At 59.1% G+C, this 56,372-nt stretch carries 52 protein-coding genes and 1 pseudogene (1 of these 53 running past the window's edge); 28 read left to right on the plus strand and 25 right to left on the minus strand.

Translation table 11 applies throughout. From position 1 onward, the window contains the following. Nucleotides 1–75: 75 nt before the first annotated feature. The 4 genes and pseudogenes from ACR0DS_RS17900 to ACR0DS_RS17915 form a co-directional block, all read left to right on the plus strand. Nucleotides 76–459, plus strand: a pseudogene (locus ACR0DS_RS17900) (tripartite tricarboxylate transporter permease); the annotation flags it as partial. A gap of 25 nt (nucleotides 460–484) precedes the next feature. Further along, on the plus strand, nucleotides 485–1,279 hold the full coding sequence (locus ACR0DS_RS17905; RefSeq protein ID WP_480560474.1) for an SDR family NAD(P)-dependent oxidoreductase: 795 nt from the start codon (nucleotides 485–487) through the stop codon (nucleotides 1,277–1,279). 23 nt (nucleotides 1,280–1,302) lie between these two features. Next, the gene (locus tag ACR0DS_RS17910; protein ID WP_480482889.1) at nucleotides 1,303–2,790 is read left to right on the plus strand and encodes an aldehyde dehydrogenase; all 1,488 of its coding nucleotides are present in this window, start codon (nucleotides 1,303–1,305) and stop codon (nucleotides 2,788–2,790) included. Nucleotides 2,791–2,806: 16 nt separating this feature from the next. After that, on the plus strand, nucleotides 2,807–4,033 hold the full coding sequence (locus tag ACR0DS_RS17915; protein ID WP_480560476.1) for a Tm-1-like ATP-binding domain-containing protein: 1,227 nt from the start codon (nucleotides 2,807–2,809) through the stop codon (nucleotides 4,031–4,033). A gap of 188 nt (nucleotides 4,034–4,221) precedes the next feature. Here ACR0DS_RS17915 and ACR0DS_RS17920 read toward each other — a convergent pair whose 3' ends face one another. Continuing rightward, nucleotides 4,222–5,133 (minus strand): PhzF family phenazine biosynthesis protein, encoded by a 912-nt coding sequence (locus ACR0DS_RS17920; protein ID WP_480560478.1) that lies wholly within the window; start codon nucleotides 5,131–5,133, stop codon nucleotides 4,222–4,224. A gap of 136 nt (nucleotides 5,134–5,269) precedes the next feature. On the opposite strand from ACR0DS_RS17920, the gene ACR0DS_RS17925 reads away from it, so the two are divergent. Next, nucleotides 5,270–6,172 (plus strand): LysR family transcriptional regulator, encoded by a 903-nt coding sequence (locus ACR0DS_RS17925; RefSeq protein ID WP_480560480.1) that lies wholly within the window; start codon nucleotides 5,270–5,272, stop codon nucleotides 6,170–6,172. A gap of 337 nt (nucleotides 6,173–6,509) precedes the next feature. On the opposite strand, the gene ACR0DS_RS17930 is transcribed toward ACR0DS_RS17925, so the two are convergent. Together ACR0DS_RS17930 and ACR0DS_RS17935 are read right to left on the minus strand one after the other, a co-directional pair. After that, nucleotides 6,510–8,165, minus strand: coding sequence for an FAD-binding oxidoreductase (locus ACR0DS_RS17930; RefSeq protein WP_480560482.1), 1,656 nt, complete (start codon nucleotides 8,163–8,165; stop codon nucleotides 6,510–6,512). Nucleotides 8,166–8,234: 69 nt separating this feature from the next. Further along, nucleotides 8,235–8,855 carry a glutathione S-transferase family protein gene (locus ACR0DS_RS17935; protein WP_480560484.1) on the minus strand — a complete coding sequence of 207 codons (621 nt, stop codon included), beginning with the start codon at nucleotides 8,853–8,855 and terminating at the stop codon, nucleotides 8,235–8,237. 171 nt (nucleotides 8,856–9,026) lie between these two features. On the opposite strand from ACR0DS_RS17935, the gene ACR0DS_RS17940 reads away from it, so the two are divergent. Next, a complete protein-coding gene (locus tag ACR0DS_RS17940; protein WP_480560486.1) occupies nucleotides 9,027–9,914 on the plus strand; it encodes a LysR family transcriptional regulator in 888 nt (295 codons plus the stop codon). A 570-nt stretch (nucleotides 9,915–10,484) separates the two neighbouring features. On the opposite strand, the gene ACR0DS_RS17945 is transcribed toward ACR0DS_RS17940, so the two are convergent. Together ACR0DS_RS17945 and ACR0DS_RS17950 are read right to left on the minus strand one after the other, a co-directional pair. Beyond that, on the minus strand, nucleotides 10,485–10,802 hold the full coding sequence (locus ACR0DS_RS17945) for a DUF3775 domain-containing protein (RefSeq protein WP_267363482.1): 318 nt from the start codon (nucleotides 10,800–10,802) through the stop codon (nucleotides 10,485–10,487). Nucleotides 10,803–10,888: 86 nt separating this feature from the next. Then, nucleotides 10,889–11,662, minus strand: a complete 774-nt coding sequence (locus ACR0DS_RS17950; RefSeq protein ID WP_480482875.1) for a DUF1365 domain-containing protein — start codon at nucleotides 11,660–11,662, stop codon at nucleotides 10,889–10,891. A 146-nt stretch (nucleotides 11,663–11,808) separates the two neighbouring features. Here ACR0DS_RS17950 and ACR0DS_RS17955 point away from each other — a divergent pair, with 146 nt between their 5' ends. Both ACR0DS_RS17955 and ACR0DS_RS17960 read left to right on the plus strand, forming a co-directional pair. Next, the gene (locus ACR0DS_RS17955) at nucleotides 11,809–12,465 is read left to right on the plus strand and encodes a sigma-70 family RNA polymerase sigma factor (RefSeq protein ID WP_480482905.1); all 657 of its coding nucleotides are present in this window, start codon (nucleotides 11,809–11,811) and stop codon (nucleotides 12,463–12,465) included. Nucleotides 12,466–12,475: 10 nt separating this feature from the next. Then, nucleotides 12,476–13,126: a ChrR family anti-sigma-E factor gene (locus ACR0DS_RS17960; protein WP_480482874.1), complete on the plus strand. Its 651-nt coding sequence runs from the start codon at nucleotides 12,476–12,478 to the stop codon at nucleotides 13,124–13,126. Between the two features lie 63 nt (nucleotides 13,127–13,189). On the opposite strand, the gene ACR0DS_RS17965 is transcribed toward ACR0DS_RS17960, so the two are convergent. The 6 genes from ACR0DS_RS17965 to ACR0DS_RS17990 all read right to left on the minus strand — a co-directional run bounded on the left by ACR0DS_RS17965 (nucleotide 13,190) and on the right by ACR0DS_RS17990 (nucleotide 20,496). Continuing rightward, nucleotides 13,190–14,419, minus strand: coding sequence for a DNA recombination protein RmuC (locus ACR0DS_RS17965; RefSeq protein WP_209505068.1), 1,230 nt, complete (start codon nucleotides 14,417–14,419; stop codon nucleotides 13,190–13,192). A 57-nt stretch (nucleotides 14,420–14,476) separates the two neighbouring features. Further along, a complete protein-coding gene (gene mutL, locus ACR0DS_RS17970; RefSeq protein WP_480560488.1) occupies nucleotides 14,477–16,339 on the minus strand; it encodes a DNA mismatch repair endonuclease MutL in 1,863 nt (620 codons plus the stop codon). Nucleotides 16,340–16,600: 261 nt separating this feature from the next. Beyond that, entirely contained in the window at nucleotides 16,601–17,530 is a 930-nt protein-coding gene (locus ACR0DS_RS17975) for a metal ABC transporter permease (protein ID WP_480560489.1), read from the minus strand. Then, nucleotides 17,527–18,732, minus strand: a complete 1,206-nt coding sequence (locus ACR0DS_RS17980) for a metal ABC transporter permease (RefSeq protein ID WP_480560491.1) — start codon at nucleotides 18,730–18,732, stop codon at nucleotides 17,527–17,529. Before ACR0DS_RS17980 ends, ACR0DS_RS17975 begins: the two co-directional genes overlap by 4 nt. A gap of 3 nt (nucleotides 18,733–18,735) precedes the next feature. Continuing rightward, nucleotides 18,736–19,539 carry a metal ABC transporter ATP-binding protein gene (locus ACR0DS_RS17985; RefSeq protein WP_480560493.1) on the minus strand — a complete coding sequence of 268 codons (804 nt, stop codon included), beginning with the start codon at nucleotides 19,537–19,539 and terminating at the stop codon, nucleotides 18,736–18,738. 3 nt (nucleotides 19,540–19,542) lie between these two features. Then, complete coding sequence (locus tag ACR0DS_RS17990) at nucleotides 19,543–20,496, minus strand: metal ABC transporter solute-binding protein, Zn/Mn family (protein ID WP_480560495.1); 954 nt, start codon at nucleotides 20,494–20,496, stop codon at nucleotides 19,543–19,545. Nucleotides 20,497–20,694: 198 nt separating this feature from the next. On the opposite strand from ACR0DS_RS17990, the gene deoC reads away from it, so the two are divergent. The 3 genes from deoC (at nucleotide 20,695) to ACR0DS_RS18005 (ending at nucleotide 25,108) form a co-directional block, all read left to right on the plus strand. Further along, a complete protein-coding gene (gene deoC, locus ACR0DS_RS17995; protein WP_480474226.1) occupies nucleotides 20,695–21,693 on the plus strand; it encodes a deoxyribose-phosphate aldolase in 999 nt (332 codons plus the stop codon). A gap of 47 nt (nucleotides 21,694–21,740) precedes the next feature. Beyond that, nucleotides 21,741–24,074, plus strand: a complete 2,334-nt coding sequence (locus ACR0DS_RS18000) for an aldehyde dehydrogenase family protein (protein ID WP_480560497.1) — start codon at nucleotides 21,741–21,743, stop codon at nucleotides 24,072–24,074. Nucleotides 24,075–24,298: 224 nt separating this feature from the next. Then, on the plus strand, nucleotides 24,299–25,108 hold the full coding sequence (locus ACR0DS_RS18005; RefSeq protein WP_480538540.1) for an SDR family oxidoreductase: 810 nt from the start codon (nucleotides 24,299–24,301) through the stop codon (nucleotides 25,106–25,108). Between the two features lie 22 nt (nucleotides 25,109–25,130). On the opposite strand, the gene ACR0DS_RS18010 is transcribed toward ACR0DS_RS18005, so the two are convergent. The 7 genes from ACR0DS_RS18010 to ACR0DS_RS18040 all read right to left on the minus strand — a co-directional run bounded on the left by ACR0DS_RS18010 (nucleotide 25,131) and on the right by ACR0DS_RS18040 (nucleotide 33,603). Then, nucleotides 25,131–26,441, minus strand: coding sequence for a M16 family metallopeptidase (locus ACR0DS_RS18010; protein ID WP_480560499.1), 1,311 nt, complete (start codon nucleotides 26,439–26,441; stop codon nucleotides 25,131–25,133). Then, the gene (locus ACR0DS_RS18015; protein ID WP_480487775.1) at nucleotides 26,438–27,778 is read right to left on the minus strand and encodes a M16 family metallopeptidase; all 1,341 of its coding nucleotides are present in this window, start codon (nucleotides 27,776–27,778) and stop codon (nucleotides 26,438–26,440) included. The genes ACR0DS_RS18010 and ACR0DS_RS18015 overlap by 4 nt, the downstream gene beginning before the upstream one ends. 82 nt (nucleotides 27,779–27,860) lie before the next feature. Beyond that, a complete protein-coding gene (locus tag ACR0DS_RS18020; protein WP_480482853.1) occupies nucleotides 27,861–28,376 on the minus strand; it encodes a DUF3035 domain-containing protein in 516 nt (171 codons plus the stop codon). A 50-nt stretch (nucleotides 28,377–28,426) separates the two neighbouring features. Then, entirely contained in the window at nucleotides 28,427–28,903 is a 477-nt protein-coding gene (gene lspA, locus ACR0DS_RS18025) for a signal peptidase II (protein ID WP_480487777.1), read from the minus strand. After that, complete coding sequence (purH, locus tag ACR0DS_RS18030) at nucleotides 28,903–30,492, minus strand: bifunctional phosphoribosylaminoimidazolecarboxamide formyltransferase/IMP cyclohydrolase (RefSeq protein WP_480560501.1); 1,590 nt, start codon at nucleotides 30,490–30,492, stop codon at nucleotides 28,903–28,905. Before purH ends, lspA begins: the two co-directional genes overlap by 1 nt. 22 nt (nucleotides 30,493–30,514) lie before the next feature. Next, nucleotides 30,515–32,254: a heparinase II/III family protein gene (locus ACR0DS_RS18035; protein ID WP_480560503.1), complete on the minus strand. Its 1,740-nt coding sequence runs from the start codon at nucleotides 32,252–32,254 to the stop codon at nucleotides 30,515–30,517. An 89-nt stretch (nucleotides 32,255–32,343) separates the two neighbouring features. Next, nucleotides 32,344–33,603, minus strand: coding sequence for an RsmB/NOP family class I SAM-dependent RNA methyltransferase (locus tag ACR0DS_RS18040; RefSeq protein ID WP_480560505.1), 1,260 nt, complete (start codon nucleotides 33,601–33,603; stop codon nucleotides 32,344–32,346). 88 nt (nucleotides 33,604–33,691) lie between these two features. On the opposite strand from ACR0DS_RS18040, the gene ACR0DS_RS18045 reads away from it, so the two are divergent. Next, complete coding sequence (locus ACR0DS_RS18045) at nucleotides 33,692–33,874, plus strand: DUF1674 domain-containing protein (protein WP_480560507.1); 183 nt, start codon at nucleotides 33,692–33,694, stop codon at nucleotides 33,872–33,874. A gap of 4 nt (nucleotides 33,875–33,878) precedes the next feature. Here ACR0DS_RS18045 and ACR0DS_RS18050 read toward each other — a convergent pair whose 3' ends face one another. Next, nucleotides 33,879–34,733, minus strand: coding sequence for a LysR family transcriptional regulator (locus ACR0DS_RS18050; protein ID WP_480560509.1), 855 nt, complete (start codon nucleotides 34,731–34,733; stop codon nucleotides 33,879–33,881). A 99-nt stretch (nucleotides 34,734–34,832) separates the two neighbouring features. Here ACR0DS_RS18050 and tmpA point away from each other — a divergent pair, with 99 nt between their 5' ends. Genes tmpA through ACR0DS_RS18065 form a run of 3 tightly spaced genes read left to right on the plus strand, consistent with a single transcriptional unit; the run spans nucleotide 34,833 to nucleotide 37,221 of the window. After that, on the plus strand, nucleotides 34,833–35,969 hold the full coding sequence (tmpA, locus tag ACR0DS_RS18055; RefSeq protein WP_480560511.1) for a 2-trimethylaminoethylphosphonate dioxygenase: 1,137 nt from the start codon (nucleotides 34,833–34,835) through the stop codon (nucleotides 35,967–35,969). Then, entirely contained in the window at nucleotides 35,966–36,556 is a 591-nt protein-coding gene (gene tmpB, locus ACR0DS_RS18060) for a (R)-1-hydroxy-2-trimethylaminoethylphosphonate oxygenase (protein WP_480560513.1), read from the plus strand. Before tmpA ends, tmpB begins: the two co-directional genes overlap by 4 nt. Beyond that, on the plus strand, nucleotides 36,553–37,221 hold the full coding sequence (locus ACR0DS_RS18065) for an ureidoglycolate lyase (RefSeq protein ID WP_480560515.1): 669 nt from the start codon (nucleotides 36,553–36,555) through the stop codon (nucleotides 37,219–37,221). Before tmpB ends, ACR0DS_RS18065 begins: the two co-directional genes overlap by 4 nt. On the opposite strand, the gene ACR0DS_RS18070 is transcribed toward ACR0DS_RS18065, so the two are convergent. Beyond that, complete coding sequence (locus ACR0DS_RS18070) at nucleotides 37,208–37,891, minus strand: DUF2306 domain-containing protein (protein ID WP_480560517.1); 684 nt, start codon at nucleotides 37,889–37,891, stop codon at nucleotides 37,208–37,210. The two genes, ACR0DS_RS18065 and ACR0DS_RS18070, sit on opposite strands and share 14 nt — an antisense overlap. Before the next feature lie 39 nt (nucleotides 37,892–37,930). After that, on the minus strand, nucleotides 37,931–38,740 hold the full coding sequence (gene dapB, locus ACR0DS_RS18075) for a 4-hydroxy-tetrahydrodipicolinate reductase (protein WP_480482833.1): 810 nt from the start codon (nucleotides 38,738–38,740) through the stop codon (nucleotides 37,931–37,933). A gap of 92 nt (nucleotides 38,741–38,832) precedes the next feature. Here dapB and rbfA point away from each other — a divergent pair, with 92 nt between their 5' ends. The 7 genes from rbfA to ACR0DS_RS18110 all read left to right on the plus strand — a co-directional run bounded on the left by rbfA (nucleotide 38,833) and on the right by ACR0DS_RS18110 (nucleotide 44,369). Beyond that, nucleotides 38,833–39,228 (plus strand): 30S ribosome-binding factor RbfA, encoded by a 396-nt coding sequence (rbfA, locus tag ACR0DS_RS18080; protein WP_209505090.1) that lies wholly within the window; start codon nucleotides 38,833–38,835, stop codon nucleotides 39,226–39,228. Next, on the plus strand, nucleotides 39,225–39,968 hold the full coding sequence (locus ACR0DS_RS18085) for a phosphodiester glycosidase family protein (RefSeq protein ID WP_480616880.1): 744 nt from the start codon (nucleotides 39,225–39,227) through the stop codon (nucleotides 39,966–39,968). The genes rbfA and ACR0DS_RS18085 overlap by 4 nt, the downstream gene beginning before the upstream one ends. A gap of 54 nt (nucleotides 39,969–40,022) precedes the next feature. Beyond that, entirely contained in the window at nucleotides 40,023–40,928 is a 906-nt protein-coding gene (truB, locus tag ACR0DS_RS18090; RefSeq protein ID WP_480560544.1) for a tRNA pseudouridine(55) synthase TruB, read from the plus strand. A gap of 21 nt (nucleotides 40,929–40,949) precedes the next feature. Continuing rightward, nucleotides 40,950–41,453 (plus strand): DUF1643 domain-containing protein, encoded by a 504-nt coding sequence (locus tag ACR0DS_RS18095; RefSeq protein ID WP_209598417.1) that lies wholly within the window; start codon nucleotides 40,950–40,952, stop codon nucleotides 41,451–41,453. Between the two features lie 95 nt (nucleotides 41,454–41,548). Next, nucleotides 41,549–42,583, plus strand: coding sequence for a calcium-binding protein (locus ACR0DS_RS18100; RefSeq protein ID WP_480560521.1), 1,035 nt, complete (start codon nucleotides 41,549–41,551; stop codon nucleotides 42,581–42,583). 144 nt (nucleotides 42,584–42,727) lie between these two features. Then, complete coding sequence (gene rpsO, locus ACR0DS_RS18105; protein WP_170329634.1) at nucleotides 42,728–42,997, plus strand: 30S ribosomal protein S15; 270 nt, start codon at nucleotides 42,728–42,730, stop codon at nucleotides 42,995–42,997. 196 nt (nucleotides 42,998–43,193) lie between these two features. Beyond that, a complete protein-coding gene (locus tag ACR0DS_RS18110; RefSeq protein ID WP_480560523.1) occupies nucleotides 43,194–44,369 on the plus strand; it encodes a S41 family peptidase in 1,176 nt (391 codons plus the stop codon). Nucleotides 44,370–44,439: 70 nt separating this feature from the next. Here ACR0DS_RS18110 and ACR0DS_RS18115 read toward each other — a convergent pair whose 3' ends face one another. Together ACR0DS_RS18115 and ACR0DS_RS18120 are read right to left on the minus strand one after the other, a co-directional pair. Continuing rightward, nucleotides 44,440–45,339, minus strand: coding sequence for a hypothetical protein (locus ACR0DS_RS18115; RefSeq protein ID WP_480560525.1), 900 nt, complete (start codon nucleotides 45,337–45,339; stop codon nucleotides 44,440–44,442). A 163-nt stretch (nucleotides 45,340–45,502) separates the two neighbouring features. Further along, complete coding sequence (locus tag ACR0DS_RS18120) at nucleotides 45,503–47,215, minus strand: adenylate/guanylate cyclase domain-containing protein (protein WP_480560527.1); 1,713 nt, start codon at nucleotides 47,213–47,215, stop codon at nucleotides 45,503–45,505. Between the two features lie 330 nt (nucleotides 47,216–47,545). Between ACR0DS_RS18120 and pnp the strand changes: the two genes are divergently transcribed. The 4 genes from pnp (at nucleotide 47,546) to ACR0DS_RS18140 (ending at nucleotide 52,451) form a co-directional block, all read left to right on the plus strand. Further along, nucleotides 47,546–49,696, plus strand: a complete 2,151-nt coding sequence (gene pnp, locus ACR0DS_RS18125; RefSeq protein WP_480482820.1) for a polyribonucleotide nucleotidyltransferase — start codon at nucleotides 47,546–47,548, stop codon at nucleotides 49,694–49,696. Between the two features lie 85 nt (nucleotides 49,697–49,781). Continuing rightward, entirely contained in the window at nucleotides 49,782–50,090 is a 309-nt protein-coding gene (locus ACR0DS_RS18130; RefSeq protein WP_480560529.1) for an AAA family ATPase, read from the plus strand. Nucleotides 50,091–50,159: 69 nt separating this feature from the next. Beyond that, nucleotides 50,160–51,005 (plus strand): hypothetical protein, encoded by an 846-nt coding sequence (locus ACR0DS_RS18135; protein WP_480560531.1) that lies wholly within the window; start codon nucleotides 50,160–50,162, stop codon nucleotides 51,003–51,005. 441 nt (nucleotides 51,006–51,446) lie between these two features. Beyond that, a complete protein-coding gene (locus ACR0DS_RS18140) occupies nucleotides 51,447–52,451 on the plus strand; it encodes a Hint domain-containing protein (RefSeq protein ID WP_480560533.1) in 1,005 nt (334 codons plus the stop codon). 12 nt (nucleotides 52,452–52,463) lie between these two features. Here the strand turns inward: ACR0DS_RS18140 and ACR0DS_RS18145 are convergent, their stop codons facing one another. After that, nucleotides 52,464–53,099, minus strand: coding sequence for a DUF1326 domain-containing protein (locus tag ACR0DS_RS18145; RefSeq protein WP_480560535.1), 636 nt, complete (start codon nucleotides 53,097–53,099; stop codon nucleotides 52,464–52,466). A gap of 266 nt (nucleotides 53,100–53,365) precedes the next feature. Here ACR0DS_RS18145 and ACR0DS_RS18150 point away from each other — a divergent pair, with 266 nt between their 5' ends. Next, entirely contained in the window at nucleotides 53,366–54,055 is a 690-nt protein-coding gene (locus ACR0DS_RS18150; protein WP_480560537.1) for an outer membrane protein, read from the plus strand. 129 nt (nucleotides 54,056–54,184) lie between these two features. On the opposite strand, the gene ACR0DS_RS18155 is transcribed toward ACR0DS_RS18150, so the two are convergent. Continuing rightward, complete coding sequence (locus ACR0DS_RS18155; protein WP_480517988.1) at nucleotides 54,185–54,835, minus strand: peroxiredoxin; 651 nt, start codon at nucleotides 54,833–54,835, stop codon at nucleotides 54,185–54,187. Nucleotides 54,836–55,049: 214 nt separating this feature from the next. Between ACR0DS_RS18155 and ACR0DS_RS18160 the strand changes: the two genes are divergently transcribed. After that, nucleotides 55,050–56,372: the 5' portion of an aldehyde dehydrogenase family protein gene (locus ACR0DS_RS18160; protein WP_480474264.1), read on the plus strand. 117 nt of this gene lie beyond the right edge of the window; only the first 1,323 of its 1,440 coding nucleotides appear in the window; the start codon lies at nucleotides 55,050–55,052; its stop codon lies beyond the right edge, outside the window.

Consider the following 56,372-nt stretch of genomic DNA (forward strand, 5'->3'; position numbering starts at 1 on the left):
CGCTTGCTGCATCATCAGAACGCGGCGTAGATTGAAACTGCGGCGAGCCTGATCCTCCTAAGCCAATCAAACGCTCGTGTTCCAAATCATTCGATGACGGACATGGTGATCCTGGTTCTGTCGTTCGTCGGTATCTACTCGCTGCGGAACTCCGCCACCGATTGTGCCATTGCAGCTGTTTTTGGTGTGATGGGTCTGATCTTGAAACGACAGAACCTTCCGATTGTCCCGATCATTCTGGGCATGGTTCTTGGTGGAATTATGGAAGTGAAGCTGCGCTCGGCCATGGCTCGGGTTCGTGATCCGCTGGACTTTGTTGACCGGCCAATCGCGGCAGGTCTGGCCTTGGCCATCGTCCTGCTGATCGGTTTCCATTTCTGGGGTGTTATTCGCGAACGTCGCGTCGCCCAGCCGGAAATGGAACATGACCACGACATCCACGACAGTCAGCAAAGCTGATCCGCACTCGGAAAAGGAGCGCAAAATGGCACGATTTGACGGAAAAACCGTTCTGATTACCGGGGCCGGTACAGGTATCGGGTCAGCGATTGCACGCAGGCTTAGCGCAGAAGGAGCCAATGTAGCCGTTATGGGGCGACGGGCAGAGCCGTTGGAAGCGGTCGCCGGACCAATCAACGGGTTGGTTGTACAGGCTGATGCAGCAAATGCCGATCAGGTGAAGGCCGCGTTGGAAACGATCAACGCCCGCTTTGGCGCACTGGATGTGCTTGTCTGCAATGCAGGCGGGTTCGGCTTTGGAACGCTGACTGACAATACAAACGATGATTGGAACAAATCTGTTCAAGCCAATCTGAATACGGCGATGGTGACTGCCCGCGCTGCGATGCCAGATCTTATCTCGCAAAATGGCAACATCCTGATGATGGCTTCAATTGCAGGTCTGGCCGCAGATCCAGAGGCTTGCGGTTATGTCACCATGAAACATGCCTTAATTGGTCTGGCGAAATCCATCACCCGCGACTACGGACGAAAGGGAGTGCGTTGCAACACAATCTGTCCTGGATGGGTACGCACCGAGATGGCTGATAGTGAGATGGAGGAGCTTGTTGAACACAGGGGTCTTTCATCGATTGACGAAGCCTATGCCCTGGTGACCCGTGATGTACCACTGGGCAAACCGGCGATGCCGGAAGATATCGCCCATGCCGCTGCGTTCCTGTGTTCTGACGAGGCTGCCCTTATCTCGGGTGCGGTGCTGACCATTGATGGCGGGGCGACCATTGTCGATGTTCCCACAATCGCTTTTGCTGACAAGTAACAAGCCTTTAGAGAGGTTCCCCCATGCTAGATCAATCCCGCATAGACGAACTGCGCCACGCACCGGTTCCTCCGTTTCAACACATTATTGATGGCGAAAAACGCGACGCCTCTGACGGAGAAATGCTGGAGGTGATTTCACCCCTGAATGGTCAAGTCCTGACCACTATGGCGCGTGGAACAGTCGAAGATGCCAATCTCGCCATCGCCGCTGCACGCCGCGCCTTCGATGATGGCCGTTGGTCCGACATGGCCCCGGCGGCGCGAAAGAAAGTGTTGCTGAAATGGGCGGAGCTGATCGAGGAACACGCATTGGAAATTGCGGTTCTGGGCGTCCGAAACAATGGCACCGAAATCAGTATGGCCATCAAAGCTGAGCCTATGTCGGCGGCACACACAATTCGTTACTACGCCGAGGCGATTGACAAAATCTATGGAGAGGTTGCTCCGACTGATCCTTCCGTTCTGGCGTTGGTTCATCGTGAACCGGTAGGTGTTGTCGGCACGATCGTCCCTTGGAACTTCCCGCTGATGATCGGCTCGTGGAAGTTTGCACCGGCACTTGCAGCCGGGAACACCGTTGTGCTGAAGCCCGCAGAAACCGCGTCATTGACGCTGGTGCGACTGGCTGAACTGGCGCTGGAAGCTGGCATGCCTCCGGGGGTGTTCAATGTGGTTACCGGCAAAGGTTCGGTGGTTGGAGAGGCCATCGGGCTGTCGATGGACGTAGATGTCATAGTCTTCACCGGCTCAGGATTTATTGGCCGAAAACTGCTGGAATACTCCGCACGCTCTAATCTGAAGCGCTGTTATCTGGAGCTTGGTGGAAAATCCCCCAATATCGTCTTCGCGGATGCCCCGGATCTGGACGAAGCTGTCAAGGTATCGGCCAATGGTATTTTCCGCAACTCCGGTCAAGTCTGTATCGCGGGATCCCGTCTGTTGGTGGAACGATCAATCCATGACGAGTTTGTAGAAAAACTGGCAACCTTTGTCGAAACTCTCCGGCCCGGTGACCCACTGAATATCGCTTCGACTGCAGGTGCGGTAAACTCATTAAGTCAATTGAACCAGAACCTTGGTTTTGTGGAAGAAGCACGTGGTCTGGGGCGGGGCATCCGCACCGGCGGGATCCGTATTCTGGAAGAAACGGGTGGCTATTTCATGGCCCCGACGGTTGTAACGGGGGTTCACCGCACCGACCGGCTGGCAACGGATGAAGTGTTCGGCCCGGTTCTTGCAGTCATTCCCTTTGACACCGAAGAAGAGGCAATCAAAATTGCCAATGGAACCGATTACGGTCTGGCATCCGCAGTATGGACGTCGAACTTGTCGCGCGCCCACCGCATGATCCGGGCCATTCAGGCAGGGGTTGTCCATGTAAACACCTATGGAGGGGCCGACACAACGGTTCCATTGGGTGGCGTCAAGCAGTCTGGCAACGGTCATGACAAATCGCTGCACGCCTTTGACAAGTATTTCGAGCTGAAAACAGCTTGGATCAAACTTTGAACCTGAAAGGCGGCCTATGACCAATCGAACTATTCTTGTCGTTGGGACCTATGACACCAAAGATGATGAACTGAACTTCATCTCTGACGTGATCCGTGAACAGGGTGGATTGGTGAAAACCATGGACATCAGTGTGCTTGGCGACCCCAGTCACCCCACTGATTACTCCAAGCATCAGGTGGCTGAGGAGGGTGGCCACACAATACAGGAAGCCATTGATGGCGGTGACGAAAACCTTGCGATGCAGATCATGGCCAAAGGTGCAGCCCTGCTGGTTGCACGGCTGCACCATGAGGGCGTGTTCGATGGCGTTTTGGTTTTGGGCGGTTCAATGGGGACCGATCTGGCCCTTGATCTGTGCTGTGCCTTGCCCATTGGTGTGCCCAAATACATCGTCTCAACTGTCTCTTTCTCGCCGATGATCCCGCCCGAGCGGCTGCCGGCAGACGTTCAGATGATCCTTTGGGCTGGTGGTCTTTACGGGCTTAACTCGGTCTGCGAAGCCTCTCTCCGGCAAGCTGCTGGCGCGGTTCTGGGGGCCGCACGCGCTGCCCGTCCGATGAAGAAAGACCGCCCTCTAATCGGGATGACATCCTTCGGCAAAACAGTCTTGCGCTATATGGTGCACCTGAAGCCCGCCCTTGAGGCGCGCGGGTTTGAACTGGCCGTTTTCCATGCTACGGGCATGGGAGGGCGCGCATTTGAAAGCCTTGCTTCAAAAGGTGAATTCGCCGCCGTTTTGGACTTTGCACCGCAAGAAGTCGGCAACCACATGTTGGGATCAGCCATCAGCGCCGGCGAAGATCGCATGACCAATGCGGGCAAGGCCGGTGTGCCGCAGATTGTTTCGATTGGGTGTTATGATCTAGTCGATTTGGTAGGCTGGCATCCCGTTCCTCCAGCGTTGGCGGATCATGACCTTCATAACCACAACCGACTAATTACTGCGGTCAGCATGAGCGCCGAGCAAAGGCGCGAGATGGCACGCACCATGTGCGCAAAACTTTCTGAAGCAACCGGCCCGACTGTTCTGCTTGTGCCGCTCAGAGGCGGTAACGAATGGGACAGGGCCGGGGCGATTTTGGAAGATGTAGAGGGACTTGCAGGATTCATCGAAGAGCTGAGAAAAAACTGTCCGGAAAACGTAACACTTGTGGAAATTGACAGCCACATCAACGATGTCGAGTTTTCAGACAAGACCTTGGAGATTCTGGATACCTGGCGCTCTGATCATGTGATCTGATTGGGTTGCCCGACTATTCAACGTGAACGTCACAATCTGAACGAGCGCCCCAGCAAAAGCTGCGATATCCGCGCTCGGAGAGAGTTCGTTGTTTTGAAGGATCGCAACAAGATTTGCGTAAAACCGCTCTTCAACTTGCTCGACAAAGCTGCGCGCAATGTTACATGCCGCCCCAAACGCTGTTTTAGTCACACCGACAATTGAAAGGACCGCATGACTTTGCCTTGCCCGCCTGCCATTAGGCTGGCGATTGCGCCGTCACGAACTTCCAGTTCAACCTGAATCAAACTGGGCGAAGGGGTGTCCATGAACATGCCCTGTTCAATCAGAAACCCGTGCTGGCGGCGGTGACCCAGGTCGTGCAGGACACAGGCCAGCGGCCCTGCGGCCATTCCCGTCGCGGCCTCTTCATCAATGGCATATCGGGGGGCGAACATGCGTGTAGTAGCGTCGCGCCCGTCCGAGCATTGGGCCGTTGTGAACACATAATATCCTATCAGGTCCAGACGGTCGCTGATCGTTTTGATCTGCTCGAAATCGGGTTTGATCGAAGCCAGAGTTTCCCTGTCGGCTACTCCGATCACGATAAAACTGTTGCCGGTATTGACCAGAGCGGGCGGCATTTCGTGATCCAGATTGCTCGGGGACAACCCCAAAGAGCCCAAAACGTCCTGCAAACTGACACCCTGAGAGGTCCAATCTTCTGGCGTTTCATATCTAGGGGCCAACTGTTCCATAAACGCGGCACCATCCTTGATCAGAATCCGGCGCGGGCCGTCCACAGTTTCTTTTGAAGTTTCAGGATCAGGAATACGGCCAAGTGCATCCAGATGGGAAAAAGCGGCAATGGTCGCATGGCCGCAATGCGCGATCCTGCGGTTCGGGGTGAAAAAGTCCAGTTTGAAACCCTCGGTCGCGGATTGCGAGACAAAAGCGGTTTCGGACAGGCCAACCTGTGACGCGATCTTCAGCATCTGCGCCTCGGTTAACCCGTCGGCATCCAGAACAACCCCAGCAGGGTTGCCCCCTAGCCCGTTGTCCACAAAACCGTGCACGATCTGAACAGTCACGTTTTGGCCGATGGCTTGGCTTACATTCACGGCATTTCTCCCATTTCCTGCGGGCGCTTTTGCCTTAGCGGAGTGATTGTGTCTTCGCCTGAGACATAGTGTGTTTCAATTGTTGGCAGAATAATATTAAGCTTGAATTTATTATTCACTATTTTGGAATAATCACATGGACAAGTTTCGCGCGCTTCTGGTCTTTTCGAAGGTGGCCGACCTGGGTGGCTTTGCTGCTGCTGCGCGCAACCTGAACATGTCGCCACCGGCTGTGACGCGCACCATTTCGGTACTGGAGGGCGAGTTGGGCGCCCGTTTATTCGTAAGAACGACACGATCTGTCATGTTGACCGAGAGCGGGCGCAGATTTCTGGAAGATGCCAAGCGCATTCTCGTTGATCTGGAACAGGCAGAAAACGCTGCGGTCGGGACCTATGCGGAACCCAAAGGGTTGCTCAACCTCACTTCGTCTGTGTTGTTTGGCAGATTGTTCATCACACCAATTCTTGCTGATTTTCTGGGGCACTATCCCAAAATCGAGGCGCGAACGCTGTACGTGGACCGGATCGTGAATTTAATAGACGAAGGTGTGGATGTTGGCGTCAGGATAGGTCCGCTTGCGGATTCCAGCCTTATGGCCGTGCGTTGCGGTTCTGTCAGACAGGTTGTTTTTGCAGCACCCGAATACCTTGAAAGAGCAGGCGAACCCGAAAGCCCGGATGACCTGAACAGACATGCCCTGATCAATTCCCTAGCCCTGTCGCCTTCAGGCCAGTGGCAGTTTGACCACCTGGGCAACCCGAAACTTGTGCGTGTTCATCCACGGATCAGCATGAATACCAACGATGCTGTAATCGAAATGGCACTTCGCGGTCAGGGTCTGGCCCGGCTTTTGTCCTATCAAGTCGCACCATATCTGGCGGACGGACGGCTAAAGGCAGTGTTATCTGATTTTGAACCGGCTCCTGCACCGGTTCACATCGTGCACCACGAAGGGCGGATGGTGTCCGCAAAGATTCGCGCATTTGTCGATTTTGCCGCAAGCCGCCTGAAACGTGAGGCAGCACTGGAATACTGAAGCGTCGAACTTCGACCTGCCACTTTTACCGCAGCTTGGGGAGGTTTCTGTGTCGGCAGGCGGCCGAAGGCGTCACACTTTTCTTAAGGCGTATATGCAATCGTAGGAACGACTTAGGAATAACAGCGAGAGGAACTGAGGAGTTGGTGTCTGACGCCTAAAAACTCGAACTACTCAAATACAAGCCGGTGAGTTTCGATTGAAAGCTGGAATGGCGAAATCATTCCGGCCGGTGAACGCTATCCCAACAACACAATGCGAACGAAACGAACCAAAGGCGCGTATGTCCTTGCTCTGGTGGTTTGAGTTTCATTTGCCCACGAAGGATCACGTCAAATCACCCAGTGGGGCCAAAACTTTCGGTGTGAATATGTTCCTGAAAGATGCCCCGGCGTTCCAGATCGGCCTGGATCTCGGCCATGAAACCGACAGGGCCGCACAGAAAGTAATGCGCGCTGGCATCGTTGATCAGTTGCGCCAGAAGCGCCCCATCGACACGGCCATGCGAGTCATAGTCCACTCCGAACTCATCCTCTGACGTTGGTTGGCTATAGGCCACATGCGACGTGATCCCCGGCCGCCTGGAGGCCATATCGCGAACTTCACCGGCCATAGGATGGTGTTGACCGTCCCGAGCGCCGTGGATGAACCAGACAGGGCGGTTGCCGCGCTCGTCTGCGACCTTATTCAGAATGCTCAACATTGGTGTGATACCAACACCAGCGCTGACCAGAACCAATGGGCACCGGTCGCAAGTCATTGTGAAATCACCCGCAGGCCGACGGCTGTTGATGATTGCGCCTGGCTCCAAATGATTGTGCAGAAACTGCGATGCGATCCCTTTTGGCTCACGCTTGACTGTAATCCGATAGCGATGATTGTTCGGTCCGTTGCTGAGCGAATAGGTCCGGCGCACCGGTTCGGCGATCCCTGGAATTTCAAGCTCGATTGGCAGGTATTGCCCGGGCTCGAACCCAGCCAAGTGGCCACCGTCGCGGGCTTCGAAAACAAACGAGGTGACATCGACGCTTTCACGGATCTTTTCGATCAGGCGGAGCGACCGGACAGAATCTGCATCCGAAGTCCATCTGAGGCTGACTGCCGCGCGGATTTCCACGACCTCGTCAATCTCCAGTGTCACCAGCCGCCGCGCCCCGGGGAAATTTGTGATCTCATCGCTGGCCCAGTCGATCGAGGCGACGCCGGTCAGTTGCAGCAAGCTGCCGCTTTCGAAATCGACGAACAGAAATCCCGCCCTTGGGTCGAGCAACAGGTTGCCGATAGTGTTGAAGTGGTTATTGCCGGCATAGTCGGGAAACCGCAGCCGCCGGTTGTCCAGAACCTGCACGAAACCACGGTCGCCACCGCGATGGGACGCATCCATCCCAAAGGTCGGGCTTTCGCCCTCTTCGCGATAGCCGCTGGCGATAAAGAAAGTATCGGCTGTTTCGATCCACCGGAGCTGATCCGACGTCAAGTATTGGCCGCGTGTCATTGGTCCGGGCCTCGAATCTTCAACCCGGTGCCACGCGCGTTCACGGATATACTGCGGGCAGTTGCCAAAGGTCTGGTCCACGTGAAAGTCAAAACCTGTTGGAGTGACGCGTCCGGCGCGGCCATTGATGCGGTTGCGCCGACGCGTGGCCAGTTCAATACCAAGGATGCCAACATCACTTTTGGGGTGAAGGGCACCGTGCAATGCATCGCCTTGGGCTGGCAAGGCAGTAATGGAAAGCGTTTTGTTATCTGGTGCAGAGACGAACCCGTCTGGCCCTTCCAATAACGTAACCCAGGGCCGACCTTGCGCATCGCGCGCAGCCATCACGAGAAACGGCAGGGCGGTATGAAAATCCCGATGCTGTTCGGGCATGTGGTCGCGGACAACTTTCCGTGCCCAGTGTTCGATGTCGCGGACACCCAGCCGCGCCTGCGCCATGTGTTCACCCCGATGAAAAGGGGAAGTGCTGCTGTCGCTGGGTTCGATGGAAATCATGGGGTCTCTCCTGGGGCGGCACGGTTTGGACGCATGCGCCTGGTCCTGACGGCCGGGCGCGCTCTGGTGTCAGGCGGCGAGGCCGACCTTGGTGCTTTGCATGGCCACAAAGCCGGGCAACGCCTCAACCCGGGCCAGCAGGGCGCGGATATTGGGATAATCATCCAGTGAAACGTTTCCCTCAGGCGCATGGGCCGTATAGCTGTAGATCGCGACATCAGCGATGGATGGACTGGTTCCGACCAGCCAGTCGCGTCCGTTCAAATGCGCCTCAAGCCGGTCAAAGGCGGATTTGGCGATGGCCTTGGCACGTTCTGCATCCAGTTGAGCTCCAAAAACGGTGATCAATCGTGCTGCCGCAGGGCCGTGGGCGATGTCGCCGGCGGCCAGCGACAAGAACTTCTGAACGTCCGCCTCGCGCACCGGGTCAGTCGGTAACCAGTCAGGCGCGTATTTCCGCGCAAGGTACACGAGTATAGAATTGGAGTCGGCGATCACAATTTCACCGTCCTCAATCACCGGCACCTGTCCGGCAGGGTTCAGGGAAAGAAACGGCTCTTTCTTGTGTTCGCCAGACAGCAGGTCGACATCGATCAAATCGTGATTGATGCCGCCAAGTTTGGCGAATAGTTCCACCCGGTGTGAATGCCCGGACAATGGATGACGGTGGATTCGGATGGCGTTTGGCATGTCTGCTTCCTTTCGGAGGAGTTTCTTGGGAGTGAGCTGACGATGTGGGTCAGCGATCACTGGCTAGAACATGGCAAAACCATTTCCAGTTATAATCCTGCATTTCATTCAGTAACTATGAACGAATTGGGTATAATAGGGCATACATCAACCTGACGAAGGAGCGCTGCGTTGGATACAATTGACACGATGCGGGCATTTATGGCCGTCGCTCATGACGGCTCGTTCACTGCCGCGGGGCGGAGGCTGGGCCTGTCTACCAAACTGGTCAGCAAGTATGTTGCCCAGTTGGAGGCCAAGCTATCGGCGCAACTGTTCAACCGGACAACCAGAAGCGTTTCGCTGACAGACGTCGGCATCGCGTACCTTGAACGCTGCCGCCCGATCGTGGAACAAATCGACGAGCTGGAAGACCTTGTTCAGGAGCGGCAATCGGCACTGGCCGGGCCAATCCGAATAACCGCACCAACCGGGTTCGGCAGCATCAACCTGACTCAGGCTTTGGCTTCGTTTCTGCGGGCACATCCGAAGGTCGATATCGACCTTAAACTGTCGGACTCGCGCGTGGCGCTTGTTGAAGAGGGGTTCGATCTTGCCATACGGATCGGGGTGTTGCGGGATTCGACCCTGATTGCGCGGAAGCTGTCCGATATGCCGCTGATCGTCTGCGCGTCGCCTGATTATCTGGCGGAAAGGGGGCGTCCGGGTGATCCGATGGCACTGGCCACACATAACTGCCTGATTGACGAAAATCCAGCCGACGCAACAGCATGGAGGTTTCGAGCCGGGACAAGGGATATTGTGGTCAAGGTGGCGGGAATGTTTCATGCCAATGCCCCGGCGGCGATTGCCAACATGGCGATTGCCGGGCTGGGTATTGCGCGTTGCCCGCACTATGTGATTGCCCGCAGTCTGGAAGAGGGTACCCTGGAGCGCCTGTTTCAGGACTATGAAACGGAAAATTTCGGCCTTTATGCGCTCTATCCACCCAATCGTCACCTGACGGCCCGGGTGCGCGCGTTGATTGATTTTCTGGCGCAGCATTTTCGATCAGGCTGACATCCAGCAACTGAAACGGATCCACAGTCCAGCCACAACCGCGGTGGTTGTTCCGCAAAGTCTTGAGAAAGTTAGGCAGAGCTTTCGTTTTGGTGCATGAGATGAAGAGTATTTCCCGCTTTGTCTAAAGCGCGGTAGAGATCCATCCACTTTCCATGGACATGCACACGGACCTATGTGGCGTCCATGCGCCAAGAATTCAGTGTAGGACGCTTCATCGATTGCGCGCGCAGCGATCATCGGCGAAAACCGCGTGACCCACATGTTCTATGTAGCATGGTCCACGCGCAATCCCCGTTCGCCATGATTTCCTCAAGGCCGCGACAGAAAACAGTCTACCTCAGTAGAAATACACGGCTTACAAAGCCACACCTTTGGGAAAGTGGCGGCTTTTCAAGAAGATCACATAGAAACCCATTCGCGGCGGCTTCGAAGGCAAAGAGAAACCGAATACAGACTTTCACCAACCTCGCTCGAAAGCTTGACACCCCCGTCGCTGTTAGTCTGCCTTGGCGGGCAATATCCGGTGCCGCCAGACGCAGGCACCGGGCAGCGATGCCGACGAGGGGCCTACATCAGATCGTTTTCCACGTCTTCTGCAGATATTCCCAATGCGTCCAGACCATTCTCAAGGTGGTCAGACATATGCGGTGTTCCGATCAGGTAATCTGCACAAGGGGTCGATGCCTCGGACTTGGCGGTGGCGATGGCCTCGGCCAGATCTTCCGCAAAAAAGCTCTCGCGCCCGATCCACATGATGGCTACCAGTTCGGCCTGCTCGTCTTCGCTCATGCGGTCGATGAACGCCCGCAATTCGCCTTCGGCCCGGTTCAGTTCGCGGCCCATCATGGCGACCTGGGCGACTTTTCTTGCCGAGATTTCCATCATCTCTTCGACTCCTCGTGTTCGCGGTTGTTACGCCATCACAACCACCGACAGGGGCCCGCGTCTTTGATCTTGAACAAACAGGCTGGTCACTGCCCCACACGCGTTACTGGGTGATCAGGCACCGGTTCCCTGCGAAACGGGCGGAAGGCGGCTTTTTTCAGCCACAACCTGAAGGCCTGCCAGAGGATCAGCGCAAAAGTGCGACGCGAACCGAAAGGGCGACGCAGAAAAGACCAAAGGATCACCCGGCTGGTCAATGGCTGGCGCGGTCCGGTCAGCGTCGCGATCAACCCGCCATCCGCGCGCGTGTAGTCGATCCACACACCGACCCGATCCGGGCTGTAGTCGAAGCGGAACGTATAGCTGCCTTCAATCTTCTGGAAGGGCGAGACATGCATCACCTTTTCGGCCGTCAATCGGTCGGTTGGTCTGATGGTCGAAAAATCCGGCTTATGGCACAGATAACTGTGACGCGTTCCGAAGGTGTTCGTCACCTCGGCCACCACGGCGTAAAGCTGATCATCGCGGTCAAAGCAGAACCAGAAACTGACGGGATTAAATACGTGGCCCAGCACCCTTGGCTGGGTCAGCAGCATGACCTGCGCGGGTTGCGGAATGTCCATCTCGGTAAATCGCGCGCGCAGCCAGGCGGCACCATGGCCTTGACCCGGCTCTCCTCCGTGATCGCGGGTTCGCCAGTTGGTGACATTCGTCCGGTCCATTGAAAACAGAAAAGGCGTGGTCAACCGGGCTTCGGGATCAAACAGGATGTAATCGACAGAATACCGGAAGGCGTTGTCGATTGCCCCCTTGCGGCCGTGATAGGTGTGGCCTGCAACATGATCTATCGTTTTTGCCATCCGATGTCTTCTGGTCCTTGCACACCCGCCAGAGCAGTCGCGATTTCTTTTTTGCCGCTGGTGTTCATATTACGAGACTTGGCCGGGAGCGGATCAAAATGTTCCGATAAAGTGATCCGGCTTGGGACATGCGCCGTATTGTGGTTATGTTTACCCAGATCAATACAGCGACCTTGGACGGACCAGCGGTTGAAACACCCGCCCCTCAATCTTGGCGCATCAACAAACGCATCAAGGGTAGGCGGGTGAACGACATCAACGGCAAGCGCGAGACCAGGGCCGAATGGGTGGACCACGTCAGACGCATCCGGGATGCGCAGGATCAGGCGGCATTTGCCGAGCTGTTCCAGCACTTCGCGCCGCGTATCAAGGCGTTCCTGATGAAGTCAGGGGCGGATGCCGCCATGGCAGAAGAATGCGCACAAGAGGTGATGGCGACCTTGTGGCACAAGGCCCACCTGTTCGACCCGACGCGTGCCACCGTGGCCACATGGGTGTTCACCATCGCACGGAACAAGCGCATTGACGTGCTGCGCAAGCAACGCCGCCCTGAACCCGAAGATCTGGGTTGGGGGCCCGAGGCTGAGCCCGATCAGGATGACGTCATCGCGCTGCAACAGGAAACCGCGCAACTGCGCACCGCCTTGAAAGCGTTGCCGGATGCACAGCGGGACCTGATCGAGAAGGCATATTTCGGCGACCTGAGTCACCGGGAAATCGCATCGCAGACCGGGTTGCCGCTGGGAACGATCAAATCACGGATACGGCTGGCGCTGGACCGCCTGCGCCACGCGATGAACTGAGATGAGTAAGATGAGCAAGTTGATCAAACATCACCTGACAGATGACCTGCTGATGGCCTATGCCGCAGGCGGTCTGCCCGAAGCCTTCGATCTGATGGTCGCCACGCATCTGTCCCTGTGCGACCACTGCCGCGCGCGCGCAGAAAGCTATGACGCCGTTGGCGGGCATGTTCTGGACGAGCAGAGTGAGGGTGTCAGCATGAGTGAAACTTCACTGGCGGCCACGATGGCTTTGATCTCCCAAGGTGCTCCGGCGCCCAAGCCCGTTCGCCCGGGATGTGCAGTTCTGCCGGCCCCGTTGCAGGATTACGTGGGCGGAACAGTCAAGGACATCCGCTGGAGGTCGATAGGTATGGGCGTCAAACAGGCGATCCTGCCGACCACCAAAGACGCCACCGCCCGCTTGCTTTTCATTCCGGCCGGTGCTGCCGTGCCGGATCATGGCCACAACGGCATGGAGCTGACAATGGTTCTGCAAGGGGCTTTCTCGGACGAGGTTGACCATTTTGCCCGTGGCGATGTTGAAATCGCTGACGAGGATCTGGAACACACACCTGTCGCGGATATCTCGGAAGACTGCATATGCCTGGCGGTTACGGATGCGCCGCTGAAATTCAACAAGCTGATGCCGCGCCTTTTCCAGCCCTTTCTGCGTATCTGAACGCTTGCAGGCACTGGTCCATCAGAACCGGCCCGGTGCCGGTTCAGTTCTTCAACAGGATGTTCAGCCTTCGTGACGTGCCAGTGGCACAACCTCTGTTTCAGTATCGGGCGCGATTTCTTCGAAGTCGAAATTATCCAGCCGCTGCGCCCGGCGGCCGGCCTTTTCGGCACTGATCTTGATTTCCGAGATATCCTTGGCCGCCTGCCCGAAGTGACGGTCGAGGTTTGAAACGCGGTCGCCCAGACGGTCCACGTCTTTGTGCAGCAATCCCAGTTCTTTGCGGATCGCACCGGCCTGTTCACGCATGCGCGCATCTTTCAGGATCGCCCGCATCGTGTTCAGCGTGGCCATACAGGTGGTGGGCGAGACGATCCAGACCCTTGCGGCAAACCCTTCGCGCACCACATCGGGCAGGCGGGCGTGTAGCTCGGCATAGATCGCTTCGGACGGGACGAACATCAGGGCTCCGTCAGCGGTTTCCCCGTCGAGGATGTATTTCTCGGAAATCGCCTTGATATGCACTTTCACGGCAGCGCCAAAAGCCCGCAGGCATCTTTCAACATCCGCCTTGGTCTGCGCGGCGGCAAGTGCCTCGAAATCCTCAAGCGGGAATTTCGCGTCAATCACGATCGGGCCGGGCGGGTTCGGCAGATGCACCAGGCAATCCGCGCGCCTGCCGTTCGACAAGGTGGCTTGCAGCGAATAGCTGTCCGCGGGCAGCGCCTTGGACACGATATCGTTCAGCTGAATCTCACCAAACATCCCGCGCCGCTGCTTGTTCGACAGGATATCCTGAAGGCTGAGAACATCGCCCGACAGTTTCGTGATATTGTCCTGCGCCTTGTCGATGGCGGCCAGACGTTCCTGCAGCTGCGTCAGTGATGTCGCCGTCTGTTTTGACGAACCGTGCAGGGTTTCCTTCATCCGTTCCTGCATCTCGGCCAGCGCGCGAGCCGATTTCATCGCGTTATCCGCTAGCCGGTCATTCATCTGCTGCTGAACCGAGGACAAGCGTGCCTCGACCGTCTGGATCACCTGCACCTGCGCGTTGGCCTGTGTGTCCGAAACATGCTGCAAGCCGCCGCGCAACTGTTCCTGCCCCTGCCCCAGCTGCTGCACATGCTGACCCAGAAGCGCCATCTGCCGCGCCAGCGGTTCCGCCATCCGGGCCGAGCGATTGGCGGCACGCAACGACAGGAACAGCAGCAGCAGGATCAGCGCGACTGTTCCGCCCACGATAAGAACAACCGGGTCATCCAGCGCATATTCTGTTCCTGCAATCTTGATCATGTCGCCTCGGATGTTCTTGTTTTGTTTCTGTCTTCTTAAGGCCTGTTTGAGACCAAATCAACTGCGCCCGAACAGGCGTTCGATGTCGCTTAGCTTCAGTTCCACATATGTTGGTCGCCCGTGATTGCACTGGCCGGAATGCGGCGTCGTCTCCATCTCGCGCAGCAGGGCGTTCATTTCCTCGGCCCGCATACGGCGGCCGGACCGAACCGAGCCGTGGCAGGCAACCCGGCTGAGGATCGCCTCGATCCTTGCCTGCACCATCTGGCTTTCGCCCTGATCGGCCAGTTCGTCGAGGATATCCAGTATCATCGCGCGCGCATCGACCTCGCCCAGAATGGCCGGGGTTTCGCGCACGGCAATGGCGCCTCCGCCAAAGGGTTCGATGGTCAGCCCCAAACGGGACAGGTCATCACAGACAGCCATCAGACGGGCGCAGTCACCTTCGGACAACTCAACAATCTCAGGGATCAAAAGCGCCTGCGCCGCAACGCCCGTCTCGGCCATCTGTTTTTTCAGCTTTTCATAGACCAGCCGTTCATGCGCGGCGTGCTGATCAACGATCACCATTCCATCGGCAGTCTGGGCGATGATGTAGTTTTCATGCACCTGTCCGCGCGCGGCGCCCAGTGGAAGATTCTGGGCATCAGGCTCCTGACCCTGCGAAGCGGGTGCAACCGGGATCGGATCGACAATGCTGCCGCTGTAATCATGCGCCAGTTCCGCAAAACCCGGAGCCTGTGCCCGGTACGCAGCCTGGCGCGCTGCAGGCGACGGGCGATCCATCTGATAGACCCGCGCTGGTGCAGACTGCGCGGGTTCCGGTCGCATTGCACCCAGTGTCGCGTTGGCCACGGTCGAGGACGCGCGATGCCCGGCCTCGGCCAAAGCGTGACGCAAACTGGATACGATAAGCCCGCGCGCAACGCCGGGATCGCGGAACCGGACCTCGGACTTGGCAGGGTGAACGTTCACGTCAACCAATGTCGGGTCGCAGTCGATGAACAATGCCGCCGCCGGGTGACGGTCCCGGCTGAGGAAATCGAAATAAGCCGCCCGCAAAGCACCGGTCAGTATCTTGTCCCGCACGGGACGCCCGTTGACAAAAAGGTACTGCGCCACCGCAGCGCCACGGGAATAGGTCGGCAGGGCCGCATAACCAAAAAGCCTGAGACCGTCGCGCGTGGCATCAATCCGCAGCGCATTCTCGGCGAATTCGCGCCCGATCACACGGGCAAGACGGGCGTGCAAGGCGTCAAACAGGTCGCCATTCTCGCGATCCGCGCGGAAGATCACTCGGCCTTCGCCACCGCCCGAGACATCGCGCAGGGTAAATGTGACGGATGGCTCAGCCATCGCCAGCCGCTTCACCATGTCCGTGATCGCCTGCGCCTCGGCCCGGTCGGTGCGCATGAATTTCAGCCGGGCGGGGGTGGCGAAGAACAGATCGCGCAGCTCGACCACCGTGCCCGCGCGCAGGGCGGCAGGCTTGACCGAACCCATCTTGCCACCCGCAACATGGATCTGCGCCGCGTCCGCACCGGGCACGCGACTGGTTATGGTCAGGCGTCCGACAGCCCCCAACGAGGGCAAAGCTTCGCCTCGAAACCCGAAGGTGTGGATATTCAGCAGGTCCGATCCGTCGATCTTTGATGTGGCATGGCGCGACAGGGCAAGCGGCAAATCTTGGGCCGGGATGCCGCACCCATCGTCGGTCACGCGGATCAGTGTCTTTCCCCCGTCGGCGATTTCGACGGCTACACGCGCGGCCCCAGCATCAAGCGCATTCTCGACCAGTTCCTTGACCGCCGAGGCCGGGCGTTCCACCACTTCACCCGCCGCAATACGGTTGATGGCAGCATCGTCAAGCTGTCTGATCACGGGGCGATTTTCGCTGATATTGGGGTTTGTCTGCGCCATACCCCTAGACCTAGCACAACCGCGCACGATTCTGCCACCGGTTTGAGCATGTCTTCTGATCGGAAAGGGGCGCCCGGATGGCCGTGAATGAATCCCCATTCCGTACCATCCGGGCCTACCAGAGTGAGTGGTGTGTTCAGCTAATCAATGGGCAGCCTCTAGCACGAGACTTCCCAAAAATCTGCTTAAGATTAACCTTAACGGCATCTGGGCAGAGTTTGGCCGATGACGCATGGGCATCTGCGGCAGGAAAATGCCGTCTCAGGCTGATGTCTGAACACCAACACGTGTGCGGCATGGGCCAAACATGGCCGCCAGTGCCAGGATCAGCCCGGACATCGTTGCGATCATCCCCGCCGCACTGACCGCATCCGCTGCACCCAGCCACAGGGGTCCGTAGCCTGCCAGCACATACCCTGTCACGGCAGAGGTTATAGCGATCACGACACTCCAGCCAATCTGCGCCTCAAGCCGGTTGGTCAGCATCCGCGCGGCTGCCGGAGGGCAAATAAACATCGCGATCACGATGATCGAGCCCACAGCGTCAAAAGCGGCAACCGCCGCGATGGCTGCAGTGATGACGAGCGCTATACCCAGAAGTCCCGTGCGAATACCAATCGTGCGGGCGAAACCTTCGTCAAAGGTGGAAATTTTCAGCGGCCGCCAGAACAGCCATGTGAACAGCATCACTCCGACCAGTGTCAGCGCTATACGGGGCAGTTCCGGGGGCAATCCGGCAAGGGCCTGAGCGTCCAGCAGCGAGGACCACCCGGTCGCGTCCAGCCAGATCAGGCTTTCGAGATTGCCGTAAAGCGCATGTTCCACATCCAGATGCACGGTTGACGTATCCGTCTGCTCAAGCAGCAGAACGCCTGCCGCGAACATGGTGGTAAAGACCACGCCCATGGCGGCTCCGGGTTCGATCTGCCCCAGCCGGCGAATGGCCTCGATCAGGACAACAGCCAGAACCGCGGCCCCTGCCGCGCCCAACATCATCGGCCAAGTGGATATGGCCCCTGTCAGCAGAAACGCAACAACGATACCCGGCAGCACCACATGGCTGATCGCATCGCCGATCAGCGCCTGTTTTCGCAACACAAGAAAGTTGCCGGGCAAGGCACAGGCGATGGCCGCACATGTTCCGATCAGCAGCGGCGTCAGAGACAGCGGGACGAATTCTTCACCACTCATGCCGGTATCCCCTGCGGCCCGCCAATCTGGCGGTCGATCTCATCAATCTGGTCCCGTGTCAGAACAGACTCGATATCGCGCAATCCGTCATAGAGCGCAGCTGTCGCCTCGTGCGCCTGATCGGCGCGCACGATTTCCCATCGCTTTTCATCCCGCAGGGCCTTGGCCGCGCGGGCCTTGCCGGTGTCCGTCGCGACGCCATCCGCCCGGACCAGCCCGGCACGCCGCAGCAAACGCAGGGTCAGGGGTTCATAGATCTTCTGCCCTTGTGCCAGCGCCAGAAGCCCCTGACGAATATGCACCCGGCGCTGAAACCGCAGATGCCGCAGCACCGCCGCCAGAACGCCGCGCATCGGGGCGAAGAAGAGGGAGGCGAGGAAAAAGGCAAAGCTGACCAGCACGATAATCGGGCCGGTTGGAAGATTGGGCGCAGATGCGGATATGGCAGCGCCGATATATCCGGCCAGACCACCGGCCAACCCGGCCAACAGAACAACGCGTTCCGAGCGGTCAGACCAAAACCGGGCGGTCACTGCCGGAATGATCAGCAAAGCCACGATCAGGATCAGGCCGACGATTTTCAGGCCGACCACGGTCACGGCCATGACCAGCCCCATCATGGCCAGGTCGATACGATGCACTGGCAACCCGCGCGCCGCTGCGTATTCGGGGTCGAATGCGACAAGGGTCATCGGACGGCGGATGATCAGCACCAGAGCCAAGGTCAAGGCGCCACCAAGTGCGATGATTACCGCATCGGCCCACAGCATTCCAGCGGTCGAACCCAACAGGAAACCTTCCAGCCCGGCCTGACGGCCAACCCCCATGGTTTGGATGACCGTCAGCAGCACGATCCCAAAGCCGAAGAACACAGACAGGACCGCACCGATCGCGGCGTCCTCGGCCAGTCGGGTGCGCCGTGTCAGCCAGTTCATGCACAACAGACCAACCCAGGCTGAAATGGCGGACCCCACCAACAGGCCCGGCAGGTTGCGCCCGTCCCCACCCAGCGCGACCAGCACCATGAACGCGATACAGACGCCCGGCAAGGTTGCATGGCTGATTGCGTCGCTGACAAGGGCGCGCTTGCGCAGAAACAGGAAGGTCCCTGTCACGCCCGCCGACACGCCAAGCAATGTCGCACCGATGGCAACCAGCGTGGCATTATAGCCAAGCTGAAGGGTCAGAGCATCCCAAAGCATGAACTATCCCAGCGCGCGTGAAATCTGATCGATCTGGGCCGTTGCCAACCTGCCACCATAGGCCGATTGCAGCGTTTCCGCCGTGAAGGCCTCGGCCACCGGCCCTTCGGCCACCTTGCGAGTGTTGATCAGGAAAACGTGGTCGAAATAGTCGGTCACGGTGGCCAGATCATGATGCACGACAACGACTGTCTTACCGGCCTCTTTCAGGGACTTCAGCACCGCGATGATGGCTTTTTCGGTAGCAGCGTCGACACCGGCAAACGGCTCGTCCAGCAGGTACAGATCAGCATCCTGAGCCAGAGCACGCGCCAGAAACACACGCTGTTGCTGGCCACCGGACAGCTGGCCTATCTGGCGATCCGCGAAATCGCGCATTCCGACACGGTTCAGGCAATCCATCGCACGGGCCTTGTGGCGCGCGCGCAAGCGGCCCAACAGGCCCAGTTCACGCGACAGACCCATCAGAACCACGTCGATCACCCGTGTCGGGAAATCCCAGTCCACGCTGGCACGCTGGGGAACATAGGCAACACGTGCGCGTTGCGAATTCAGCGGCTGACCAAATACGGTCACCTGCCCCGACAATGGCGTAACGATGCCCAGCGCCGCCTTGAGCAGCGTTGACTTTCCAGCACCGTTCGGCCCGATAATGGCGGTCATCGCGCCGGGCGTTACCGTCATATCAACCGAAAAGACCGCTGGCTTCTGCCCGTAGGAAACCGTCAGGCCCCGCACAGCCAGAGGGCTGTCATCCAGATTATGTTCCTGGATCGTCACACCTTCGTTGCTGATCAGCCCCAGCATCACTCAGAACCCCGCTGACAGTTTGCCGTCCATGCCGCGATCGGGAACTTCTCCGCCCAATGCGCCTGCGATGACGGTGATATTGTGATCCAACATCCCGATGTAAGTGCCTTCGTAGGTGCCATCCTCGCCCATGGCGTCCGAGAACAACTCGCCCCCGACCTTCACCTCGTGCCCTTTGGCTGTGGCCCCTTCGATCAGCGCGCGGATCGACCGGTCAGAAACCGAGCTTTCGACGAAGACCGCCGTGATCCGGCGATCAACCAACAGGTCAACCAACTCTCCGATCCGGTTCAGGCCCGCCTCGGATTGGGTCGAGATGCCCTGAATGCCCAGTACCTCGAACCCGAAACTTTCGCCGAAATAGCCAAAGGCGTCGTGGGCGGTGACCAGAACCTTGTTGTGGTCCGGTACCGAAGACAGGGTTTTCTCGGCATAGGCCGTCAGACGGTCTATGTCGGCCAGATGGGCTTGTGCATTGGCCGCAAAAACCTCGGCTGCTTCGGGGCGGGCTTCGGTCAGCGCACGCTGCACTTCCACAACAACTTCGCGCCACAGCGCGGGTGTCATCCAGACATGCGGATCATACTTGTCGGCATAATCATCATGCGCACGCAGCATGGACTTATCTACGCCCTCTGCAACCGCAATGACGGTCCGTTTCCGCTCGAGATCATGAAAGAAGTCTTCCATTTGCGCTTCGAGATACAGGCCGTGCCACAGAACCAGGTCTGCCCGTGTCATCGCAACAATATCGCTGCGCGTCTGGCGATAGGCATGGGGATCAACGCCGGGGCCCATAAGCCCTCTGACCTCAACCAGATCACCGCCGACCTGACGGGCCGCATCTGCAATCATGCCCGTCGTGGCCACCACTTTCAGCGGTGCCCCGGCAAAAGCCATGGCTGGCACCGAAAGGGCCAGAGCCAAAAATGCAAGGCAATGCCGACGAATCATTTCCAACCTCGATTTAGATACGTGTTGGATCAAATATGAGAACCATTCGCAACTAAGTCAACGCTAATGAGAATTATTCGCAAGAAAACCTCAATTATTTGTCCAAATGGTCAAAAATATTCGATCATTGCGCTGGAACACCTTCCATTCCCGGGCCACCCGTGCGATTTTGTCGCAAACCTCCCAAAGGACGTAACCATGGATACGCAGAGCTCAGAAAGCCCCGTGCGCACCGCGCATCTGCCGCAAGTGACCGAACCCCGGAACCCCGGAATGGAACTGGATCTGGACTGGGTGCGCGCCGTTCAGGCCAATACTTCCGCGATTGAACGCCGTGCGGCCACATTGCCGGGCCGCCGTTCGGTCAAGAAGGAATATCAGGCTGCGTGGCTGCTGAAAGCCATCACGATGATCGACCTAACCACGCTGTCGGGCGATGATACGGTGGGCCGTGTGCGCCGCCTGTGTGCAAAGGCCCGTCAGCCGGTTGCGCCTTCGGTTCTTCAGGCGCTGGACATGCCGCCGATCACAACCGGGGCGGTTTGTGTCTATCACGACATGATCGAAACCGCCGTAGACGCTCTGAAAGGCACTGGCATTCCGGTCGCTGCCGTGTCCACCGGCTTTCCCGCAGGCCTGTCCCCGTTCCATCTGCGCGTGGCTGAGATCGAGGAAAGCGTGAAGGCCGGGGCCGAGGAAATCGACATCGTAATCTCGCGCCGTCACGTGCTGTCGGGGGACTGGCAGGCCCTGTATGATGAGATGAAGGCGTTCCGCGTGGCTTGTGGCGATGCCCATGTCAAAGCCATTCTTGCGACCGGAGAATTGGGTAGCCTGCGCAATGTCGCGCGCGCCTCGCTGGTGTGCATGATGGCCGGGGCGGATTTCATCAAGACCTCGACCGGCAAGGAAAGCGTCAACGCCACCCTGCCCGTGTCGTTGGTGATGATCCGCGCGATCCGCGACTATTATGACCGCACCGGATATCGGGTCGGCTACAAGCCTGCGGGTGGTATTTCGAAAGCCAAGGACGCGCTGGTTTATCTGTCGCTGATCAAGGACGAGCTGGGTGATCGCTGGCTGGAACCGGATCTGTTCCGCTTTGGCGCCTCATCGTTGCTGGGCGATATCGAGCGGCAGTTGGAACACTATGTCACCGGGGCTTACTCGGCTGGTTACAGACACTCGATGGGCTGAGCCCGTGGGTATGTCTGGACAGTGAGTATTTGGGAAAAGATGAAGTCATGACAGTCAAAGAGATTTTTGAGACCATGGAATACGGCCCCGCCCCCGAAAGCGCCGCCGAGGCACTGGCCTGGCTGGTCGATCAGGGCGACAAGTTCGGACACTATATCGATGGTGCTTTCACCAAGCCGGGCAAAGGGTTTGACAGCCGCAACCCGGCGACCGGGGAGGTTCTGGCCAAGCTGACGCAGGCCAAGCAGGCCGACGTGGACGCCGCTGTTGCCGCCGCGCGCAAGGCTCAGCCGAAATGGGAGAAACTGGGCGGCGCGGGCCGTGCGCGGTATCTGTATGCAATTGCGCGACTGCTGCAAAAGCATTCGCGTCTGTTTGCGGTGCTGGAAAGCCTCGACAACGGCAAACCGATCCGGGAATCGCGTGACATCGATATTCCGCTGGCGCAGCGGCATTTCTATTACCACGCCGGTATGGCGCAGCTGATGGAAAGCGAGCTGCCCGACGCTGAAGCGTTGGGTGTGTGCGGTCAGATCATTCCGTGGAACTTCCCCCTGCTGATGTTGGCGTGGAAGATCGCGCCTGCGCTGGCAATGGGAAATACGGTGGTTATGAAACCCGCTGAATATACCTCGCTGACGGCGCTGTTATTTGCCGATATCTGCACACAGGCCGGTCTGCCGAAAGGTGTCGTCAACATCGTCACCGGAGACGGTGCCGTGGGCGAGATGATCGTGGCCTCGGACGTGGACAAGATTGCCTTTACCGGCTCGACTGTTGTGGGCCGCCGCATCCGTGAGGCCACTGCCGGATCTGGTAAGGAACTGACGTTGGAGTTGGGCGGCAAATCCGCGTACATCGTCTTTGATGACGCCGATATCGACTCGGCCATCGAAGGGCTGGTGGATGCGATCTGGTTCAATCAGGGTCAGGTCTGCTGTGCAGGTTCGCGCCTGCTGGTGCAGGAAGGCATCGCCGACCGTTTCCACGACAAGCTGCGCGCCCGGATGGACACGCTGCGCGTCGGCAATCCGCTGGACAAATGTATCGACGTGGGCGCGGTTGTGGACCCGGTTCAGTTGCAGACCATCAAAGGAATGGTCGAAAGCAACACAGCGGGCCATGTGCATCAAGCTGCCTGCGATCTTCCCGCAAACGGCTGCTACTACCCGCCGACACTGATCTCGGGGCTCGAGACCTCGGACCCGTTGATGCAGGAAGAGATCTTTGGTCCGGTGCTGGTGTCTTCGACTTTCCGCACACCGGAAGAGGCCGTCGAGCTGGCCAACAACACCCGGTACGGTCTGGCGGCGACTGTCTGGACCGAGAATGTGAACCTTGCGCTGGATATCGCGCCCAAGCTGGTTGCGGGCGTCGTCTGGGTGAATGCCACCAATCTGTTTGACGCCGCTGCCGGGTTCGGTGGGGTCCGCGAAAGCGGCTTTGGCCGCGAAGGTGGTTGGGAAGGGCTGACCGCCTATACCAGACCCAAGGGTAAGGCCAAGCCGCTGGCAAAGGTCGAGGCAGCCATGGGCGAAGGGGCACCGGTCGACCCGATTGACCGCACTGCCAAGTTGTATGTCGGCGGCAAGCAGGCGCGGCCCGATGGTGGTTATTCGAAACCGGTTTGGGGCAAGTCCGGCCTGCTGGGCCATGTGGGTCTTGCCAACCGCAAGGACGTGCGCAACGCGGTCGAGGCTGCGGCAGGTGCCAAAAGCTGGTCCAGAACCACCGGCCATCTGCGGGCCCAGATCCTCTATTACATCGGCGAAAACCTCTCGGCCCGTGCCGGTGAATTCGCGGCGCGGATCGACGCCATGACCGGCAGGAAAGACGGCGCGAAAGAAGTCGAGGCTTCGATCCAACGCCTGTTCACTGCCGCCGCCTGGGCCGATAAGTATGACGGCCAGGTCCATGGTGTTCCGATCCGGGGCGTGGCCATCGCCATGAAGGAACCCGTTGGCGTGATCGGTGCGCTTTGCGCGGATGAGGCACCGCTGCTGGGTCTGGTCTCGGCCATGGCGCCTGCGATTGCGATGGGCAACCGGACGGTTCTGGTGGCTTCTGAGCCCTACCCGCTGGCGGCGACGGATTTCTACCAGATCCTTGAGACTTCGGACGTTCCTGCCGGTGTGGTCAACATCCTGACGGGCAGCCATGCGGAACTGGCGAAACCGCTGGCCTCGCATCTGAATGTCGACGCGGTCTGGTCGTTTTCGTCCACCGACCTGTCGAAAGAGATCGAGGTCGTTTCAGCCGGGAACCTGAAGCGGACCTGGGTCAATAACGCGACGGCATTTGACTGGAGAATGGACCATTCCCGCCGCTTCCTTCAGGCTGCAACAGAAGTGAAAAACATCTGGGTGCCCTACGGCGAGTAGGGCTCCCGCCAAGGGAGCGTTTACTTTGGTACTACCGACTGAGAAAACCAATCGGACTTCTATCGCTCGTTTGGTGATTTTTTCTTTGGTCGGCGCATTTGCGTGCTTGGTATTCTTACTCGCAAATCGCGAAACTCTTGTGCTTCCGATGATTGAGGAGATGCGCAACGAACTCAGTCAAGAGAATGGCGCTCACCCAGTAGATCAAAGATAAAGGGCGTTACATGGATTTTTCAGGACAAACCGTCATCGTGATTGGCGGAACCAGCGGTATCAATCGCGGCATTGCCGAGGCTTTTGCGGCCTCGGGTGCCAAACTGGCCGTGGCCAGCCGGTCGCGGGAAAAGGTCGATGACACCATCGCCGCGCTGAAAGCCGCAGGCGCACAGGATGCGATTGGGGCTGCGTTTGATGTGCGTGATGCCGACGCTGTGGCGGCGGGACTGAAGCAATTCCATGACGCCTTTGGGGATTTCGATGTGCTGATCTCGGGCGCGGCGGGCAACTTCCCGGCGCTGGCGTCCGAGATGTCGGTCAACGCGTTCAAGACCGTGATCGATATCGACCTGATGGGCACGATCCACGTGATGAAGGGGGCGTATCCGTTCCTCAAACGCCCCGGTGCCAGCATCATCAATATCTCGGCCCCGCAGTCCTACCTGCCGTACGAAGGCCAGTCGCATGTTTGCGCCGCCAAGGCGGGGGTGGATCAGATCACCCGCACGCTGTCGATGGAATGGGGTGTCGAAGGGATCAGGGTGAATTCGGTTGTGCCGGGGTTCATCGAAGGCACCGAGGGTGCGAAACGCCTTGCGCCCACCAAAAACGCCCACGAAGAACTGCGCCGCGACGTGCCGTTGGGCCGCTGGGGCCAGCCGCAGGACGTGGCCAACGCCTGCCTGTTCCTCAGCTCGGATCTGGCCAGCTATATCAGCGGCACGGTTCTGGCCGTGGATGGGGCACTTTATCAGCGCGGATCGGGCAAGTTCGGCCAGATGATGGGCGATATGCTGCGGAGTATGAAAAAGGGGTGAGCCGCAACTCACCCCTTGCAGTTCAGTTGGTAGTTTCCAGCCCAACCGGCTTTCCAACAACAGTGAAATGCAGGCCGTCCGGGTCCAACAGTTCGGATGCAACGCGGTTCACGTCTTCCAGTGTGACCGCGTTCACCTTGTCATTGCGGGTGGCGATATAGTCGATGGGCAATCCTTCCATCTGCATCCCCACCATGATCCCGGCAATCTGCCCGTTACCATCAAAGCGCAGCGGATAAGCGCCAGTCAGATAGGTCTTGGCATCGTCCAGTTCCTTCTGCGTCACCCCTTCGGTGGCAGCATGCGCCCATTCGTTGCGAATAACCTCTATCGCCTCGGCAATGCGGTCATTGGCCGATGACACCGACCCCAGGTAAACCGAGGCCAGATCCTTGGGCACAAGATAGGTTCCAACCCCATAGGTCAGGCCACGCTTTTCACGCACCTCCTGCATCAGACGGCTTTCGAACCCGCCACCGCCAAGGATGTGGTTCAGGATATAGGCGGCAAAGAAATCAGGATCGTCCCGATCTATTCCGGCATGGCCAAACAGCGCCACGGATTGCGGGGTGTCAAACTCGACAACACTGATCCCGCCGGGGATGGTCACGTTGGCCTTGCCCGGGATGGGCTTGCCCGTTTCCGGCAGGTCGGCGAGCAATGTGTCAAGCAATGCGCCCAGTTCTTCGGCCGTGATATCGCCGACGGCCCCCACATAAAGACGATCCTTGGCAAAAACGCTTTCATACGCCGTTACCACATCATCCCGTGTCAGCGCCGAGACGCTTTCGATCGTGCCCTTGCCTTCGGAACCATAAGGGTGATCGCCATAGGCGATCTGGGCAAAGTTGCGGCCTGCAATCTCGTTCGGGTCGGTCTGATCTGATCGCAGCCCGGACAGGATTTGTGCGCGCACACGGTCAACCGCGTCCTGATCAAAGCGCGGTTCGTGAATCGTCTCACGCAGCAGGTCGGCGACCTCATCCCGGTTTTCGGTCAGAAAACGTGCGGAAATCGAAACCGTGTCGTCACCGGCGTTATAGCGGAACGATGCGGCCAGCGCCTCAAGCTCGCGCGCATAGGTCCGCGCGTCCATTTCGCCGGACCCTTCCTCGATCAGCCCGCTCATCAGATAGACGGCGCCGCGCTTGTCCGGGTCGTCCAGCGACGTACCGCCACGAAAGCGTAGCTCGAGCGCGGTGAAAGGGATCGAGTGATCCTCGACCAGCCATGCGGTGATCCCGCCGGGCGAGGTCACTTCTTCAATCTCGATCTCGGCCAAGGCAGGCAGAGCAACCAGACAGGCAATCAGCGTTGCGAGAAACCGTTTCATTGCGTTACCTCATCATCGCGCATCAGCCAGCCGGTGACCGACGCCTCGGGTTGCAGAACATCGCGGGCGGCGGCGATGATTTCGTCGCCGGTCACAGCCTGAAGAATATCAGGCCATGCCTGCACGTCCTGTATTGTCAGGCCGCTGGTCAGGGCGCGCCCATAGCGGTTGCCGATCCCGTCCACATTGTCGCGCGCATAGGTCTGCGCGGCCCGCAACTGCATCTTGATGCGGTTCAGATCGTCCTCGTCGACACCTTCGGCAATGAAATCGGCCACGGCCTGGTCCATGGCATCTTCGGCCTCTTGCAGGGAAACCCCTTCGGCGGGAACGACCAGCAGATCGAATGTTGTGTCATCCAGCGACACGTCACGGTAGAACGCCCCGGTATAAACAGCCATTTTCTGATCAAATTGCAGCTTTTCGTTCAGGTAAGAGGTCGTGCTGCCCCCTAGAAGTTCCGCCAACAGAAACAGGGCTGCCGCCTTTTCCTGATCGCCCGGATCGCGTTCCGGCGCCAGGTAACTGCGCTGGATGTAGGGCTGCGCCACGCGAGGGTCCTTGAAAGTCAGACGACGTTCGGCGGTTTGCGGGGGTTCCTGCGACCGGACCCGTTCCGGCAAATCCGCATTGGCGGGAATCACACCGTAATACTGATCGGCCAGAGTGCGAACCTCGGCGGGATCAACGTCTCCGGTGACAACCAGAATGGCGTTATTGGGCGCGTAGTGGGTCTGGTAGAAAGACAGCGCGTCTTCCAGTTCCAGTTCTTCCATCTCGTGCTTCCAGCCGATGATCGGCACGCCATAACGGTGATTGAGGTATTGTGCCGCGCTCATCTGTTCGCCGAACAGGGCGCGCGGGTTGTTTTCGGTGCGCTGGTTGCGTTCCTCAAGGATCACATCGCGCTCGGTCACGATATCCTCATCGCTCAGGCGTATGTTCCGCATACGGTCCGATTCCATGCGCATCATCAACTCAAGCCGGTCGGCGGCGACGCGCTGGAAATAGGCAGTGTAATCATACGAGGTGAACGCGTTATCGTTGCCGCCATTGGCCGCGACGGTAGCCGAGAACTCACCTGGCGCCAAAGTATCTGTGCCCTTGAACAACAGGTGTTCAAGAAAATGCGCGACACCCGACGATCCGATCGGCTCATCCGCCGATCCGGCGCGGTACCAGACCATGTGCTGCACGACAGGCGCGCGATGGTCTTCGACCACGACGACATTCATGCCGTTGTCCAAAGTGAATGTGGTGACCGCTTCTTTCCCGCCCCCGGCAAAAGCCGGGGTGGTGGCGATCAGGGCAGCCGACAAGGCCAGGGCCCGAACCATGGGGCATCCTCCGTTTCGTTTTATAGTATTCAAACTACGGTGGTGCGGCCCGGGTTCAAGCCCGATGACGGAAAGTTAAGAATTATTCATTCGGGGGCGAGGTCGGGGTTTCGACCCCGGCCCGGCGGGCGGCATCGGTTTCCGAATACGGATCGATCGACTGGCGTTCGTAGACCTGATTATAGCGGTCGACGGGGAACAGGCGCAGACCGGTCCAGCGGCCCCGGCGTTTGCGGAACGCGGCATCCTCGGCTTCGACCACTTGCCGTGCATCGGCTGGCACGCCATAACGGCTGGACGCCGTCACAAGCGCTGCATCCGACGACGGCACACCGGCATTGGGGTTCAGGGCGGCGGCATTACCGCCCAGCGCGATCACCGCATCGGCCTGAGGGGTCGGGTCTGTCAGATTTCCACCACCCGGCGTCGGTGCCGGCAGGAACGCGTAATCCTGAGGCTGGGTCAGCGGCTTGACCGGCAATACCGAAAACTCATCCGGACCCTGTCCCGGAGGCGCCAGATCCCGCAGTCCGGGATTCGAACATGCCGCAACCGCAGCGGCAACTGTCAGAACAAATATGGCGCGCGGCATCCGCATTGGTGTCTCCAGCCTGTTTCAGGCGCTTTTATCGCATATCATTCCGCGCGTCACGAGGGCTTTTTGCCGTCAAACAAAACCAGCCCCAGCGCTCCGGCGAATATGAACACATCCGCCAAGTTGAACACAAACGGGTTGTTGATGCCACAGCAGGACATGTTCAGGAAATCCAGAACAAACCCATAAAGAAGCCGGTCGACCACATTCCCAAGCGCTCCGCCGATCAGCATGCCGCCACAGAACAACATGAATTTCGAACGCGTCGAACGACCAAGCCAGACAAGCACACCGATGCAGATCACCACGGACACACCGATCAAAAACCAGCGCGCAGCCTCAGAGTCGCCCTGAAACAGGCCGAAATTGATGCCCCGATTCTCGCCGTATTTGAACACCAGCAGCGGTGGCAGAACATCGATACCGTCGGGCCGTTCAGCCACGCGCAGGACGTGAACGACCAGATATTTGCTGATCTGGTCGATCGCGAAGGCGGCCAAGGCCGCCCAGAGAAGCAGGCGTGACCGCATCAGTGACGGAAATGACGCATACCGGTGAAGACCATCGCCAGACCGGCCTCATCGGCTGCGGCGATCACTTCATCGTCGCGCATGGACCCGCCCGGCTGAATGACGCAGGTCGCGCCCGCTTCGGCGGCTTCCATCAACCCGTCGGGGAAGGGGAAAAACGCATCCGATGCCACGGCGGAACCGATGGTCAGCGGTTGCGGCAAGCCCAGCGTTTCGGCCATACGTTCGGCTTTCTTGGCCGCGATCAGGGCCGAATCCACGCGGCTCATCTGCCCCGCGCCAACACCCACGGTTGCGCCATCCTTGACGTAGACGATGGCGTTGGATTTGACGTGCTTGGCCACTTTCCACGCGAACAGCAGGTCACGCATCTGAGCGTCGGTCGGGTCTTTCTTGGTCACGACCTTGAGGTCGTCCATGCCGATAAACCCGTTGTCCTTATCCTGCACCAACAGCCCACCAGCCACCTGACGGACGGTTTTGCCACCTTCGGTTACATCCGGCAGCGCCTCGGTTGTCAGCAGGCGCAGGTTTTTCTTGGCGGCAAAAATCGCCTTGGCCTCGTCCGAGGCACCGGGGGCGATCACAACCTCGGTGAAGATGCCGGTAATCTCTTGCGCTGTTTCTTCATCCAGCGGCTGGTTCAGCGCAACAATGCCGCCAAAGGCCGAGGTGCGGTCGCAGTCAAATGCCGCCTTGTACGCCTCAAGAAGGGTTGCACCTGTGGCTACACCGCAAGGGTTGGCGTGCTTGATGATGGCGCAAGCCGCGCCTTTCGCCGGATCAAACTCGGCCACCAGCTCAAAAGCCGCATCTGTGTCGTTGATGTTGTTATAGCTCAGTTCCTTGCCCTGATGCTGAACGGCGGTGGCGACGCCGGGGCGGTTGGTGCCGTCCGTGTAGAACGCTGCCTGCTGGTGGCTGTTTTCACCATACCGCAGGGTCTGCTTCAACTCGCCAGCAAATGCGCGGCGCGTTGGGGCGTCCAGTTGCAGCGCATCGGCCATCCAGTTCGACACGGCGGCGTCATAGGCCGCTGTTCGGGCATAGGCCTTTTGCGCCAGCCACTGGCGGAAGCCATAGGATGTCTTGCCATAGTTTTCTTCCAGCTGATCCAGCAAGGAGGAATAATCCTCGACATCCACCACCACGTTCACAAAGGTATGGTTTTTTGAGGCCGCGCGGATCATCGCCGGGCCACCGATGTCGATATTCTCGATACATTCGTCATAACCCGCGCCCTTAGCGACGGTTGCCTCGAACGGGTAGAGGTTCACGACCAGCAGGTCGATGGCACCGATGCCATGTTCCTCCATCGCCGCGACGTGGGTGTCATTGTCGCGCAGCGCCAGCAACCCGCCATGCACCATCGGGTGCAGCGTCTTGACCCGGCCATCCATCATCTCGGGGAACCCGGTAATTTCGCTGACATCGCGCACCTCAAGCCCTGCATCGCGCAGCGCCTTGGCAGTGCCGCCAGTCGACAGCAATTCGATCCCGCGCTCGGACAGCGCCTTGCCCAGCTCGATCAGCCCGGTCTTGTCGGAAACGGAAAGCAACGCGCGGCGCACGGGGTGAAGGTCGGTCATGGGTCCAAAGGTCCTTTTGGCGTCAGTCAAACTTGGGCTCGTCCCGGTGCGTATCGCGCACGGCATAGGCTGTATCCTGCGCCTTGCTCAGCGTCCACCGGATGCGCGTCGCATACTCCATTACGCGGCCAGATAGAACGATCTGTTTTGTCGCGCGTGGCTTTAAACGGCCTTTTTCAAGGTAAACACTTGGTTCGACGGATAATTTTCCCACACCATCATGGCGGAAAACCCAGATCTCGCCGCTTTTGAGCGCCATCGACACTGCCGCCCCGCCCAGATCCAGCGCAGCATCAACGTCAGGATGCAGATGAAAACGGATGTCATAGCCAATGCCCTTGAGGCCCGAGGCGTCCATCGCCCTGTCGAACTGACGCTTGGCCTTGTCGGTTGCGGTCAGCAGAATATCCTCGACCGTCAGCTCACGCCCGTCAAAGCGCAATTCGAATGTGCGCGCGTGGGTCAGCCCGAAGACTTTGACATATCCGTCATGCCCAGCCATGAAACGGATGCCTTCGAACGCATCTTCAAAATCGACCGGAACGTCCCGCGGCGCATCGACCAGCGCCTGACTTTCGCGGCCCGGCAACGGGTTGGCCAACCGCGCGCTCGAGAACCCGTCCAGACACAGGGTTGAGTGAGATGGGGTCGCACGCCCGGCACGGCGCCAATCCAACCCGAAACTGGCCCCCGATCCACAATTCACGATCAAAGGGCGACGCCCCGAGGTCAGCTCGAACGCCAGCGTGGATGCGTGCGCGTTGAATGAGGCCGCTCCGGACGGCGGCGCGCTGGCATCCACGATCACCGTGGTGCGTGCTGCGGACAGGCGGGCATAGCCCATTGGCAGTTCGGTCGCCGCCTTGTGCTTGACGCCGCTTTGCGCAAGCGCCTGTTCCAGCCGCCCTTCGACCCCGCGCCCACCGCCGTGAAACCGCGCCAGCGCGCCATCCGCATGGCGCAGACTGCGCAAGGTCGGTGCAATCCGCTTGATCGCCTTGGCCTGCGCGACAGGTGTACCGCGTCCAAGATCGCTGAGCGCCGCCGACGTCCAGCTGAGCAGCATGAACACTTCAAGCAGCTCTTCCGGGTTGCGTGTTGGAATACCGCCTTGCGCATCCACTTGCCGGTCACACTCGCCAGCCAAAGCCCGCAGGGCCGGATCGGCCATCTGCTCCAACCCCTCCAGCGCCAACCCGGCTTGCACAAGACCGGCCAGCGCCTCGAAACGCGGCAACCCGGGTGTCGCGGCCTGCCAGCGCTTGGACAGGAACCATGTTTGCTGCGCCAAAGACCGAAAGAACAGTTTGCTTTGCTTCTCATCTGCCCCGCGCAGCAGAAAGAGTGCATGGTTGATCCAGCGCATCACCCGCCGCCCGGTCAGGTCAGGCACCCAGCCCGGGCCCTGCCCGCGGCCATGCGCCTCGATCCAGCCCCAGACCCAGCGCTGCGCTTTTTCCCGTGCGCGCATATCACCGACAGCGGCCAGATCATCCAGCCATGCAAAACCATGGCGTTCCTCATCAAAGCCGGCGCTGGGGGCAACAACATCCCACAACGCGGTATCGTCTGCCTCGACCAGATAGCCGGCGAACAAGAGATTCCCCGCAACCAGCTGCCGCCCGCGCGCAAACGAACCAACGGTGCGCGGCTGGGGCTGCGCAACAAACCCCGTAGCTGCCTTTTGCCGTTGGCTGAGACGCGCGTAGAAACGGTTCTGCAACCGCATCCACCGACTGGCCATGGTGTCCGAATTTGACATGCGCGTGTTACTCTGCCCCTTGCGCTCTGCTGGCGCTTGAGACCCAACGATAGACCGCGCCGATCGTCAAGTCATCGAAAAGCGTGCACTCAGGCGGATTTGTTCAGGCAGGCGATATAGAACCCGTCCATACCCCCGCGATCGGGCCAGTAGTCGGGCCGTAGACGCAGGCCGCCTTCCTCGGTGATCCAGTTGTCTTCGATGCCGGAGAGCTTTAGTGCCTCGCGATCAACACGCATGTCCGGATACATGCCCAGCGCGTCTTCGATCTGAACCTCGCCCTCATCCGGCAAAAGCGAACAGGTGCAATAGACCAGCCGCCCGCCAGGTTTCAGCAGCGTCCACGAATGGGCCAGCATCTGCGCCTGCAATTCGATCAATCCGGCAATTTCCGAGCCATCCTTGGCAAAGGGCAAGTCAGGATGCCTGCGGATCGTACCCGTGGCCGAGCAGGGCGCGTCCAGCAAAATCGCGTCGTACTGACCCTGATGGTCCAGCGCGTCACCCACGATGACTTCTGCCGTCAATCCGGTTCGCGCTAGGTTTTCGCGCACGCGTTCTGTGCGCGCCGCGGATACATCCAGCGCCGTCACATCCGAGCCCGCCGCAGCCAGTTGCATGGTTTTACCGCCCGGTGCCGCGCAAAGGTCCAACACCTTCTCGCCCGCCTTCGGTGCCAGAACACGCACCGGCAGCGCGGCTGCCGCGTCCTGCACCCACCAATCCCCAGCCTTGTATCCCGGCAAGGCCGAGACCTGACCCGCATCCAGAATACGCACAGACCCGGTGGGAAGTTTTTCGCCCGAAGGACTTTCCGCCCCCGGCTTCAGTGTAAGGTCCAGCGGTGCGCCCGCGAAATGCGCCTGTTCCATTCCGGCAACTGCTTCGGCACCCCACGCCGCGATCAGCGGGTCTCGCAACCACTCCGGCAGGCGCGGGACACGCATTTTCGGCCATGCTTCGGGCCCCTCGGACGCGACCTTGCGCAAAACGGCATTCACCAGCCCTTTCAGACGCCCGTGCTTGCGCGAGCGACTGATGATTTCAACCATGGAGTTCACCACCCCATGCGCGGCTTCCCCGCTGCACAGTTCGACCGCGCCCAGCCGCAGCGCGTTGTGTACGGTCAGGGCGGGTGTTCGGTTCAGGTGGTTGTCCAGCAGACGGTCGGCGCGCTCCAGCCCGCGCAGGGTTTCCGAGGCCAGCCGCTGGGCACGCGCGCGATCCTCTGGCCCCAACCGATCCAAAGCGCCCGCAGCGAGGCATTCAGACAACAGGCGGCCTTCGCCCAGAACCTGATCCAACAGATAGATTGCGCTGCGCCGTGCTGCTGTCGCGCTGTTTGTCATGGTACCGCCTTCATGTGACCTGTGCCCGCATTGCCATTGGCGGACGCGGGCGTATATCAAGGCTATGCACGGAAAGGAACCCGATGTCATGAGTGACGACCGCAAAGACCTGCCCCCCGCCGCCCAACGCGCGCTGGCCGAAGCGGAAAAACGCCGCCAAAAAGCCCAGGCCGAAGCCAGGGAAATGCCCAAGGAACTGGGCGGGCGCGATGGGCTGGACCCCGCCCGTTACGGTGATTGGGAAAAGAAAGGCATCGCCATCGATTTCTAGGCCCTCAGCCGCGCAGCGCCTTCAGAAAATCATCGATCAGGGCGCGCTGTTTCCTGGACTGCGACCTATCTTCGGGCCATGTCAGCCAATACCCGTCCTTGGTTTGCAGCTCTGGCAGCTCTAACCTGCGCAACCGGCCATCCTTTAGATCACCGGACGCCAGCGGAACCGAGCCCAGCACAACCCCCATTCCGCGCCTTGCCGCCGAAACAGCATGTTCCATCGAATCGAAACTGACATGAGATGGCGCGACGTCCCCGTGCCCGTATTTCCGGTTCCACTCGCGCCAGCCCGGACGCTCGCCGCGCAGATCGATCAGGGGGGCACCCCATTCAACGCCCGGCGCGGCCATCGGCACCAGCACCTCGCGCGCGATCAATGCCGCGTCGCGCCCGGTCCACACGCCGCGACCATAGCGGATTTGCAGCCAGGTGCGTTCCTCATCCAGCGACGACCGGCGCGCAACCGAGTCGGTCATCACCCGCACCTCGGGGCGCAGATTTCGGAACACAGGCAGGGCTGGTACAACAAGGGCGTGAATGTTTGACGACAACCCGGCGACCCTGAGTTCGCGTGGCGATTTTCCAAACAGATCCTCGGTGTTGCGTTCCAACGCCAGCAGGCTGTCCTGCACGAGCGGCAGATAGCTTTCACCTTCGACCGTCAGCGACACGCCGCGCGCCTCGCGCACAAACAGGGACCGGCCCAGCCACGCCTCAAGATTGCCGATCCTTTGGCTGACAGCGGCCTGCGTCAACCCGAACTCTTTCGCCGCGGCCGAGAACCCGCCAAGCCGCCCGGCGGCTTCGAACACGCGCAACCAATCCAGCGGCGGTAATCCGGTCTTATTCTTAGCCATTAGTTTTTCCAAGCCTCAGCCGAAATAAGGATTAATTGTCGTAATGCCACGAACGGCGTATCTGCTCAACCAAAGCCCGCGCCGAACAGGAGACCCCCAATGCTGCGCACCGCCACCCACGACACCTCGATTGTTACAGTCGCGTTTGATACCGGGACCAAGGCCCGTTTCCACGCCATCTGGCTGCGCGACAACGCGCTGGACGCTGATACCCGCGCAACGGGCAACGGTCAGCGCCTGATCACCATCGGCGATATTCCTGCCGACATTTCGGTCAGTTCAGTCGAGGTGGTCGCGGGTGACCTGCAAGTCACGTTCCAGCCTGAGGGCAAAACCGTTACCTTCCCGGCGGACTGGTTGGCCGAAAACAGCTATGACCGCGATCATGACATTGCGCTGGGTCGCATCGCCGCCGGCATCACGACCTGGGAGAGTGGCATCGCCGCGCCCAGCGGCGATTGGAACGAGGTCCATGCCAACCCGGCTGCCAAGCGCAATTGGCTGGCCGCTGTGGCCGAGTTCGGCTTTGCCAAGCTGACCGGCGGCCCGACCGAGCCTGAATCGTTGCTGAAGGTCGCTGACCTGTTCGGCTATGTCCGCGAAACCAATTATGGCCCCTATTTCGAGGTGCGGACCGAAGTGAACCCGACAAACCTTGCCTATACCGGGCTTGGCCTTCAGGCGCATACCGACAACCCCTATCGCGACCCGGTGCCGACCTTGCAAATCCTCTATTGTCTGGAAAACTCGGCTGAAGGTGGGGAGTCCATCGTTGTTGACGGCTTCCGCGCCATCGAAAAACTGCGTGACGCAAACCCCGAAGGCTTTGCCCTGCTGGCCGGATATCCGGCGCGGTTCGAATACAAGGGCTCGGACGGGGTCTGCCTGCGGTCGCGCCGCCCGATGATCGAGTTGTCGCCGGATGGCGAGCTGATCGGCATCCGCTTCAACAACCGCTCTTCTGCCCCTTTCGTAGACGTGCCGTTTGACAAGATGGAGGCTTATTACGCGGCCTATCGCCAATTGGGGGATATCATCGACGATCCGGCGATGGGCGTTTCCTTCAAACTGGAACCGGGGGAAAGCTTTATCGTCGACAACACCCGCGTCCTGCACGCGCGGCTTGGCTATTCCGGGGCCGGATCGCGCTGGTTGCAGGGATGTTACGCCGACAAGGACGGATTGCTGTCCACACTGGCGGCGATGGAAATGACCCAACCGGAGGCGGCGGAATGAAACCTGATTTCTCGACCCTGAACCGGGACAATATCGTTGCCTTCATCGGTGACATCTTTGCGCGCCGCGGCGGTGAAGAATATCTGGGCGAGCCTGTCACCATGGCCCAGCACATGCTGCAAGGTGCAACCATTGCCGAGCAGAACGGGTTGCCCGAGGAAATTATCGTGGGCGCCTTGCTGCACGACATCGGCCATTTCACATCCGAGTTCGGCACCTACCACCCCGACGACACCGAAGACCGTCATCATGAGGACGCGGGCGCCGAGGTGCTGGAGCAGTTCTTCCCCTCGGTCATCACCGATTGCTGCCGCTATCACGTGGCAGCCAAGCGGTATCTTTGTGCCACCAAACCCGAGTATTTCAATCGCCTGTCCGCGGCGTCGGTTCACACGTTGGAACTGCAAGGTGGTCCGATGAGCGCCGAAGAAGTTGCCGCGTTCGAAGCCAACCCGAACCTGAAAGAGATCATTCAGGTCCGCTATCTGGATGAGGCCGGGAAACGCGCCGACATGGAAACACCTGACTTTGCACATTTTGCGCCGATGGTGCAGCGTATGGTCGACAAGCACATGGAGGCCGCATGAACGCCCCGGAATACATCTTTGAAGCCAGCACCAAACCCTCGCTGCCCTGGCACGAGGTTCCCCTGATCCGCGCAACGGACGCCTCGGTCAAAAGCTATGGGTGTCTGGTCGATGATCCCGAAGAGTTCGAGATCGAGATCACCCGCTGGCCACAGCAGGGCTGGCGGCCGATCGATGAAGGCACCGGCGATGAAGGCGGCTGGGTCGAAGGCACCTTTCGTGGTGAGTGGAAGGGCGACGTGCTTTATGGCGAGAACGAAGCGGTCAATGGCCACTATGTCCTCGGCTGGTCCACCGATCCGCAGCAGGCACAGACAAGCCGCCAAACAGCGCCCCGCGATCAGGTGCTGCTGTGGCACATGAACTATCACCCGGATGGCGGGCAGATGTTCTGGCCACTCGACAAAAAGCCCTTCATCATTCCTGCCGCGTTGCCCGGCGACAACCTGACACCAGAAAAGGTGGTGGCGTTCTGGTGCGACGGTTCGCGCGGGCTGTATATCCATCCCGGTATCTGGCACGAGGGGATATTCCCGGTTGAAGACAACCAGCGGTTCCTCGATCGGCAGGGTGCGGTGCACGCCCGCGTCAGCGCTGATATCGGTCAGGAATTTGGCGTCTACCTCGCCTGCCCGCTGCGCGCCGACAAGATCAGGGATTTGTGATCAGAGCCCCCCGATGAGCAGATCGGCTACGCGCGATCCAAATCTGCGTAGCCAGCAGGTACGGTACGAAGAACGCGAAGTTCTGAACCAAATCGAAAGGGCCCGAGAAATCAGGCTCTGACCCCAACCCGCCGGTCAACAGATACCAAACCGTATAATGCACACGGTAGAGCCACGACCCCAGCGCCAGCCAGAACAGACGCAGACCCCATGCCCAATGGCCAGCACGATCCGCGATTACAGCCATGCGCGCCACCATCAGAGCTGCAGTGAACAGGCAGAGCCCATACAAGAAAAACGCTGCAGACATCATCGGTCCACCGATCGTTCCCCGCAGGGGGATATAGGTCATTCCTGCCAGTCCGGTGATCAAAGCCGACGCAATCAGAGCCACACCCAAGCCGCGGTGAAACCGATTGTATTTCAGCCGAAGCCCTTTCAGCAGCTGCAGCGGCACAAGAGCCACCAACACCGTTCCGGCAAGGATATGCAACATCATCGCCGCATTAGCGACACTCTGGTCATAGGCAAACAAGTAGCTTTTCTGTGCCGCGCTCTCAGACAGCCCGACGCTGATCATGTCAAACCCCTGCGCGACGAAGGGTAGCAGGGTCAGATAGAACAGGACCAGCACCAATCCGGTCATCACACGTGATGTCAGGTTCCGCATACGCCCGAGTGTAACGCCGTCGAGCGGCCCGTCTATGGCTTACAGCCCAAGCACATCCACCATGTCATATTGACCGGGGGATTTGCCCTGCCCCCACAGCGCCGCTTTCAACGCGCCGCGGGCAAAGATGGCGCGGTCGGTGGCCAGATGGCGCAGGACGATGCGTTCTCCAGGGGCGGCGAACAGGACATCATGTTCCCCCACGATGTCGCCGCCGCGAATAGCGTGAAAACCGATATCTCCACGCTTGCGCGCACCGGTGATGCCGTCCCGACCCCGGTCGGACACGTCCGACAACTCAACGCCACGCCCTTCGGCTGCGGCCTCTCCCAGCATCAAGGCGGTGCCCGAAGGTGCATCTACCTTGTGATGGTGGTGACCTTCGATGATCTCGATATCGAAATCCTCATCCAGCGCAGCTGCGACCTTTTTGGTCAATTGCACCAGAAGGTTGACGCCAAGGCTCATGTTTCCGGCTCGTACGATCACCGCATGGCGCGACGCGGGTTCCAGTGCTGCGATCTGTTCGTCGGACATGCCGGTGGTGCCGATCACATGCACACAGCGCGCCTGCGCGGCCAGCGCGGCGAAGTCCAGTGTCGCCTCGGGCGCGGTGAAGTCGATCACTGCCTGCGCCTGCGCAAAGGCCTCCAGCGGGTCGTCGGTGACGGTAACGCCCAGCGCCTGCCCGCCCATGACCGTGCCCACATCCTGACCGATCCAGTCATGGCCCTTGCGTTCGACCACGCCGACCAGACGCGCCTGATCGCTGTCCGACACGGTCTTGATCAGCATCTGCCCCATACGGCCCGAAGCCCCTGTGATGACGATCCCCGGAATATGGGTCATTGCGCTGGTCCTTTTCGTTAAGTCGGCTCAAAGCCTCCTACCCGGTTCGCGCCCGCTTGGCAAAGCCCCGCTTTGCGCTTAGATCGGGGATTATGGCAAAGAACAAATTCCACGATGGCCCCGGCCCGTCCCAACGGCAGCTGCGTGTCGGCGAACTGATCCGCCGCACCCTGTCCGAAGTTCTGGCGCGCGGAGATGTCCACGACCCCGACCTGAATCGCATGTCGATCACCGTGGGTGAGGTGCGTACCTCGCCCGATCTGAAGATCGCCACCGCCTATGTGCTGCCCCTTGGCGGCAGAGGGCAGGAGGACGTGATCGAACTTCTGGCCCGCAACAAGGGTGAGCTGCGGCGCATGGTCGGCAAGAAAGTCGGCCTGAAATTCGCGCCCGATCTGCGCTTTCGGCTGGATGACACGTTTGACCGTCTGGACGACACCCGCCGCATGTTCGAACAGGACGCGGTGCGCCGCGATCTGGACGAGTGATCCGCACGTTTGTCACATTGGCGACGCTTCTTTGGGCCGCGCAGGCAGGCGCGGTCACTTGTGAAAAGCTGACCCATGAGGACAAACGTTATACGGTTTGCAACGTCGATGCCGCCAATGAAGATCTGCGGCTGTTTCTGAACGGTGAAGACGGTCAGGTATTGGGGCATTTTTCGGCGGTCAACGAAGTGCTGGCCCCGGAAGGCGAACGGCTGACCTTTGCGATGAACGCGGGCATGTACCACGACGACCGTTCACCCGTTGGCCATTATGTCGAGGACGGCCAGGAGCAGATGCGTGTGATCACCAACCCCGGCCCCGGCAATTTCGGGTTGCTGCCCAATGGCGTGTTCTGCATCCGCAAGGGCCGGGCGGATGTGTTTGAAACGCTTGATTACGTGGATCAGGCCCCCACCTGCCGCTTTGCCACCCAATCCGGCCCCATGCTGGTGATCGACGGAGAACTGCACCCGCGTTTCCTGCCCGATTCGACCTCGCTTTATGTTCGCAATGGGGTCGGCACCAGTTCCGATGGTACACGGGCGGTGTTTGCGATCTCGGAAGATTATGTCACCTTCCACGAGTTCGGACGTCTGTTCCGCGATGTGCTTGGCACGCCAAACGCGCTGTTTTTCGACGGCAATATCTCGCGAATGTATGAGCGGGCCAGCAACCGCTCGGATCTGGGATTCTCGCTGGGGCCGATTGTCGGCGTCGTCGAAGAAACGCCCGCAAATTGACAGCGGCAGAGTGATCCGTTAACTCGCGCGCCTTAGCAAGATTCAAGGTGCATGATGGGACGCAAACGCAAGGGTCGCGACATTTCCGGCTGGCTGGTGGTGGACAAGCCCGCGGGCATGACCTCGACCGCCGTGGTCAACAAGGTGCGTTGGGCGATGGATGCCAAAAAGGCGGGCCATGCGGGCACGCTGGATCCCGAGGCGACCGGCGTTCTGGCAATTGCCTTGGGCGAGGCGACCAAGACCGTTCCCTATATCACCGATGCCTTGAAAGCCTATACTTTTACCGTGCGTCTGGGGCAGGCCACCAACACGGACGATGCCGAGGGCGAAGTGATCGCGCAAAGTGATGCGCGGCCCTCGGATGACGATATCAAACAGGCGCTGACCCCGTTTCTGGGTGACATCATGCAGGTGCCGCCCAAATTCTCGGCGGTTAAGATCGACGGCCAACGCGCCTATAAACTGGCCCGCGATGGGGAAGATGTGGAGCTGACCGCCCGCCGCCTCTGGGTCGAGGAACTGATCCTTGTCGACCGCCCCGACGAAGACCATGTGGTGCTGGAAATGACCTGCGGCAAAGGCGGCTATGTCCGCTCGATTGCCCGCGATCTGGGCGAGGCGCTGGGCTGTCACGCCCACGTCAAGGAACTGCGCCGCATCTGGTCCGGCCCGTTCGAGGCCGAGGACGGGTTGAGCATCGAGCAGATTGACGAGATGGCGAAAACAACCGCCCTGGACGAGTATCTGCACCCGCTGGAAACCGGCCTGTCCGACCTACCCGAACTGAAATGCACACCCGAAGGCGCCACCCGCCTGCGCAATGGCAATCCGGGCATGGTGCTGGCTGGGGACGTGGAATACGGCGACGAGGCCTGGGCATCGTTCGACGGCAAGGCCGTGGCCGTGGGCATCTATAAATCCGGTGAATTGCACCCCAGCCGGGTGTTCGTCGACTGAGAGTCGTGTTAGGCGAAGGGCATGATCACCCGTTCCCACACCAAGGGCGACGCGCCCTCGACCGCCATATATTCCGATTGCGAGAAATACCGCTATAGCCTGACCCGCATCTGGGACCCTGAAGGGCGCAAGGCATTATTTGTGATGCTGAACCCGTCAACCGCGACCGAGGTGCAGAACGATCCGACGGTGGAACGCTGTGAACGGCGCGCACGCGCGTTGGGGTTCGGGGCGTTTCAGGTCACGAACATCTTTGCGTGGCGCGACACCGACCCGCGCAAGATGCGGGCTGCCGCCGATCCGGTCGGGCCCGAGAATGACGCGGCCATTCTGGACGGCGTGCAATGGGCCGATCAGGTCATCGCAGCCTGGGGCACGCATGGCGCGCATCTGGAGCGTGGCCCTGCGGTGGAAACCCTGTTGCGCGGCACCGGCCAATCGCTGTTCCATCTGGGCCTGACCAAGGACGGCCACCCCAAACATCCGCTTTATATCGCCTATACTCAGCAGCCAGAACTCTGGTGACAAAGGATTAACCATTTCAAAGGTTTACCGTTGACCCGGTGACGGCCGAAATGGGATATTCCACCCTCGGAACATCATGCTTTCGGAGGGGTTCCATGTTTCTGGCCGGATTGCTTGGACTGGCCGCCATCGGCGGCGCTGCTTACGCGATGAGCGATTTTCTGATCGAAGAGGACGACACGCCGGATGAAAACCCGGAAGGTGAACCTTCGGCCGAGGTTGGTACCGGTGAATTTCTGGTCATCGGCGAGGGTGTCGAAGACCCGGAAAACGCTAACACCGAACCCTCGCCGGACAGTAGCGAGGCGCCCTTCACCGGAACTGTGATCTCGGAATTTGAAGGCGATCTCGTGATTGCTGGCGGCGATGGTTCGGACGTGATTACCGGGCAGGACGGTGTCGATCAGATCAACGGCTACGGCGGGGACGACACGATAAACGGTGCCAAGGGCAACGACGTTCTGCACGGGGGCGACGGCGCGGATGAGATATCGGGCGGGCAGGGAAATGACGTCCTGCACGGTGAGGCGGATGACGACCTTTTGTTCGGTGAGGACGGGGATGACGCCCTTTACGGTCACTTTGGGGACGACACTCTGGATGGCGGTGCGGGTGAGGACGAGTTGTTTGGCGGTCAGGGCGACGACCAGCTGGACGGCGGCGCAGGGGATGATGCGTTGCAGGGCGGGTTCGGGGATGATGTTCTGAACGGGGGCGAAGGTGAGGATACTGTCTTTGGCGGGGATGGAGACGACTTTGTTTTCGGGATCGAAGAGGGTGCCGCCGAAAGGGATTTCCTGAACGGCGGTGTGGGTGACGATACCATTCTGGCAGGCGGCAAAGACGTGGTAACGGGCGGAGACGGGGCCGATGACATCGTGTTGAACCCAGGCGACGATCAGGTGACCGTGATGGGGTTTCAACCCGGCGAAGACAAGCTGCTGGTGACGTGGGAGGATGAGACCGACCCGGCAATCGAGGTTGAGGCCGACGCCGAAAACGCCAACCTGACAAGGGTTTTCATCGATGGGCAGGAAGTTGCGCAGGTATATGGTGCCGAAGGGATGACTGCGGCCGATATTCAGCTGATCACCGAAGCGCAGCTGGCACAATACGGTCAGATGGTCTGAGCCCGCAGAAACCTTTTGCCATTTGGGTCAAATGCGCTTATACGCGCCCATCCGCATCGGAATCGGTGCGGTTTTCTCCATGGGCCTGTGCTGGACGACATCCCGGCCTGCGCCATCAACTCTAACCTTTTAAAGGAGACCCCGATGTCGATCACTGCCGCTGAAAAAGCACGCGTCATGCAGGAATTCGCAACCAAAGAAGGCGACACCGGTTCGCCTGAAGTACAGGTTGCTATCCTGACCTCGCGCATCAACACCCTGACCGAGCACTTCAAGACCCACAAGAAAGACAACCACGGTCGTCGTGGTCTGCTGAAAATGGTTGCTCAGCGCCGTAAGCTGCTGGACTACCTGAAGGGCAAGGAAGAGGCGCGTTACCAGGACCTGATCAAAAAGCTGGGCATCCGCCGCTAAACGTATTTGTTACGTTTTGTACCGGTTCTGAACCCCGGTCTGTAAGATTTGTACGCCCGCCCAATTGGCGGGCGTTTTCTTATGTGGACGAATGTCAAGTATTCCAACCGACCAAAGCTGCAGTGGTAAACTCAATCTTGGTTGGCAAGGTGAGCCCAATCTGGACATTGACGAACGGCCATGCGCATCGTGAGGCATGTCGCTCACGGAAGACCTAAACCAAATTTTAGAAACTGTCTTGCCGACCGATCCCAGCTTTCAGCAGATCGAATATGCGGTGATAGACAATTGCATTAGTGAAACCCGGCGATACGCCTTGGAAGGCTCCACCGAAGCCTTCTTGATGTCCGCGATGCGTCTACTGGCACTTCCCGACAATGGGCACACACGGCTGATCCCGAACGATGCGATCAAAGTGCTTCCGCTGAGGTTCGTGAGCGTAGGGCGTTCTGTGCAACTCGTCGGCGCGTTTCCAGAGATAACTGCACCGCGAGGAGAACTGATTGCAGTCAACGGCGCAGCTTTGAGCCAGATTGAAGCAAAGGCGGAACAGTTTCTTGCGGGAACGTGCCAAAGGAAGCGAGTCATCGGACCTATTCTTTTGGCTTGGCCGTACGCCTTGGCACGTTTGGGTATTTCGTCAAACGGCGGAACGACCGAGTATCGTGTTCAGGACGAAAATGGGCAGATAACCAATCTGAAAGTGGCGATTGGAAACACCGTTCCAGGATCCATGCTCTACCCGAGAAATGAGCACGGCAAGGATGATCCAACTTGGGTGCCCAAGACTTTTGTGGAGATAAAGGATTGGCAAGATCTTGGGCTCTCAATAGCGTTACCGAGCTTTTTTGCTCCGAACGAAACAACGCTGCACAAAGCCGTCTCAGCCGCAGTGGAATACGTGCGCGCCTGTCCGAACAGAACGCTTTTGATTGACGTTCGCGGAAACACCGGCGGCGATTTTCTTCTGACGATGCCTTTGATAGACGCGATCTCGCAAAGCGCAAGTAAGCAGGTTGTTGTACTTGTCGATAAATTCACGTTTTCAGCGGCGATAGTGTTTGTGGCCATCCTCAAACATCGTTTGGGAAACAGGCTCAAACTTATCGGGGAAGAAATGGGTGACGGGTTGATGTTCTTTGCCGAGGGCGGGTTGCTCGATTTGCCGACCAGCGGGGCGGTTGTTCGATACTCATCAGCTTTTCACGATTGGAAGAATGGAACATCTGACAAAACCACGCCGCCTGAAATCGCGCGGAAGATCGTTCCCGTAGGGGCACTGAAATTGGATTTGGAATGGGTCGCAAATTGTGCAGATGAGGATGCGGACGGCACGTTCTATCAACGAATTCTCAGCAGCGTGAGCACTTAGACAAACGGCCGAGACGGCATCGCGGCTCCCATCCGCGACGCCGCTCGGCATGGCTTTTGCTGTCTTCGGGTCAGATTGCCTGCCACTTCTTGTAGGTATCGACCGCCAAGGCGGTGTCGATCACGAACATCGCAACTGCGGTTACCATCGCCAGCATCGACACCCAGAACGACCCGCTTGCCGAGGCGACGGCCAGTGTCATGCCGCCGACGCAGGTGGCAATCGCGGCGGCTTTTTCAAGGCCGCTCATGTCGGTCAGAACGATGCCGGCAAGTTTGGTGAACCCGACGGACGCCTTGGCGACGCCCAGCATGGCCTTCATCATGGCCAGATCGCTGCCCGCCGTTCCGGCCTTGGCGATTGCGCCGGCATGGCGGCTGATCGGGCCGCTGCATTTGACGGCAATCCCGGCCCCGGCCCGCGTGACCGTCTTGGTTCCGAGCGCCTGATAAACCCCCAGCGCGGCCATGGCCATCGTGATGATATCGGCAAACGCTTTGGCGGCGGCCCCGATAAAGGTGTTCAGCGCGGCTTTCTTGCGCTTTTTCCTGCTGGTGCCCAGCGGTGCCCCCAAAAGCGGCGTGTCCCCCTGCATCAGGATCAGGCTGTCCGCGGTTTCCTGCACCGAGAACGGCGCGGCATCGACGGGAACCGTAGCGGCTTCGGCCTCGGGTATCGGGTCGGGGGACAGGAACCGCGCCTTGATCTGCGCCTGTTGGTCGGCCGGAAGCGCGCGGATATCGGCCCCTTCGTCTGAGGCATAAAGCTCTTCCCATGCGCTTTCCATGATCGCGGCCACGTCCGCCGCGCTTGGTTCGGTGGCCGGGGCTGTCATCAGTGGCATCTTGGGGCCTGCATCAAGGTCGATATCCTCGACCGCGTCCTCGGGGAGGTTGTCAAGCATCTCGATAAATGACTCGTCGAACACATCAGGGTTGAATGAAATGCCAGAGGCGGAATGGAGCTTCATGGGTAAACCTACTTTCATTAACTTTGACACAATAAGCCTGCACAATAGACGAGTTTTGAAATCTCTCTGTGGTGAACATCACACTTGAACAACCAGTCGCCGCCAACCGGGGGGGGCGCGGCGTTTCGTGGCCGCAGCAGAACGTGTGTCTGTAGATCAGCCGTTATTCGGGAAGACCGGCCTTTTTCCACCCTTCGCGCCAGCTTTCCGCACAGGCCGGAACGGTAAAGATTGGCAAACTGGTCTGATCCGAGGAAGCGGTGATATCGGGGCGCAATGCTTGCAGGTCGCTTATCGCCGCCTGCGCCGCTGCGGCATCCGACATCTGACCCAAGGCGGCAATAAGCATCAGGTGGCTCATGACAAATCCTGACCGAACGGCCAGAGCGTCACGCGCTGCGGCGGCGGCCTCGTCATACCGGCACAGCTGAAACAGCGCGCTTGCCCGGGCGATATGCGCCGCATGGCGCATGGGGTCTTTCGGGCTGAGTTCAATGGCATGTGTTGCGTGTTCCAATGCCTCGTCCGACCGGTTCAACATGCACAGGTTGATAGAGGCGAGCATGTGAACACTTGCAGCATTGGGGTTTTCGGCCAGAGCCTGTTTGAACGCCGCCCGCGCGCGCGGCAAGTCGCGGGCCAGCATCGAGATTGAATGCGCCGCATAAGCCATGGCAATGCCGTCGGCGCGGTCGCTCATGAGAACGCGTTCTGCGGCGCTGATGGCGGCCCTGGGCCCTTCGCCGATGGGATCGAGCCCCTGCACAAGGCGTTGAATATGCAGCCATGCCAGCAGCCCTGCGGCTGCGGCGTAATCCGGGTCGCGGTCCAGCGCCAGCGTTGTCAGCCGGATGGCTTCGCGATTGGCGTCATCTGTCAGCAGATGAAATTGCGACTGCGCCTGAAGATAGAGTTCATAGGCTTCGAGGCTTTCGGTCGGCTTGGCGCGGGATCGGTTCGTTTCGGCTTGGCGCAGCGAAGGTTCGATCGCCGTGACGACCTCTTGCGTGACCTTGTCCTGAAGCTCGAAGATATCGTCCAGCACCCCGTCAAAGCGATCGGCCCACAGGTGGCTGCCATTTTCCGCATCGATCAACTGCCCGGTGATCCGGACACGCTGTCCCGCGCGGCGGACGGATCCTTCCAGCACATACCGAACCCCGAGCGTCAGGCCGACCTGGCGGATATCCGTCGTTTTTCCCTTGAAGATGAAGGACGAGTTGCGGGCCACGACCATCAGCCAGCGAAAGCGCGACAGTTCCGTGATGATGTCCTCGGTTATACCGTCGGCAAAGAACTCTTGCTCGGGGTCGCCGGACATGTTGTCGAAGGGCAGAACGGCGATCCCCGGGCGGGTGTCGGCGGGTGTTGCAAGATTGGCGGTTGAGCCCTTTGGCCAACACCAGACACCAACGCGGCGCGTGATGTTCTTTAGCTCGGCCTGCCCGCCGCCGCCGAACAGACCCGCATCACCCCGGTCAAGGCTGTGATGCGCCGTGTCCGAGATCAGGATCTGGTCGGGTTTGGCCAGAGCCTCGAGCCGGGCAGCGACATTGATGCCATCACCGAAGATGTCTTCGCCTTCCGCAATGACCTCGCCCGTGTGAATACCGATGCGCAGCCGCAGCCCTTCGGGCTTGTCGCAGGATTGCAGGGCAATCGCAAAATCCGACGCGTCGGACGTTGACTGGAATTCAGCGATCCAGCCATCCCCCATGCTTTTGATCAATGTGCCGTTGTGGGATTCCAGCAGGGCAGTGAGCGTGTCGTCACGGAACGATTTCAGCGCTGCAAGTGTACCCTGCCGGTCCTGATCCATAAGCGCTGAGTACCCGACAACGTCAGCCGCCAGCACTGTCGTAAGCCGTCTTTTCATTCGCACCCCCGATGAAAGTGAGGTTAGCGCAGTGATCCGGTTCTGTCAGGCCATATCCCGGACGGGGGCAATGGCACGCAGCGCGCCATCATGCGGCCCCTGTGCCTTGCGACGCGCTGCGAGAGGTCAGGACCTGCCTCAGCATGATCCGGCCAGCTTTTTCGGTTTCGCTTTCCTTCCAACGCATTCTCATGTATGCGCGCGGTATCTGAGACGTTGTGCCCTGACCCCGGCACTCGAACGGAAGATAAATGGGGTCGGCGGCAATGGGGCCGCCATGCAAAACCGGAGACCCGCAGGGGCGGGAGTGCTCCGTTCTAGGATACGCATATGTTTGATGTAACGAAGAAATCGATGCAGTGGGGCGAGGAAACGCTGACACTGGAAACCGGCAAGGTTGCCCGTCAGGCCGACGGCACCGTGATTGCCACGCTGGGCGAAACCAGCGTCATGGCCAACGTGACCTTTGCCAAGAGCCAAAAACCTGGTCAGGACTTTTTCCCGCTGACCGTACATTACCAAGAGAAATATTACGCCGCCGGTAAGGTTCCGGGTGGCTTCTTCAAGCGCGAAGCGCGCCCGACCGAGAAAGAGACGCTGACCGCGCGTCTGATCGACCGTCCGATCCGCCCGCTGTTCGTTGACGGTTTCAAAAACGAAGTGCTGGTGATGTGCACCGTGCTGAGCCACGATCTGGTCAATGATCCCGACATCGTTGCAATGATCGCCGCGTCGGCTGCGCTGACCATTTCCGGCGCGCCGTTCATGGGCCCGATCGCCGGTGCCCGCGTTGGATTCGTGGATGGCGAATACGTCCTGAACCCGACCGTGGATGACATGCAGGACCTGCGCCTGAACCCTGAACAGCGTCTGGATCTGGTTGTTGCCGGTACCAAAGACGCCGTGATGATGGTGGAATCGGAAGCCTATGAGCTGTCCGAGGCCGAAATGCTGGGTGCCGTGACCTTTGCGCATGAGCAGATCCAGCCGGTCATCGACCTGATCATTTCGCTGGCCGAAGACGCCGCGAAAGAGCCGTTCGAATTCGTCGCACCCGATTACTCGGAGCTTTATGCCGCCGTTTCGGCTGCTGGTGAAGAGCAGATGCGCGCCGCGTTCGCGATCACCGACAAGCAGGAGCGCACCGCCGCTGTTGCCGCTGCCCGTGAAGCGATCAAGGAAGCGCTGAGCGAGGAACAGCTGGAAGACGCCAACCTTGGCTCGGCGATGAAAAAGCTGGAAGCCGGTATTCTGCGCGGTGACGTCGTCAAGGGCGGCAAGCGCATCGACGGTCGTTCGACCACCGATGTGCGTGCCATCGAAGCCGAAACCTCGCTGCTGCCGCGCACACACGGCTCTGCCCTGTTCACCCGCGGTGAAACTCAGGCGCTGGCCGTGACCACGCTGGGCACCGGCGACGATGAGCAGTTCATCGACGCGCTGCACGGCAACTTCAAATCGAACTTCCTGCTGCATTACAACTTCCCCCCCTATTCGGTTGGTGAAGTGGGCCGCGTGGGTTCGCCCGGCCGCCGCGAGATCGGTCACGGCAAGCTGGCATGGCGCGCACTTCAGGCGGTTCTGCCTGCGCCAACCGACTTCCCCTATACCATCCGCGTGGTGTCCGAGATCACCGAATCCAACGGCTCCAGCTCGATGGCGTCTGTCTGCGGCGGGTCGTTGTCGATGATGGATGCGGGTGTTCCGCTGAAAGCCCCGGTTGCCGGTGTGGCCATGGGCCTGATCCTGGAAGATGACGGGTCTTACGCGGTTCTGACCGACATTCTGGGTGACGAAGACCACCTGGGCGATATGGACTTCAAGGTTGCTGGTACTGCAAACGGCATCACCTCGCTTCAGATGGACATCAAGGTCGCGGGCATCACGCCTCAGATCATGGAAACCGCCCTGGCACAGGCCAAGGACGGCCGGATGCACATCCTGGGCGAGATGGGCAAAGCCCTGTCCGAGACCAACGAGTTCTCGGTCCACGCACCGCGCATCGAGACCATGAACATCCCGACCGACAAGATCCGTGAAGTGATCGGTTCGGGCGGCAAGGTCATCCGCGAGATCGTCGAGGTTTCGGGTGCCAAGGTCGACATCAACGACGATGGCGTCATCAAGATCGCATCGCCCGATGGGGAATCGATCAAGAAAGCCTATGACATGATCTGGTCGATCGTGGCCGAGCCGGAAGAAGGTCAGGTCTATACCGGCAAGGTGGTCAAGATTGTCGATTTCGGTGCCTTCGTGAACTTCTTTGGTAAGCGTGACGGTCTGGTCCACGTGTCCCAGATCGAAAACCGCCGCCTGAACCATCCGTCGGATGTTCTGAAGGAAGGTCAGGAAGTGAAGGTCAAGCTGCTGGGCTTTGACGATCGCGGCAAGGTTCGCCTGTCGATGAAAGTGGTCGATCAGGAAACCGGGGAAGAGATCGTTCCCGAGAAGAAAGAAAAGAAAGAGGAAAGCGCAGAGTAATCTGCTTCTTACTTGATATTTTTATGGGGCTCCGGTGGAATTACCGGAGCCTTTGTGTATTCTGAGAGCAAATTCTGAGGTGAACATGAAGTTTAATCCGTTTGTACCGTTCGGGATCGCTTTTCCTGGAATGTTCATTGGACGGTTCGATGAGATTGAGGCGATTGAACAGGCTCTTTTTCAGACAAAGAATAACAACCCTCAGCACCTCCTCATTTCCGGCGAGCGTGGCATAGGAAAATCATCATTATTGAATTATGCAGATCTAATAGCCCGCGGAGAGATCAACGTCGAAGCTTTAGAATTCAATTTCTTGACTGTTTCTAACGACTTAGCAGGCGTTCAAACGCAGGGTGGAATCGTTAAGCAAATTGGACGTGAACTAAAATCCTAGCTCCGTTCGCACGAGAACCTTAAAGAAAAAGCAAAGCTGGTTTGGGAGTTTCTTTCCAATTGGGAAATATTGGGCGTCGCCTATAGAGGAAAAGAGGAAGAGATCGACCCCGACGAAGCACTTGATGATCTGGTTTCCCTCTTCGTCGACATCTCGGAGACACGCAACTTTGACGGAATCGCAGTGCTTCTGGACGAGGCAGACACACCTCCGGTGGAAGCTGGCCTGGGAGAATTTTTAAAAATTGTAACGGAACGCTTGGCGAAGCGAGGTTGCAACGACGTATTGTTCTTGCTCGCTGGTCAGTCGATTCTTGTTCAAAAGCTTCGGGATTCTCACGAGTCATCTCTTAGAGTTTTTCAGGTTTTGACCATGCAACCACTTGAACCGAAAGAGAGAAAGAATGTAGTCCGTGTAGGCATCGCTAGAGCAAATGAAGAAAACGAACGCAAAACAAAAATTGATGAAGAAGCAACTGACCTGTTGAGCGATCTTTCTGAAGGATACCCACACTTCCTTCAGCAGTTTTGTTACTGTGCTTTTGACACCGACACGGATGACGCGATTGATTTGAAAGATGTACTTCATGGTGCTTCGGCAGAGAACGGCGCGATAGATCAACTCGGTGCGAAGTACTTCAGCGAGATGTACTATTCAAAGATTTGGTCTGACGATTATAGACGAGTTTTGGATTTTATGGCTGAACACGGCGACGGTTGGGTTGCACGCAAGTCAATTATTGAAGGCTGTGAAGTATCCGCTTCTAATGTGGATAATGCTCTTGCGGCTTTAAAAAAGCGCGAGATTATCTTAGCTGATGAAGCGCGCAAAGGGTTTTATCGGTTACCTACAAGGTCTTTTGCAACTTGGATAACTGTCGTTTCCAGCACTCATTCTGAAAATGTTTTGCAATAATGTTTCACTACCGTCCACTAACCTCCGCTACCGTCCACTAACCTCCGCTACCTTCCGCTAACCTCCGCTACCTTCCGCTAACCTCCGCTACCTTCCGCTAACCTCCGCTACCTTCCACTAACCTCCGCTACCTTCCACTAACCTCCGCTACCTTCCGCTAACCTCCGCTACCTTCCACTAACCTCCGCTTCTACCACCCACATATCCGCATATGTGAAATGCCGGGGCTAGGTTGGTTTTGCTTAAAGAGGAAAGCGCAGAGTAATCTGCCCACCCTCTGATTGAATGCGAAAGGCCCCGGTTTCGACCGGGGCTTTTTTTGTCCGCGCGGTCAGGAGTGTCGGGCGTCCCGTGGCTTGGTAAATCAATTATTAACACTTCATGCGTGTATTTACTCAACCATAAGGATGATCATGTTGCATTCAGGGATGCTTTTCGACCGTGGCCTCGATTACCGTTTTCGAAATCAGCGCAGACCCCTACAGCAATAAAAGCGTCGATATAACCGCCGCTTATTCCGTTGATATCACCGACAATGACGCCCTGTTGCAGGATCCTGACCCTGACAGCGCGCAGCTTGATCTGTCGGCCCTGCCCGGTTTTTCCGGGACAAGCCAGAATTTCAGCACCTTCGAAAGCTATTCGGGAACGGTGAACGGGGCGCCTGTCACCTTCATTCTGGTTCAGTTCTCGAACCCGCGCTACATCATCGTCACCTCGGGTCAGGCACAGTTGAACGATACCATCTCGGGGACCAGCTTTGGCGGGACGGCAGCGCCAACCACGTATCAGACCTTGCCGTCTTTCGTGTGTTTCACCGCCGGGTCTCTGATCCGGACGCCCGTCGGGCTGCGCCGGGTCGAGACGCTGAACCCCGGCGACCCGGTTGTCACCGCCAAGGGCCATACCCGCCCGGTGCGTTGGATCGGCAGGCGTCGCTTGTCAGCGCAGGAGTTGCAACAGGACCCTCATCTCTGCCCGGTACGGATCATGGCGGGGTGTTTCGGGACAAACAGCCCAAGCCGTGATCTGGTCGTCTCGCCACAACACCGGATCGCCGTCACTTCGGCGATGATGGAGCTGATGCATTGCGAGACCGCGATGCTGGCCCCGGCCAAGGGGCTGATCAATGGGCGGACAATTGTTCAGGAGCTGCCTGCGCAAGGGGTCGAATACGTCCATATCCTCTTTGACCGGCATGAGCTGGTGAACGTCGAAGGGGTCTGGTCCGAATCCTTCTATCCCGGTGACACGACATTGGGCGCGATGGCACCCGCCACAAGGCGCGAGCTGTTCACCCTGTTCCCGGATCTGGCCTGCGGTGCCGGTGGCTATGGATCAACCGCGTTGCCGGTGCTGAAACCCTTTGAGGTTCGGGCGCTGAAGGCGGATCTGACGCTGCCCTGCTGGTCATCGGTCCCGAACACATCTGCGCACGCCGCCTGACAGGGGTGCCGATCAGTGGGCAACCCCGCCGGGCCCGTGTTTCAGTAGATGCCACTGGCCATAGCTGTCCTTCAGGTCCAGCTTGATCGCGGCATCAGAGCGGGTCGAGGCGCTGCCGATCTCGGCAATGGAAAACTCGATCCCGCCGGGGATATCGATGCGCACCCGATGCGCGCCGCCGCCATGTGGGGCCTGGATCGGCTGTCCGGTGGATTTCAGGACATCACCAACGGAAACGCTGGCCGTGCGTTCTTCGAGGTCCATCTCGAATTCGATCGGCAGGTAGAGCGTGTCATGGACCGTCTCGCACATTGCCCTGAACACGTACCAATGCGTCGCCATTTCTTCGGTTTCTTCGCCGTGAAAGACCTTTTCCAGCGCGTCGCGCTGTGCCGGGGTTGCTGCGGGATCGACGATCACCTGCATCTCGCCGCCGCCTTCAAAGATCGGCCCCGGCCAGGCATAGATCAGCGCGGCCTTGGTCCCGCTGAGGTCGGTGTCGCCGAAATGCCCTTTGGTCACCTCAAGCACTTCGAACCCCCGGCAATCGCCATGGGTCGGCAACTCTTCGAACTGGCAGGGGCAGGCATAGCCGCAATTGCAGTTCCCGAAACTCTCTCCTTCAACATACCAATCTGTAAAAGCCATGGTCTTCTCCCGCTAAGTACAGTCCGACAGCCCGAGGTGATTGGTCTTATGCCTGAGTTTTGCCCCGGAACATCCTATCACAAATTGCCCCGAACCAGAACCTGAGGGCCAGAAGACGGCAGATGAACGGGCCTGCCCAACCCCGGATCTATTCATTCACGCGCGTCCAAAACCCTGTGAAACGAAGTGATAACCCCGCGCCTTTCCTTTCCGCCAAGCCCGCCCACATCGAAGCCAAGCAGAGTTTTGGAGCAACGGAGACAATCATGATCAAGCACGTTTTACTTACCTCAACGGCCCTCGCCGTCAGCGCGACGGCGCTTGCCGCGCAGAGCCTGGGCGACGGCACCTATATTCAGGGCTTTGTCGGGTACAGCCAGCTGCAGGACAGCGATTTCGCGGGCACGATCGGCGGCGCGCCACAATCGGTCGACACGGAGTTCGACGCGGGGTTCGGTCTGGGCGTGGCCATCGGCAAGGAGATCCCGCAATGGTCCAATGACAGGTTCGGCACGCGGATTGAGCTGGAGCTGTCTTACCGCGACAGCGACGTGGATGGTGTGAACTTCTCGGGCAACGGGCCGGGGGCCGAGGGCAATATCTCGGGCGATGTCACGCAGACCTCATTGTTTGCCAATGTGCTGTTCGATTTCAAACAGGCGGGTGCGCTGACGCCCTATGCCGGGTTTGGTCTGGGGGCCACCTATTCGGATCTGGATTTTGCCTATGGGCCGGGTGTGGTACTGGATGACAGCGACACCACCTTTGCCGCGCAGCTGATCGCCGGTGTGGCTTACGAGATCAACCCGTCAACCGCCTTTACCGTCGACGCCCGCTATGCCCGCGCCTTTGACGTCTCGTCGCGGCGACTGGCCCCGAACGGCGCGTTGACCGGCATTGTCGAAGACGATCTGGATACGTTCAGTGTCAATTTCGGGCTTCGGTACAAGTTCTGAGGTCTAGGGGCAGGTTTCTCTCAGGTCATCCTGCCCCTGCCTGCTTCATCTGGCCCCAAATATCCTCGGGGGGAATCGTGCCGGCAGGCGCGATGGGGGGCAGACAGCCCCCCTGACCCGGGAACCGCCTCAGGACGGCGCTTTGGTCTTGCGCAGATAGGGGAAGATCGTCTCGAACGCGCCGAATTTGGCCTTGGCGTCTTCGTTCGACACAGAGGGTGGGATGATCACGTCTTCACCCGGCACCCAGTTGGCAGGCGTTGCGACACCTTTCGACGACATCTGCAACCCGTCCAGCGCGCGCAGGATTTCCGCAAAGTTGCGACCTACGGTCATCGGATAGGTCATCGACAGTTTCAGCTGCTTGTCCGGGCCGATGATAAAGACCGACCGCACGGTGGCGCTGTCCGCCGGGGTGCGGCCATCGGGCAGGTAAGCTTCGGCAGGCAGCATGTCGAAGGCTTTCGACACGGCCAGACCGTCATCAGCGATGATCGGGAAACTGGGATTGGCCTTGCCGTATTCCTCGATGTCCTTCTTCCATTTCTTGTGGTCTTCGACACCGTCAACCGACACGCCGATCACCTTGGTGTTGCGCGCGGCCCATTCGTCGTTCAGCTGCGCGACGGCCGAGAATTCGGTGGTGCAGACAGGCGTGAAATCCTTGGGGTGCGAGAACAGAATGGCCCAGCTGTCGCCAATCCAGTCGTGAAACTGAATGGTGCCCTGATCTGTTTCTGCGGTGAAGTTAGGGACCGTATCGTTGATGCGCAAACCCATGGCTACTTCCTTTCCTGTTGAAAATCCGAGTCGATTGCCTGAAACCTAATCACTTTGTGCGAAGGTTAAACCTTTCATCGTGGTCGCGGCCAAGGAATTTGCCGGTTTCACTGGAAAAATAATTTGATCAAATTATCTATTGCTCCCTCTTCGCTTGGGTGACAGAGTGTCGGCGAACAGCCGGATTCTAGCTGAACCGACAGGAGGGCTCAGGATGATCGAGAAACGGAATTTCTATATCAATGGTCAATGGGTCGCGCCGTCGCAACCCAATGATTTCGAGGTCATCAACCCCTCGACCGAGGAGCCGTGCGCGGTGATCTCGCTGGGTGGTCAGGCCGACACGGATGCGGCGGTTGCCGCCGCCAAGGCCGCCCTGCCGGGCTGGATGGCAACGCCGGTGGAGACCCGCATCGCACTGGTCGAGAAGCTGATCGACATCTACCAGACCCGCGCGGAAGATCTGGCGCAGGCCATGTCGCTGGAAATGGGTGCGCCGATTGACATGTCGCGCAGCCAGCAGGTTGGTGCAGGCACATGGCATTTGCAGAACTTCATCCGCGCGGCCAAGGCGTTTCAGTTTGAACGCCCTCTGGGGGATCACGCCCCGAATGACCGGATCATCTATGAGGCGGTTGGCGTGGCCGCATTGATCACGCCCTGGAACTGGCCGATGAACCAGGTCACGCTCAAGGTCGGTGCGGCGGCGATTGCGGGCTGCACGATGGTTCTGAAACCCTCCGAGCAAAGCCCGCTGAATGCGATGATCTTTGCCGAGATGATGGACGAGGCAGGATTCCCGCCCGGTGTCTTCAATCTGGTGAACGGCGATGGCCCGGGCGTTGGTTCGCAGCTGTCGGGTCATCCCGACGTGGATATGGTCAGCTTTACCGGATCGACCCGTGCGGGTACGGCAATTTCGAAGAACGCGGCGGAAACGCTCAAGAAAGTGCATCTGGAGCTGGGTGGCAAAGGGGCCAATGTGGTCTTTGCCGATGCCGATGAAAAGGCTGTCAAACGCGGCGTCCTGCATATGATGAACAACACCGGCCAAAGCTGTAATGCCCCCAGCCGGATGCTGGTGCAGCGCCCGATCTATGATCAGGCCGTTGAGATCGCGGCCGAGGTCGCCAGCAAGGTCACGGTGGGCAATGCCGCAGACGAGGGCCGCCATATCGGACCCGTCGTGAATGAGGTTCAATGGACCAAGATTCAGGACCTGATCCAGAAAGGTATCGACGAAGGGGCGCGGCTGGTCGCGGGCGGCACCGGACGCCCCGAGGGGCTGAACAAGGGCTATTATGTCCGCCCCACGGTCTTTGCCGATGCCAACAACCAGATGACCATCGCGCGCGAGGAAATCTTTGGCCCCGTCCTGACCATGATCCCGTTCGACACCGAGGAAGAGGCTGTCGAGATCGCCAATGACACGCCTTATGGCCTGACCAATTATGTGCAGACGCAGGACAAGGCGCGCGCCAACCGCATGGCGCGGGTTCTGCGGTCGGGCATGGTCGAGATGAACGGCCAGTCGCGC

It is taken from the genome of Ruegeria sp. AF5 (assembly GCF_056541905.1).

Bases quoted from the DNA above. Each gene is read 5' to 3' on its own strand.
- ACR0DS_RS17905 (WP_480560474.1), top strand. From the start codon at position 485: ATGGCACGATTTGACGGAAAAACCGTTCTGATTACCGGGGCCGGTACA.
- ACR0DS_RS17910 (WP_480482889.1), top strand. From the start codon at position 1,303: ATGCTAGATCAATCCCGCATAGACGAACTGCGCCACGCACCGGTTCCT.
- ACR0DS_RS17915 (WP_480560476.1), top strand. From the start codon at position 2,807: ATGACCAATCGAACTATTCTTGTCGTTGGGACCTATGACACCAAAGAT.
- ACR0DS_RS17925 (WP_480560480.1), top strand. From the start codon at position 5,270: ATGGACAAGTTTCGCGCGCTTCTGGTCTTTTCGAAGGTGGCCGACCTG.
- ACR0DS_RS17930 (WP_480560482.1), bottom strand. From the start codon at position 8,165: ATGATTTCCATCGAACCCAGCGACAGCAGCACTTCCCCTTTTCATCGG.
- ACR0DS_RS17935 (WP_480560484.1), bottom strand. From the start codon at position 8,855: ATGCCAAACGCCATCCGAATCCACCGTCATCCATTGTCCGGGCATTCA.
- ACR0DS_RS17945 (WP_267363482.1), bottom strand. From the start codon at position 10,802: ATGATGGAAATCTCGGCAAGAAAAGTCGCCCAGGTCGCCATGATGGGC.
- ACR0DS_RS17950 (WP_480482875.1), bottom strand. From the start codon at position 11,662: ATGGCAAAAACGATAGATCATGTTGCAGGCCACACCTATCACGGCCGC.
- ACR0DS_RS17955 (WP_480482905.1), top strand. From the start codon at position 11,809: ATGTTTACCCAGATCAATACAGCGACCTTGGACGGACCAGCGGTTGAA.
- ACR0DS_RS17960 (WP_480482874.1), top strand. From the start codon at position 12,476: ATGAGCAAGTTGATCAAACATCACCTGACAGATGACCTGCTGATGGCC.
- ACR0DS_RS17965 (WP_209505068.1), bottom strand. From the start codon at position 14,419: ATGATCAAGATTGCAGGAACAGAATATGCGCTGGATGACCCGGTTGTT.
- mutL (WP_480560488.1), bottom strand. From the start codon at position 16,339: ATGGCGCAGACAAACCCCAATATCAGCGAAAATCGCCCCGTGATCAGA.
- ACR0DS_RS17975 (WP_480560489.1), bottom strand. From the start codon at position 17,530: ATGAGTGGTGAAGAATTCGTCCCGCTGTCTCTGACGCCGCTGCTGATC.
- ACR0DS_RS17980 (WP_480560491.1), bottom strand. From the start codon at position 18,732: ATGCTTTGGGATGCTCTGACCCTTCAGCTTGGCTATAATGCCACGCTG.
- ACR0DS_RS17985 (WP_480560493.1), bottom strand. From the start codon at position 19,539: ATGCTGGGGCTGATCAGCAACGAAGGTGTGACGATCCAGGAACATAAT.
- ACR0DS_RS17990 (WP_480560495.1), bottom strand. From the start codon at position 20,496: ATGATTCGTCGGCATTGCCTTGCATTTTTGGCTCTGGCCCTTTCGGTG.
- deoC (WP_480474226.1), top strand. From the start codon at position 20,695: ATGGATACGCAGAGCTCAGAAAGCCCCGTGCGCACCGCGCATCTGCCG.
- ACR0DS_RS18000 (WP_480560497.1), top strand. From the start codon at position 21,741: ATGACAGTCAAAGAGATTTTTGAGACCATGGAATACGGCCCCGCCCCC.
- ACR0DS_RS18005 (WP_480538540.1), top strand. From the start codon at position 24,299: ATGGATTTTTCAGGACAAACCGTCATCGTGATTGGCGGAACCAGCGGT.
- ACR0DS_RS18010 (WP_480560499.1), bottom strand. From the start codon at position 26,441: ATGAAACGGTTTCTCGCAACGCTGATTGCCTGTCTGGTTGCTCTGCCT.
- ACR0DS_RS18015 (WP_480487775.1), bottom strand. From the start codon at position 27,778: ATGGTTCGGGCCCTGGCCTTGTCGGCTGCCCTGATCGCCACCACCCCG.
- ACR0DS_RS18020 (WP_480482853.1), bottom strand. From the start codon at position 28,376: ATGCGGATGCCGCGCGCCATATTTGTTCTGACAGTTGCCGCTGCGGTT.
- lspA (WP_480487777.1), bottom strand. From the start codon at position 28,903: ATGCGGTCACGCCTGCTTCTCTGGGCGGCCTTGGCCGCCTTCGCGATC.
- purH (WP_480560501.1), bottom strand. From the start codon at position 30,492: ATGACCGACCTTCACCCCGTGCGCCGCGCGTTGCTTTCCGTTTCCGAC.
- ACR0DS_RS18035 (WP_480560503.1), bottom strand. From the start codon at position 32,254: ATGTCAAATTCGGACACCATGGCCAGTCGGTGGATGCGGTTGCAGAAC.
- ACR0DS_RS18040 (WP_480560505.1), bottom strand. From the start codon at position 33,603: ATGACAAACAGCGCGACAGCAGCACGGCGCAGCGCAATCTATCTGTTG.
- ACR0DS_RS18045 (WP_480560507.1), top strand. From the start codon at position 33,692: ATGAGTGACGACCGCAAAGACCTGCCCCCCGCCGCCCAACGCGCGCTG.
- ACR0DS_RS18050 (WP_480560509.1), bottom strand. From the start codon at position 34,733: ATGGCTAAGAATAAGACCGGATTACCGCCGCTGGATTGGTTGCGCGTG.
- tmpA (WP_480560511.1), top strand. From the start codon at position 34,833: ATGCTGCGCACCGCCACCCACGACACCTCGATTGTTACAGTCGCGTTT.
- tmpB (WP_480560513.1), top strand. From the start codon at position 35,966: ATGAAACCTGATTTCTCGACCCTGAACCGGGACAATATCGTTGCCTTC.
- ACR0DS_RS18065 (WP_480560515.1), top strand. From the start codon at position 36,553: ATGAACGCCCCGGAATACATCTTTGAAGCCAGCACCAAACCCTCGCTG.
- ACR0DS_RS18070 (WP_480560517.1), bottom strand. From the start codon at position 37,891: ATGCGGAACCTGACATCACGTGTGATGACCGGATTGGTGCTGGTCCTG.
- dapB (WP_480482833.1), bottom strand. From the start codon at position 38,740: ATGACCCATATTCCGGGGATCGTCATCACAGGGGCTTCGGGCCGTATG.
- rbfA (WP_209505090.1), top strand. From the start codon at position 38,833: ATGGCAAAGAACAAATTCCACGATGGCCCCGGCCCGTCCCAACGGCAG.
- truB (WP_480560544.1), top strand. From the start codon at position 40,023: ATGGGACGCAAACGCAAGGGTCGCGACATTTCCGGCTGGCTGGTGGTG.
- ACR0DS_RS18095 (WP_209598417.1), top strand. From the start codon at position 40,950: ATGATCACCCGTTCCCACACCAAGGGCGACGCGCCCTCGACCGCCATA.
- ACR0DS_RS18100 (WP_480560521.1), top strand. From the start codon at position 41,549: ATGTTTCTGGCCGGATTGCTTGGACTGGCCGCCATCGGCGGCGCTGCT.
- rpsO (WP_170329634.1), top strand. From the start codon at position 42,728: ATGTCGATCACTGCCGCTGAAAAAGCACGCGTCATGCAGGAATTCGCA.
- ACR0DS_RS18110 (WP_480560523.1), top strand. From the start codon at position 43,194: ATGTCGCTCACGGAAGACCTAAACCAAATTTTAGAAACTGTCTTGCCG.
- ACR0DS_RS18115 (WP_480560525.1), bottom strand. From the start codon at position 45,339: ATGAAGCTCCATTCCGCCTCTGGCATTTCATTCAACCCTGATGTGTTC.
- ACR0DS_RS18120 (WP_480560527.1), bottom strand. From the start codon at position 47,215: ATGAAAAGACGGCTTACGACAGTGCTGGCGGCTGACGTTGTCGGGTAC.
- pnp (WP_480482820.1), top strand. From the start codon at position 47,546: ATGTTTGATGTAACGAAGAAATCGATGCAGTGGGGCGAGGAAACGCTG.
- ACR0DS_RS18130 (WP_480560529.1), top strand. From the start codon at position 49,782: ATGAAGTTTAATCCGTTTGTACCGTTCGGGATCGCTTTTCCTGGAATG.
- ACR0DS_RS18145 (WP_480560535.1), bottom strand. From the start codon at position 53,099: ATGGCTTTTACAGATTGGTATGTTGAAGGAGAGAGTTTCGGGAACTGC.
- ACR0DS_RS18150 (WP_480560537.1), top strand. From the start codon at position 53,366: ATGATCAAGCACGTTTTACTTACCTCAACGGCCCTCGCCGTCAGCGCG.
- ACR0DS_RS18155 (WP_480517988.1), bottom strand. From the start codon at position 54,835: ATGGGTTTGCGCATCAACGATACGGTCCCTAACTTCACCGCAGAAACA.